The organism is Streptomyces sp. NPDC059828 (assembly GCF_042731955.1).
In the GTDB taxonomy this organism is placed as follows: domain Bacteria; phylum Actinomycetota; class Actinomycetes; order Streptomycetales; family Streptomycetaceae; genus Streptomyces.
On sequence record NZ_JBHWIW010000003.1, the window covers coordinates 37,693 to 81,520 of the forward strand.

The 43,828-nt window shown below is 70.2% G+C and carries 36 protein-coding genes; 23 read left to right on the forward strand and 13 right to left on the reverse strand.

What is annotated here, in order from left to right; all coding sequences use genetic code 11:
- Positions 1-119: 119 nt before the first annotated feature.
- Positions 120-965 carry a glutamate ABC transporter substrate-binding protein gene (locus tag ACFV6V_RS02515; RefSeq protein WP_385557949.1) on the reverse strand — a complete coding sequence of 282 codons (846 nt, stop codon included), beginning with the start codon at positions 963-965 and terminating at the stop codon, positions 120-122.
- A 101-nt stretch (positions 966-1,066) separates the two neighbouring features.
- On the reverse strand, positions 1,067-1,852 hold the full coding sequence (locus tag ACFV6V_RS02520) for an amino acid ABC transporter ATP-binding protein (protein ID WP_385557952.1): 786 nt from the start codon (positions 1,850-1,852) through the stop codon (positions 1,067-1,069).
- A gap of 303 nt (positions 1,853-2,155) precedes the next feature.
- Here ACFV6V_RS02520 and ACFV6V_RS02525 point away from each other — a divergent pair, with 303 nt between their 5' ends.
- From ACFV6V_RS02525 to ACFV6V_RS02535, 3 genes are all read left to right on the forward strand, one after another.
- Positions 2,156-2,854, forward strand: coding sequence for a response regulator transcription factor (locus tag ACFV6V_RS02525; protein ID WP_385557955.1), 699 nt, complete (start codon positions 2,156-2,158; stop codon positions 2,852-2,854).
- Positions 2,855-2,869: 15 nt separating this feature from the next.
- Positions 2,870-4,291, forward strand: a complete 1,422-nt coding sequence (locus ACFV6V_RS02530; RefSeq protein ID WP_385557958.1) for an ATP-binding protein — start codon at positions 2,870-2,872, stop codon at positions 4,289-4,291.
- A gap of 81 nt (positions 4,292-4,372) precedes the next feature.
- On the forward strand, positions 4,373-4,804 hold the full coding sequence (locus ACFV6V_RS02535; RefSeq protein ID WP_385557961.1) for a GNAT family N-acetyltransferase: 432 nt from the start codon (positions 4,373-4,375) through the stop codon (positions 4,802-4,804).
- 64 nt (positions 4,805-4,868) lie between these two features.
- On the opposite strand, the gene ACFV6V_RS02540 is transcribed toward ACFV6V_RS02535, so the two are convergent.
- From ACFV6V_RS02540 to ACFV6V_RS02555, 4 genes are all read right to left on the reverse strand, one after another.
- Positions 4,869-5,870 carry a TAXI family TRAP transporter solute-binding subunit gene (locus ACFV6V_RS02540; RefSeq protein ID WP_385557964.1) on the reverse strand — a complete coding sequence of 334 codons (1,002 nt, stop codon included), beginning with the start codon at positions 5,868-5,870 and terminating at the stop codon, positions 4,869-4,871.
- A 142-nt stretch (positions 5,871-6,012) separates the two neighbouring features.
- Complete coding sequence (locus tag ACFV6V_RS02545; protein ID WP_385557967.1) at positions 6,013-8,277, reverse strand: xanthine dehydrogenase family protein molybdopterin-binding subunit; 2,265 nt, start codon at positions 8,275-8,277, stop codon at positions 6,013-6,015.
- A complete protein-coding gene (locus tag ACFV6V_RS02550; RefSeq protein WP_385557969.1) occupies positions 8,274-9,278 on the reverse strand; it encodes an FAD binding domain-containing protein in 1,005 nt (334 codons plus the stop codon). The genes ACFV6V_RS02545 and ACFV6V_RS02550 overlap by 4 nt, the downstream gene beginning before the upstream one ends.
- 34 nt (positions 9,279-9,312) lie before the next feature.
- Positions 9,313-9,915 (reverse strand): (2Fe-2S)-binding protein, encoded by a 603-nt coding sequence (locus tag ACFV6V_RS02555; protein WP_385557972.1) that lies wholly within the window; start codon positions 9,913-9,915, stop codon positions 9,313-9,315.
- 146 nt (positions 9,916-10,061) lie between these two features.
- Here ACFV6V_RS02555 and miaB point away from each other — a divergent pair, with 146 nt between their 5' ends.
- Together miaB and ACFV6V_RS02565 are read left to right on the forward strand one after the other, a co-directional pair.
- Positions 10,062-11,579 carry a tRNA (N6-isopentenyl adenosine(37)-C2)-methylthiotransferase MiaB gene (gene miaB, locus ACFV6V_RS02560; RefSeq protein WP_385557975.1) on the forward strand — a complete coding sequence of 506 codons (1,518 nt, stop codon included), beginning with the start codon at positions 10,062-10,064 and terminating at the stop codon, positions 11,577-11,579.
- Between the two features lie 34 nt (positions 11,580-11,613).
- The gene (locus ACFV6V_RS02565) at positions 11,614-12,360 is read left to right on the forward strand and encodes a class III extradiol dioxygenase subunit B-like domain-containing protein (protein WP_385557978.1); all 747 of its coding nucleotides are present in this window, start codon (positions 11,614-11,616) and stop codon (positions 12,358-12,360) included.
- A 231-nt stretch (positions 12,361-12,591) separates the two neighbouring features.
- Here the strand turns inward: ACFV6V_RS02565 and ACFV6V_RS02570 are convergent, their stop codons facing one another.
- The 3 genes from ACFV6V_RS02570 to ACFV6V_RS02580 all read right to left on the reverse strand — a co-directional run bounded on the left by ACFV6V_RS02570 (position 12,592) and on the right by ACFV6V_RS02580 (position 13,374).
- Positions 12,592-12,858 (reverse strand): antitoxin, encoded by a 267-nt coding sequence (locus tag ACFV6V_RS02570; RefSeq protein ID WP_385557981.1) that lies wholly within the window; start codon positions 12,856-12,858, stop codon positions 12,592-12,594.
- 22 nt (positions 12,859-12,880) lie between these two features.
- Positions 12,881-13,024, reverse strand: a complete 144-nt coding sequence (locus ACFV6V_RS02575; RefSeq protein ID WP_385557984.1) for a gliding motility protein — start codon at positions 13,022-13,024, stop codon at positions 12,881-12,883.
- 269 nt (positions 13,025-13,293) lie between these two features.
- Positions 13,294-13,374 carry a hypothetical protein gene (locus ACFV6V_RS02580; RefSeq protein WP_361282149.1) on the reverse strand — a complete coding sequence of 27 codons (81 nt, stop codon included), beginning with the start codon at positions 13,372-13,374 and terminating at the stop codon, positions 13,294-13,296.
- Between ACFV6V_RS02580 and miaA the strand changes: the two genes are divergently transcribed.
- From miaA to hflX, 6 genes are all read left to right on the forward strand, one after another.
- The gene (miaA, locus tag ACFV6V_RS02585; protein WP_385557987.1) at positions 13,343-14,281 is read left to right on the forward strand and encodes a tRNA (adenosine(37)-N6)-dimethylallyltransferase MiaA; all 939 of its coding nucleotides are present in this window, start codon (positions 13,343-13,345) and stop codon (positions 14,279-14,281) included. The two genes, ACFV6V_RS02580 and miaA, sit on opposite strands and share 32 nt — an antisense overlap.
- 107 nt (positions 14,282-14,388) lie before the next feature.
- On the forward strand, positions 14,389-14,892 hold the full coding sequence (locus tag ACFV6V_RS02590; RefSeq protein WP_385558350.1) for a hypothetical protein: 504 nt from the start codon (positions 14,389-14,391) through the stop codon (positions 14,890-14,892).
- Between the two features lie 85 nt (positions 14,893-14,977).
- On the forward strand, positions 14,978-15,886 hold the full coding sequence (dapF, locus tag ACFV6V_RS02595) for a diaminopimelate epimerase (RefSeq protein ID WP_385557990.1): 909 nt from the start codon (positions 14,978-14,980) through the stop codon (positions 15,884-15,886).
- Positions 15,887-16,123: 237 nt separating this feature from the next.
- Positions 16,124-18,208 (forward strand): RelA/SpoT family protein, encoded by a 2,085-nt coding sequence (locus ACFV6V_RS02600; RefSeq protein WP_385557993.1) that lies wholly within the window; start codon positions 16,124-16,126, stop codon positions 18,206-18,208.
- A gap of 169 nt (positions 18,209-18,377) precedes the next feature.
- Positions 18,378-19,871: a M1 family metallopeptidase gene (locus tag ACFV6V_RS02605; RefSeq protein ID WP_385557996.1), complete on the forward strand. Its 1,494-nt coding sequence runs from the start codon at positions 18,378-18,380 to the stop codon at positions 19,869-19,871.
- 175 nt (positions 19,872-20,046) lie between these two features.
- On the forward strand, positions 20,047-21,540 hold the full coding sequence (hflX, locus tag ACFV6V_RS02610) for a GTPase HflX (RefSeq protein WP_385557999.1): 1,494 nt from the start codon (positions 20,047-20,049) through the stop codon (positions 21,538-21,540).
- Positions 21,541-21,643: 103 nt separating this feature from the next.
- Here hflX and ACFV6V_RS02615 read toward each other — a convergent pair whose 3' ends face one another.
- Positions 21,644-22,846, reverse strand: coding sequence for a trypsin-like serine peptidase (locus tag ACFV6V_RS02615; RefSeq protein WP_385558002.1), 1,203 nt, complete (start codon positions 22,844-22,846; stop codon positions 21,644-21,646).
- Between the two features lie 310 nt (positions 22,847-23,156).
- Between ACFV6V_RS02615 and ACFV6V_RS02620 the strand changes: the two genes are divergently transcribed.
- The 5 genes from ACFV6V_RS02620 (at position 23,157) to ACFV6V_RS02640 (ending at position 31,329) form a co-directional block, all read left to right on the forward strand.
- On the forward strand, positions 23,157-24,533 hold the full coding sequence (locus ACFV6V_RS02620) for a diaminobutyrate--2-oxoglutarate transaminase family protein (protein WP_385558005.1): 1,377 nt from the start codon (positions 23,157-23,159) through the stop codon (positions 24,531-24,533).
- Positions 24,534-24,643: 110 nt separating this feature from the next.
- Entirely contained in the window at positions 24,644-26,620 is a 1,977-nt protein-coding gene (locus ACFV6V_RS02625; protein WP_385558008.1) for an IucA/IucC family protein, read from the forward strand.
- A gap of 20 nt (positions 26,621-26,640) precedes the next feature.
- Positions 26,641-27,393, forward strand: a complete 753-nt coding sequence (locus ACFV6V_RS02630) for a GNAT family N-acetyltransferase (protein ID WP_385558011.1) — start codon at positions 26,641-26,643, stop codon at positions 27,391-27,393.
- Positions 27,394-27,452: 59 nt separating this feature from the next.
- A complete protein-coding gene (locus ACFV6V_RS02635; RefSeq protein WP_385558014.1) occupies positions 27,453-29,294 on the forward strand; it encodes an IucA/IucC family protein in 1,842 nt (613 codons plus the stop codon).
- A 61-nt stretch (positions 29,295-29,355) separates the two neighbouring features.
- Complete coding sequence (locus ACFV6V_RS02640) at positions 29,356-31,329, forward strand: ATP-dependent DNA helicase (RefSeq protein WP_385558016.1); 1,974 nt, start codon at positions 29,356-29,358, stop codon at positions 31,327-31,329.
- 99 nt (positions 31,330-31,428) lie between these two features.
- On the opposite strand, the gene lexA is transcribed toward ACFV6V_RS02640, so the two are convergent.
- Complete coding sequence (lexA, locus tag ACFV6V_RS02645) at positions 31,429-32,223, reverse strand: transcriptional repressor LexA (protein WP_385558019.1); 795 nt, start codon at positions 32,221-32,223, stop codon at positions 31,429-31,431.
- A gap of 452 nt (positions 32,224-32,675) precedes the next feature.
- Here lexA and nrdR point away from each other — a divergent pair, with 452 nt between their 5' ends.
- The 3 genes from nrdR (at position 32,676) to ACFV6V_RS02660 (ending at position 37,190) form a co-directional block, all read left to right on the forward strand.
- Positions 32,676-33,206 carry a transcriptional regulator NrdR gene (gene nrdR / locus ACFV6V_RS02650; protein WP_385558022.1) on the forward strand — a complete coding sequence of 177 codons (531 nt, stop codon included), beginning with the start codon at positions 32,676-32,678 and terminating at the stop codon, positions 33,204-33,206.
- A 158-nt stretch (positions 33,207-33,364) separates the two neighbouring features.
- Positions 33,365-36,259 carry a vitamin B12-dependent ribonucleotide reductase gene (locus ACFV6V_RS02655; protein WP_385558025.1) on the forward strand — a complete coding sequence of 965 codons (2,895 nt, stop codon included), beginning with the start codon at positions 33,365-33,367 and terminating at the stop codon, positions 36,257-36,259.
- 163 nt (positions 36,260-36,422) lie between these two features.
- On the forward strand, positions 36,423-37,190 hold the full coding sequence (locus ACFV6V_RS02660; protein WP_385558028.1) for a GNAT family N-acetyltransferase: 768 nt from the start codon (positions 36,423-36,425) through the stop codon (positions 37,188-37,190).
- Between the two features lie 49 nt (positions 37,191-37,239).
- Here the strand turns inward: ACFV6V_RS02660 and ACFV6V_RS02665 are convergent, their stop codons facing one another.
- Positions 37,240-38,403, reverse strand: coding sequence for a winged helix DNA-binding domain-containing protein (locus ACFV6V_RS02665; RefSeq protein ID WP_385558031.1), 1,164 nt, complete (start codon positions 38,401-38,403; stop codon positions 37,240-37,242).
- A gap of 39 nt (positions 38,404-38,442) precedes the next feature.
- Positions 38,443-38,973 (reverse strand): TerD family protein, encoded by a 531-nt coding sequence (locus ACFV6V_RS02670; protein WP_385558034.1) that lies wholly within the window; start codon positions 38,971-38,973, stop codon positions 38,443-38,445.
- A gap of 137 nt (positions 38,974-39,110) precedes the next feature.
- Between ACFV6V_RS02670 and ACFV6V_RS02675 the strand changes: the two genes are divergently transcribed.
- The 4 genes from ACFV6V_RS02675 (at position 39,111) to ACFV6V_RS02690 (ending at position 43,676) form a co-directional block, all read left to right on the forward strand.
- Positions 39,111-39,716, forward strand: coding sequence for a YdbC family protein (locus ACFV6V_RS02675; RefSeq protein WP_385558036.1), 606 nt, complete (start codon positions 39,111-39,113; stop codon positions 39,714-39,716).
- Positions 39,717-39,801: 85 nt separating this feature from the next.
- The gene (locus ACFV6V_RS02680) at positions 39,802-40,485 is read left to right on the forward strand and encodes a histidine phosphatase family protein (protein ID WP_385558038.1); all 684 of its coding nucleotides are present in this window, start codon (positions 39,802-39,804) and stop codon (positions 40,483-40,485) included.
- Positions 40,475-41,533, forward strand: a complete 1,059-nt coding sequence (locus ACFV6V_RS02685; protein WP_385558041.1) for an ADP-ribosylglycohydrolase family protein — start codon at positions 40,475-40,477, stop codon at positions 41,531-41,533. Before ACFV6V_RS02680 ends, ACFV6V_RS02685 begins: the two co-directional genes overlap by 11 nt.
- A 361-nt stretch (positions 41,534-41,894) precedes the next feature.
- On the forward strand, positions 41,895-43,676 hold the full coding sequence (locus tag ACFV6V_RS02690; protein WP_385558353.1) for a DUF4153 domain-containing protein: 1,782 nt from the start codon (positions 41,895-41,897) through the stop codon (positions 43,674-43,676).
- The last annotated feature ends 152 nt before the right edge of the window (positions 43,677-43,828 follow it).

A 43,828-nucleotide genomic window follows, 5' to 3' on the forward strand; every position in this document is an offset into this window, starting at 1 on the left:
CGCCGTCCTCCTCGGCCCCCCCCCCCTGGGGGTGCTCCCCCGCGGCCCCCCCCGGCGCCCCCCAGCCGGGCGGCGGCGCGCCGCCCCCCCCCCCCGCGCCGCGCCCGGTCAGCCAAGCGTCACTTGACGATGTTGCCGATCTTCGGGGCTTCCTCGTTCTTGTAGCCGGCCGGGCCGAAGTTCGCGTCCACGGCCTTCTTCCAGGAGCCGTCCGAGACCATCTTCTCGAGCGCCTTGTTGATCTTGTCCTTGAGCTCGGCGTCGCCCTTCTTCAGGCCGATGCCGTAGTTCTCGTTGCTCATCTTGAAACCGGCGAGCTTGAACTTGCCCTTGAAGGCGTCCTGTCCGGCGTAGCCGGCGAGGATCGAGTCATCGGTGGTGAGCGCGTCGATGACCTTGCTCTGCAGACCGGTCAGGCACTCGGAGTAGCCGCCGTACGTCTGGAGCTGAGCCTTCGGGGCCAGCTTGTCCTTGACGTTCTGTGCCGAGGTCGAGCCGGCCACCGAGCAGAGCTTCTTGTTGTTCAGGTCCTCGGGGGACTTGATCGAGTTGTCGTCGGCGCGGACCAGGATGTCCTGGTGGGCCAGCAGGTAGGGGCCCGCGAAGTCGACCTTCGCCAGACGCTTGTCGTTGATCGAGTAGGAGGCGGCGATGAACTTGACGTCGCCGCGCTGGATCGCGGTCTCGCGGTCGGCGCTCTTGGTCTCCTTGAAGACGATGTCGCCCTCTTCGTAGCCCAGCTCCTTGGCGACGTACTTGGCGACCTCCACGTCGAAGCCGGTGTACTTGCCGTCCGGGGTCTTCAGACCGATACCCGGCTGGTCGATCTTGATACCGATCGTGATCTTGCCGCCCTTGTCGCTGCCGCCGTCGGCGGAGTCCTTCTTGCCGCCGCCACAGGCGGTGGTCGCGAGGGCGAGCGAGAGGACGACGGCCGAGGCGGCGGTGACCTTGCGAAGGTTCATGGTGACTTCCCTTGACTTGAAGCGATCTTGAAGCGATGCGGTGACCGGTGATCGGCTGAATCGAGTGATCGAAAAGCTGATCACTGAGGCTGTGAAGCTGCTCAGTGGTGCAGGATCTTCGACAGGAAGTCCCTGGCGCGGTCGCTGCGGGGGTTGTTGAAGAACTCCTCGGGTGAGGCCTCTTCGACGATCTTGCCGTCTGCCATGAACACCACACGGTTCGCGGCCGACCGTGCGAAGCCCATCTCGTGCGTGACGACGACCATGGTCATTCCGTCCCGCGCCAGCTGCTGCATGACCTCGAGCACCTCGTTGATCATCTCGGGGTCGAGGGCGGAGGTGGGCTCGTCGAAGAGCATCACCTTCGGATCCATCGCCAACGCCCGGGCGATCGCGACGCGTTGCTGCTGACCGCCCGAGAGCTGTGCCGGGTACTTGTCGGCCTGGGTGCCCACACCCACCCGGTCGAGCAGGGAGCGTGCCTTCTGTTCGGCGACCTTCTTCACCGTCTTGCGGACCTTGATCTGGCCCATCATGACGTTCTCCAGCACGGTCTTGTGCGCGAAGAGGTTGAACGACTGGAAGACCATGCCCACGTCGGCGCGCAGCCGGGCGAGCTCCTTGCCCTCCTGGGGCAGCGGCCTCCCGTCGATCGCGATGGCGCCGGTATCGATCGTCTCCAGCCGGTTGATGGTGCGGCACAGTGTGGACTTGCCGGACCCGGAGGGCCCGATCACCACGACGACCTCGCCGCGCGCGATCGTCAGGTCGATGTCCTGGAGCACATGCAGCGCGCCGAAGTGCTTGTTGACGTTGCTCAGTACGACCAGGTCGGTCGCCGTGGGTGCGGCATCCTCCACGCCCTTGGTCACTGACACTCCGCTCATCGGCTTCTTGCTCCGTCCTCCTCGGTTGGAGAGGACCCTAAGCACGCGGTGCGACCAGCGTCAGTACATCTGAGCTGAAATTGAGCATAACGATACGGCATCGACTGGACACCGAGGGTGAACGGGATCATGGGTGGCGTACCGGGTCGATAACGGAAACCGCGGAACAAGGGGGCGCCCCTTGACTCACCGGGCGGTGATCAGCGTTCATGCGGTGTACACACGCCAGAGCTAGGACCTGATCCGGATGTCGCGGCTGTCGCGGGACCGGGGAGGCCCGGCCATCAATCCGGAGGGAGGCCAGTGAGACTTCTGCTGGTCGAGGACGACGACCACGTGGCCGCCGCTCTCTCCGCGGTACTGGCCAGACACGGCTTCTCCGTCACCCACGCCCGCAGCGGCGAGGAGGCGCTCCAGGCCGTGCTGCCCGTGACCGACGGTGACAGGCCGCCCTTCGGCGTGATCCTGCTGGATCTCGGGCTGCCCGACCAGGACGGATACCAGGTCTGCGGAAAGCTCAGGAAGCTCACGGCCACCCCGGTCATCATGGTCACCGCGCGCTCGGACGTCCGCTCGCGGATCCACGGGCTCAACCTCGGCGCCGACGACTACGTCGTCAAGCCGTACGACACGGGCGAGCTGCTCGCGCGCATCCATGCCGTCAGCCGGCGCAACGTGCCCGGTGACGACGCGGCTCCGTCCACCGGCGCTCTCATGCTCGGTGCCGTCACGGTCGAGCTCCCCACCCGCCGGGTCAGCGTCGACGGTGAGGTCGTCCAGCTCACCCGCAAGGAGTTCGACCTCCTCGCGTTGCTCGCCCAGCGCCCCGGTGTCGTCTTCCGGCGGGAGCAGATCATCAGCGAGGTGTGGCACACGAGTTGGGAGGGCACCGGCCGCACTCTCGAGGTGCATGTCGCCTCGCTGCGCTCCAAGCTCCGGATGCCCGCTCTGATCGAGACCGTGCGCGGCGTGGGGTACCGCCTGGTCGCGCCCGCCGCGTAGAGGCCACAGCTTCCCTTGCGTACTCGTCTCCTTCCCCTCCTCATCGTCCTCATGGCGGCGGTGCTGCTCGCCCTCGGCTTTCCGCTCGCCGTGAGCCTTGCCGCGGCCGAACAGCAGAACGTCGTCGTCGACCGCCTGGACGACACCGCACGCTTCGCCGCCCAGGCGCAGTTCGTCACCGACGGGGTGTCCCGGCAGGACGAGCGCAGGCAACGGCTCGTGGAGGAGCTCAACCGCTATCACGACGTGTACGGAATGCGGACCGGCGTCTTCTACCGCAGCGAGGCCGCGATGGCCCGCGCTCCCGAGTACTGGGAGATACCCGACGAGGGCGAAGGACGCCGGGCCTTCCGGGAGGCGCTGCTCGGGCGGCGCAGTCATGACCCGCCTCAGGTGTGGCCCTGGCAGGCAGGAGCCAGACTCGTCGTCGCCTCACCGGTGGTGAGGGAGGGCGATGTCGTGGCGGTCGTCGTCACCGACTCTCCCACCGGGCAGCTGCGTTCCCGGATCCTGGCCGGATGGCTGGTGATCGCGGCCGGGGAGTCCGCGGCGATGCTCGTCGCCGTCGGGGCGGCCGTGCGGCTGACCGGCTGGGTGCTGCGGCCGGTACGTGTGCTGGACGCCGCCACCCACGACATCGCCACCGGCAGGATGAACTCACGCGTCGCGGCTTCCGGGGGCCCCCCTGAACTGCGTCGGCTGGCACGCTCGTTCAACGAGATGGCGGACAACGTCGAAGAGGTACTGGAACAGCAGCGCGCCTTCGTCGCCGACGCCTCCCACCAACTGCGCAATCCGCTCGCGGCGCTGCTGTTGCGTATCGAGCTGCTCGCACTCGAACTGCCCGAGGGCAACCAGGAGATCGCCTCCGTACGCACCGAGGGCAAGCGGCTGGCCCAGGTACTCGACGATCTGCTCGACCTCGCGCTGGCCGAGCACGCGTCGGCGGATCTGCGGCTGACCGACATCGGTGAGCTCGCGGCCGAACGGGTCGCGGCCTGGCGCCCGCTCGCCGAGGGGAAGGGCGTACGGCTCGTCGGCCACGGCACCGCGGTGACGGCCTGGAGCGACCCCATCGCACTCTCCAGCGCCCTCGACGCCGTGATCGACAACGCGCTGAAGTTCACTCCCGAGGACGAGGAGGTCACCGTCGTGGTCTCAGCGGACGGGGATACCTCCACCATCGTGATCACCGATCGAGGGCCCGGACTGACCGACGAGGAGCTGGGACGGGTCGGCGACCGCTTCTGGCGCAGCAACCGCCACCAGAACGTGAAGGGCTCGGGCCTCGGCCTCTCCATCACCCGCGCGCTCCTCGCGGCCGCCGGCGGATCGATCGCGTATGCGCACAGCGAGCCGCACGGACTGCGGGTCACGCTCACGGTGCCGCGTACGCCGCCCGCAGGCCCGGAGTACGACGGGGCGCCCCGGTCGTAGCGGGGCGCGCCCAGCCCCCGGAGCGTCCGGCTCGCGGCTATTCGCTGGCCTCCGCGGGCTGCGCGCTGCTTGGATGCGGCCATGCACACCGCTCTTCCCGCCGGCTACGAGATATCCGCCGATCCTGCCCGACTCGATCCCGCGCTGATCCACCGATGGCTGTCACAGGACGCGTACTGGGCCCTCGGTCGAAGCCGGGAGAAGCAGGACACGGCCATCGCCGGTTCTCTCAACTTCGGCCTCTACGACAGTGCCTCCGGTGCACAGGTCGGCTATGCCCGCGTGGTCACCGACCGGGCCACATTCGCCTGGTTGTGCGATGTCTACATCGCACCCGATGCCCGCGGCAAGGGCCTGGGCACCGCCCTGGTCGCCGCCGTCCGCGAGCATCTCGCACCGTACGGGCTGCGGCGGGTCCTGCTGGCGACCGCCGACGCGCACGAGGTGTACGCCAGGATCGGCTTCGAGCCCCTGGCGAAGCCGGAGAAGTGGATGGCGCTGGGCGAGCAGTGAGCCGCGGCGGTTCCGTTGGTGCAGCGGCTCGGCCCACCGCCGCCGGTACCGCGGCTACGGCGGGCTACGGCTTGGTCGAGCTGTAGTACCGCCGGGCACCTTCGTGCAGCGGCAGTGGATCCGTGTAGATCGCCGTCCGGAAGTCGACCAGCTGCGCGGGGTGCACCTCGTGCCCGATGCGGTCCCGGCTGTTGATCACCGTGCGGGTGATGCGCTCGGTCAGCTCCGGGTCCGCGTCCGTGGTGGTGACCAGCAGATTCGTCACGGCGACGGTTTGCACCTGGACGGATCCGCCGAGCATGTGCGGATAGGCGTCGGCGGGAATCACGGCAGAGCGGTAGTAGCGCGTGACCGAGCTCGTCTCGAGGAGCTGGTCGACCAGCTTGTCGCCGAGGGGGACCAACCGGATCGGAAGGCGCTCGGACAGCGTCTGCACCGCGCTGGTGGGCAGCCCGCCCGACCAGAAGAAGGCGTCGAGCCGTCCCCCCTTCAGCAGGTCCGGCATGGTGTCGATGCCAGCCGACACAGGCTCGACGTCCTTCGCCGGGTCGAGCTTCGCCGCCCTCAGCACCCGCTCGGCGATCAGCCGTACGCCGGAGCCCGGCTGCCCGACGCCGACCTTCATGCCGTGCAGGTCGGCGGGGGTCTTGACGGGTGAGCCCTCGGGCACCACCAGCTGTACGTAGTCGTCGTACAGCCGCGCGCAGGCGCGCAGCCGGTCAGCGCCGGGCCTGGCGTCCCGCTGGTACGTGGCCACGGCGTCGGCGGTGGCGATGGTGTAGTCGGCCTCGCCCGCGGCCACCCGGGCGAGGTTCTGCTGGGAGCCCTCGCTGGTCCGCAGGTCTATGTCGACGCCGGGCAGATCGCGGGCCAGCGCGCCCTTGAGCAGCTCGCCGTATCGCTGGTACACACCGGTCTTCACACCTGTACTGAAGGTGAGCCGACCGCTCGGGGCGCTCTCACCGAACGGCAGGAGCCACCACAGCAGCAGCCCGCACACCACGGCGAGCACCGCGGAGCCCTGAAGGGCACGGCGTCGGGTGGGGCGGGGGAGAGCTCGGGGCATGGTCGCGATCCTGCCAGCTCACCGCCCATGATGGCCAGGCCGGCCGGCGCCGGGCAGGGACCCGGGGGCCCGATGCCGGGGCGGATGTCCGCTCCGGTGCCCCGCTGGGGCAGCAGCGGGTCAGCACTGGGTCAGCGCGCCGTCACAGCACGTCCTCGATGGTGATCGGCAGTTTGTGGATCCTCCGGCCCGTGGCGTTGTGGACGGCGTTGGCGATCGCGGCGGCCACGCCCACCTGACCGATCTCCCCGACCCCCTTGACCCCCAGCGGATTGACGACCGGGTCGTCCACCTCGATCAGCTCGACATCCACGTCAGGGGCGTCCGCGTTGACCGCGACGAGGTATTCGCCGAGGCTCGCGTTCGCCCAGCGGCCCGTGTCCGGGTCCATGTGGTTGGCTTCCAGAAGTGCCTGCCCCAGCCCCCACAGCATCCCGCCCATGAGCTGGCCCGTGGCGGTCTTCGGGTTGAGCACCCGCCCGGGAGCGAACGCCCCGGTCATCCGGCGCACACGGATCAGACCGAGCTCCGGATCGACGGCCACCTCGACGAACTGGGCGCCGAACGTGAGCATCGCGTACTCCGCGTCGGCCGCCCCGGGCGGGCTCCAGGATCCGGTGGCCTCCGCGTCCGGCAGGAAGTGGCGCTGGAGCAGCGAGACATAGGACTCCGCTGCTGTACCCGCGGTCATCACCCCGTCCCGGACGACGACATCGACCGGATTCGCGCCATGCAGGGGCGAGCCCTTGTCGCCGACGGCGCGGGCGACCATCTGGTTGCGCAGGGCGGTGGCCGCGCTGTGCACCGCGGCGCTGATCATCGCGGCGCCCGCAGAGCCGACAGCGGCGGCGATGCTCGGCAGATCGGTGTCACCGTGCTCGAAACGGCACCGCTCGAAGGGCATCCCGAGAGCATCGGCGGCCACCTGGGTCATGACCGTGGTCACACCCGTGCCGAACTCGGGCGTCGCCGCCTGCACGACGGCGGTGCCGTCGGCGTACAGCCGGGCGCGGGCACGCTGCGGGCTGCCCGGCGGGGCGACCGGGTACGCGGCACTGGCCATGCCGCTGCCGATCAGCCAGTGCCCCTCGCGCCGCGCCCCCGGGTCGGCGCCGCGCTCGCCCCAGCCGAAGCGGGCGGCGCCCCGTTCGTAGCACTCCCTGAGGCCGCAGCTGGACCAGGGCAGGCCTGTGTTGGGGTCGTGCTCGGTCCGATTGCGCAGGCGCAGCTCGACGGGGTCGAGGCCGAGTTCCCCGGCGAGCTCGTCCATCGCGCATTCGAGGGCGAACATCCCCGACGCCTCACCCGGAGCGCGCATGAAGGTGGGTGTCATCGTGTTGCCGCGGATCAGACGGTAGATCCCCTGGTAGTGGGGGCAGGCGTAGAGCTGGGACGAGACACCGAGCGAGGGTTCGGCCCAGTGGTCGAAGTGCGAGGTCACCGAGATCTTGTGGTGGCGTATCGCGGTCAGCCGGCCGTCCCGGGTGGCGCCGACGGTGAGCTGCTGCTCCTGTTCCTCGCGGTGGCCGACCGAGGTGAACATCTGCTCACGCGTGAGGACCAGCTTCACCGGCCGCCCCACCTCGCGTGCGGCCATCGCGGCCAGCGCGCAGTGGTTGTGCACCATGGCCTTGGAACCGAAGCTGCCGCCCACGTACTGGCCGATGACACGGATCCGGGACAGCGGGATACCGAGCAGCCGGGCCACGGTGATCTGGGTGGCGTTGACCCCCTGGGTCGCGTCATGGAGCACCAGCTCGTCGCCCTGCCACTGCGCGGTCGTGGCAGAGGGCTCGATCGGGTTGTGGTTGTTCGCGGCGAAGGTGTAGGTGGCCTCCACCCGGACGTCGGCGTGGTCGAGCCCCGCCTGGATGTTCCCGCGCTCGATCCGCCCGGGCATGAACCCGCCGAAGATGGACTCAGGCTCGTAGGCGGAATCCCGGCCCTGGCCGATCGTGGTGACCGAGGGCGTTTCGGCATAGCTGATCCGGACCAGGCTCGCCGCGTGCTGGGCCCGCTCATAGGTGTCGGCGACGACGAGTGCGACCTGCTGGCCCGCGTAGTGGACGATGTCGTCCTGCATCGGGAAGAAGGTCTGTCCCGGTGCGGCCGTCCCGGCCAGTGACGGGATGAGCGGGGGCTGGGTCGCGACCCTCGGCAGGTTCTGGTGGGTCAGGACGGCGAGTACACCGTCCTCGGACAGAGCGGCGCTCGTGTCGATGGCCGTGATGCGCCCGCAGGCGATACGCGCGCCGACGACGTAGGCGTACGTCAGACCCGGGATCGGGATCTCGGCGGAATAGCGTGCCGCTCCCGTGACCTTGGCGCGGCCGTCCACGCGGGCGAAGGGCTGCCCGACCGCCGCCCCCGAACGGCCTGCCGTGGGTGCCATGGGTGCCGCGGTCATGCTGGGCTCCCGCCTGCTGAGAGGGTTTCCAGCGCGCGGACGATCGCGCGCTGGGCGAGTGTGACCTTGAAGGCGTTCATCGCGGTGGGTGTGGCGTCGGCCAGCTCCACCCGTGCCGCCTGGACGAAGTTCGCCCGCTCGGCGACGGCCCCGATGAGGAAGTCCTCGGCGCGTCGTGCTCGCCAGGGTTTGGTGGCCACTCCGCCGAGGGCGATCCTTACGTCCGCCACGGTGTGGTCCACGAGCGAGAGCGCCACCGCGACCGACGCCAGGGCGAACTCGTAGGACTCACGGTCGCGCACCTTCAGGTAGAGGGAGTTCCGGGCGACCGGTGCGGCCGGGACCTCGATCGCGGTGATCAGCTCGCCATGTGCCATCGGGTGCTCGCGATGCGGGGTGTGGCCGGGCAGCAGGTAGAAGCCGTCGATCGCGTACACGTGCTCTTCCTGGACGCTTTCGGGGCCCTGTGTCCGTACCCGGGCGTCGAGGGCCATGAGGGCCACCGCCACATCGGACGGGTGCGTGGCGATGCAGTGGTCGCTGGTGCCGAGCACGGCATGGCCGCGGCTGAATCCATCGATCGCGGAACAACCCGTGCCCGGCTCCCGCTTGTTGCAGGGCGACTCGGCGTCCCTGAAGTACGAACACCGCACGCGCTGCATCAGATTGCCGCCCATGGACGCCATGTGACGCAGCTGCGCCGAGGCGCCCAGTTCCAGCGCCTGCGCGATCACCGGGTAGCGCTCGCGTACGACCGGAGCCGCGGCGACCTCGCTCATCCTGGCGAGGGCACCGATGCGCAGACCGCCGTCGGGGGTGCTTTCGACGCCGGTGAGCGGGAGGGCGTTGATGTCGACGAGACGTCTGGGGGAGAGGACGTTCTGCCGGAGCAGATCGACCTCGGTGGTGCCTCCCGCGAGGAAGTCGCTGGTGGGGTCGGAACTCACGGCGGCGACCGCACTGGCCGTGTCGGGGGCGCGGGAGTAGGAGATGGACCGCACGGCGGGGCTCCCTGGGTCGGCTGCTTGATCGTTGTCAGGGTGCGGACTCCTGGTCCGGGCGCTCCTGGTCCGGATGCGCGGTCTGGCGCGCTTGATCCGCTTGCTGAGCCTGATCGGTGCCGTCGCGCACGGCGCGGATCGCGGCCCGGATTCGGGGGTACGCCGCGCAGCGGCAGATGTTGCCGCTCATCCACTCGCCGATCTCGGCGTCGTCATGGGCGTGGCCCTCATCGAGCAGGGCCACGGCCGACATGATCTGGCCCGGAGTGCAGTAGCCGCACTGGAACGCGTCCTCCGCGATGAACGCCTGCTGCATCGCGTGCAGTTCGTCCTTGTCCGCGAGGCCCTCGACGGTCGTGATCTCATGACCCTCGCAGGTCACCGCCAGCGTCAGGCAGGCGAGCACGCGCCGTCCGTCCACCCATACCGTGCAGGCACCGCAGGTGCCCTGATCGCAGCCCTTCTTGGCGCCGGTCAGTTGCAGATGCTCGCGAAGGGCGTCGAGCAGGCTCACGCGCGGCTCGATCTCCAGCGTGCGCTCGGTGCCGTTGACGCCGAGGACGACCTCGCACGGCCCGGGGCCGCGCTCGTCCAGAGCTCGGCCACGTTGGGTGGTGGGGCTGCCACGTACAGGCATGTCATCCCTCCCGTGCTCCCCTTGGAGGCTTCCTCTCCATGCTTATACCGGTGCAAAGTGGCTGCAACCGGGGCCTTTTGTCGCGGAGGTGGGCGAGGGGTGGGCGCAGGGCCGAGGGTGCCCGCGGCACCGCCTACTCTTGATGCATGACCAGCAGTGACCGGAGCCAGGCAGTGGACGTCAAGCGCAGCTACGAGATCCGCACCTACGGGTGTCAGATGAACGTCCATGATTCCGAGCGACTGTCCGGTTTGCTGGAGGAAGCGGGATACGTCCGGGCGCCCGAGGGTGCCGGCGACGGCGAGGCCGACGTCATCGTGTTCAACACCTGCGCGGTCCGGGAGAACGCCGACAACAGGCTGTACGGCAATCTCGGGCGGCTCGCCCCGATGAAGACGTCCCGCCCCGGGATGCAGATCGCCGTCGGCGGTTGCCTGGCCCAGAAGGACCGCGACACCATCGTCAAGAAGGCGCCGTGGGTCGACGTCGTCTTCGGCACGCACAACATCGGCAAGCTGCCGGTGCTGCTGGAGCGCGCCAGGGTCATGGACGAGGCGCAGGTCGAGATCGCCGAATCGCTCGAGGCGTTCCCCTCCACGCTGCCCACGCGCCGGGAGAGCGCCTACGCCGCATGGGTCTCCATTTCCGTCGGGTGCAACAACACGTGCACGTTCTGCATCGTCCCCGCGTTGCGCGGCAAGGAGAAGGACCGGCGTCCCGGCGACATCCTTGCCGAGGTGGAGGCACTGGTCGCCGAAGGCGTCTCGGAGATCACCCTGCTCGGGCAGAACGTCAACGCGTACGGCTCCGACATCGGCGACCCTGAGGCGTTCTCCAAGCTGCTGCGAGCCTGCGGCGCCATCGAGGGTCTTGAGCGGGTCCGCTTCACCTCGCCGCACCCCCGCGACTTCACGGACGACGTGATCGCGGCCATGGCGGAGACCCCGAATGCGATGCCGCAGCTCCACATGCCGCTCCAGTCGGGCTCCGACGCGGTGCTCAAGGCGATGCGCCGCTCGTACCGGCAGGAGCGGTTCCTCGGGATCATCGAGAAGGTCCGGGCCGCGATTCCGCACGCCGCGATCTCGACCGACATCATCGTGGGCTTCCCCGGCGAGACCGAGGAGGACTTCGAGCAGACCCTGCACGTCGTGCGTGAGGCACGCTTCGCGCAGGCGTTCACCTTCCAGTACTCCAAGCGGCCCGGGACTCCTGCCGCCGAGATGGAGGGCCAGATCCCGAAGCAGGTCGTCCAGGCCCGCTACGAACGGCTGGTCGCGCTCCAGGAGGAGATCTCCTGGGAGGAGAACAAGAAGCAGGTCGGCCGGACGCTCGAGGTCATGGTCGCGGAGGGCGAGGGTCGCAAGGACGGCGCCACCCACCGGCTCTCCGGGCGGGCGGCGGACAACCGTCTCGTCCACTTCACCAAGCCCGGGACCGAGGTACGGCCCGGTGACGTGGTCACCGTCGAGATCACCTACGCGGCCCCCCACCACCTGCTCGCCGAGGGTCCGACGACTGCGGTGCGCCGCACCCGGGCGGGCGACGCCTGGGAGAAGCGCAACGCCGCCCCGGCCCAGCCCGCGGGTGTGCTCCTGGGCATCCCGACGATCGGCGTCCCGGCGCCGCTTCCTGCCGCGACGGGCGGCTGCTCGGTCGGCTGACGCGGGTGCCGGGGCAGGTACTAGGCTGCGGATCATGCTCGTCGCCGCTGCCGTCTGCCCCTGCCCCCCGCTCCTGGTGCCCGAGGTGGCCGCTGGCGCCGCACCCGAGCTGGACGCGGCGCGGGCCGCATGCGCGCAGGCGCTCGACGGTCTCGCGGCTGCCCGCCCGGACCGGCTGGTGGTGATCGGCCCGGCCGGTCCCGGTGAGGCCGGGGTGTACCCGCAGGGCGCTTCGGGATCCTTCAGTGGCTACGGCGTCGATGGGGATCTGCGGCTCGGCGAACCCGGCGAAACCACAGCCGTCCCCGAGGCGCGCGCTCGGCGGCTTCCCGCGTCGCTGACCGTCGCCGCGTGGCTGCTCGACCGGGCAGGGTGGGACGCGGCCCCGGTGGAGGGGCTCGCGATCGATCCGCTGCTGCCCCCGGAGCGGTGCGGCGGGACCGGCCGTGAGCTGGCTGCCGGGCCGTCGCGCACCGCTTTGCTGATCATGGGTGACGGAAGTGCCTGCCGGACCCTGAAGGCTCCCGGCTATCTGGACGAACGGGCCGCCGCGTTCGACGCCGCTGCCGCCCGGGCCCTGGGTGCGGCGGACTCGGCGGCACTGATGGCGATCGACGCCTCCCTGGCGGGCGAGCTCAAGGCCGCCGGCCGTGCTCCCTGGCAGGTGCTCGCGGGTGCGGCCGAAGGCACACGGACTGCAGGGCGGCTGCTGTACGAGGGCGCTCCCTATGGCGTCGGCTACTTCGTGGCCGCGTGGTCGTCCGCGTCGGAGGCGTTGTAACGCACGGGCCACCCCGCCTGGTCCTTCACTCCCCGCTGTCCCTCACTGCCGTGCCCGGCCGTGCCCCGCCTGGTCCGGCCCGCACGGTTCGCCACAGCGGACGGCCGCGGAGCAGGTCTCGCTCCGCAGCCGTCCACGTCGCTCTGCTGCGCACTGCTGAGCTCTTTCGGGCCTTCCCCGTCCGCCCCGCCTGTCGGATGCCCGCAGGAGAGCCCGCGTGCTGCCGCGTCTTCAGGGGGAGGGCGGCATGGTGCCCGGGTCCTTGGGGCCCGCGACGCCTTCCTTGTGGGCTAGGCGGTCCAGTGCCTCCTTGGCCTTGCCTGTGCCCGACTCGATCTTGTCGTGGTACTTGCCCTTGGTCCGGTGGTCGACCTTCGCCGCGGCCTTCTCCAGGCCGTGCTCAAGCTTGTCGATCTTGTCCTCGTGCTGGTGCGCGAAGTCGGAGACCTTGTCCTTGGCCGGGGCGAGCTTGGCCTTCAGCGTGTCCAGGATGCCCATGGGTCACCTTCGCTCGTGGGGTCTACTTCCGGGCGCTCTCACCGGCCTCGTTGTCGGCGGCCTCGTCGGCTGACTGCTGCTTGGGGATCTCCACGCTCTCCCCGGTGGCGGGCGTCTGGGCCTGTCCTGGAGCGTCTTCCGGAGCCGCTGTGGCCTCGGGCGACACCTCCGTCGACTCCGACGGGCTCTCGGGCCCGGTAGCGGATGCGGATTCGGCTACCGGAGTGCCGGCCGTACCCTCCTTGGTTGACGCCTCGGCAGTCCCCTTACCCGTCCGGCGAAACCTTGCAAAAACGCCCATATCTACTCCCTAGGATACTCGTGTGGGCGAAATCCCGCGCTGCCCGGGGCGTCCCATCGCGCCCCTCGGGAGCGCCGGTTCGTAAAACCGGCGTGCGAGACCTCGCAACGGAAACGACCAGGCCGAAGGTGCCGTCACGTAACTCGTTCGGGGACGTGCGGCGAGGTTTGCGAGACTGGGCCGGTGAGAAGTGCAGCTCCCGCACCGCGGGTCATCGCCGTCGTCGGTCCCACCGCGGCCGGAAAGTCCGATCTGGGCGTCCATCTGGCTCAGCAGCTCGACGGCGAGGTCATCAACGCCGACTCGATGCAGCTCTACCGGGGAATGGACATCGGCACCGCCAAGCTGGACCTCCGGGAGCGGGAAGGCGTCCCGCATCACCTTCTTGACATCTGGGACGTGACCGAGACGGCCAGCGTCGCCGAGTACCAGAAGCTGGCCCGTGCGGAGATCGACCGGCTGCTCGCGGACGGCCGTACGCCCGTGCTCGTCGGAGGCTCCGGGCTGTACGTCCGGGGCGCCGTCGACGCCCTCGACTTCCCCGGCACTGATTCCGTCGTACGGGCCCGGCTCGAAGCCGAGCTGGAAGAGCGCGGCCCGGGCGTACTGCACGCGCGGCTGGCCATCGCCGACCCGGACGCCGCACGAGCGATCCTGCCAGGCAACGGGCGCCGGATCGTCCGCGCGCTCGAGGTCATCGAGATCACCGGCAAACCTTTCACCGCCAACCTTCCCGGGCACGAGTCGGTGTACGACACCGTCCAGATCGGGGTGGACGTCGGACGCCCGGAACTCGATGAGCGCATCACCACGCGAGTGGACCGTATGTGGGACGCCGGGCTCGTCGATGAGGTGCGCGCCCTGGAGGCGCAGGGGCTGCGCGAGGGGCGCACGGCGTCCCGGGCACTCGGCTACCAGCAGGTGCTCGCCGCACTGGCCGGAGACTGCACCGACGACGAGGCGCGCGCCGAGACCGTGCGTGCCACCAAGCGCTTCGCGCGCCGTCAGGACTCGTGGTTCCGCCGCGACCCGCGTGTCCACTGGCTGAGCGGCGCCGTCGCGGACCGCGGGGAACTCGTGGACCGTGCCCTCGCGTTGGTCGAACGAGCGGTCACAGCCTGATCACGTGATGGCATCGGGACGCGCTGCCCGGCATTCCGATGCCCGGGCTCGTGCCATCATCAAGCATCGATCCACCAGTGGAGTCCGAGTTGGGAGGGCGCGTGGCGATGGAGGCCGGCCCTCGCGAAAGTGATCAGGGAATCCGGGAAACCCAGGAAGGCGCGGCGCGCCTGAGTCCGGACGGTCCTGATGACGCTCTGGACCTGAACCCCGTCCTTGAGCCCGGCCCTGACCCGTCCATCGACGACTCGTCGGTCGGGCTCGTGGTGGGCGCCGAGGTCGAGGTCGAGCTTCGTCCGCAGCGCAGACTGCGGATCTGGCAGCTCGCGCCCATCGTGGGGCTCGCCGCGGTCGGTTCCCTCATGTTCGCGTTCCCGCTCGCCTTCGGTTCGGGTGACGGCGGCGCGGTCGTGGCCATGCTCGGCCTGCTGATCAGCGGCTGCGCAGCGGGCTGGGGGCTGACGGCGGCCCGCCGGGTCGGCCACACCTGGCCGGGGCTGCCGGTGCGCGGCTCCGGTGAGCGCCCCGACTGGCGGGTGATCGCGCTGTACACCGCCGCCACGGCCGCCTTGGTGGTGCTCGCGGTGTGGCGGGTGGCCAGACTCCGCTGACCGGCCGGGTCCGGTCACGGGGGCCGGGCCGCCGTGAGGCCGGCCGCCCTACGCCGTGTCGTACCCGGACCGTACGATTGACCTCGTGACCTCAGCTCAGACCACTCCGAGCACGGCGTCGCCCGCCTTCCTCAAGGGCCACGGCGCAGAGAACGACTTCGTGATCGTCCCCGATCCCGACGGCGTCATCGACCTGTCCCCGGCCGCCGTCGCCCGGCTGTGCGACCGCCGGGCCGGGATCGGCGCGGACGGCGTGCTGCGGGTCGTGCGGTGCGCCAAGCATCCCGAGGCACTGCCGATGGCCGACCGGGCCGAGTGGTTCATGGACTACCGCAACGGCGACGGATCGGTCGCCGAGATGTGCGGCAACGGCGTGCGGGTCTTCGCCCGCTATCTGGAGCACGCCGGTCTGGTCAGCGCGGGAGACGTCCCGATCGCCACCCGCTCCGGCATCAAGCAGGTCCATATCGCCAAGGCGGCGCCCGGCAGCAGCGCCCCGGGTGACATCACGGTCGCGATGGGCCGGGCCCGCTTCCCGGAGGACGAGGCCACGGTCACCGTGGACGGCCGCAGCTGGCCCGCGCGCAATGTGAACATGGGCAATCCGCACGCGGTGGTGTTCGTCGAGGACCTCGGTCACGCGGGCGAGCTGCGCTCCGCGCCGGCGTACGCGCCCTCGTCCGTCTATCCGGACGGGGTGAACGTCGAGTTCGTCGAGGACCGCGGCCCCCGTCATGTGGCGATGCGGGTCCATGAGCGCGGTGCGGGTGAGACCCGCGCCTGCGGTACCGGGGCCTGCGCGGTCGCCGTGGCCGCGGCACGGCGCGACGGCGACGACCCGGCCGCGACCGGTGCGCCCGTCACGTACACCGTCGACCTGCTCGGCGGCACCCTGACCATCACGGAGCGCCCGGACGGCGAGATCGAGATGACCGGCCCCGCGGTGATCGTCGCCGAGGGCCGGATCGCCCCGGCCCTGCTGACCGGCGGCTGACCGGCCCTGGCTCACCGCATCGCCCGAACCGTGCCGTTTGCGTCACCGCGGACCGCTCCATGTGCGAGGCGGGCAGCACAAACGGCCGTCGCACCAAGCTTCGCTCGAATGGGTGATCCGTTTCACGCTGAGCGAGAGCGGGACTCCGCCACGTGGTGGGCTCGGTAGCATCAAGCACCGGCCCGGCGGGCAAGCCTGCCCGTCCCACCGCCGGTCGACGCCGCCGGAGGTGCCCCCATGAGCGCAGAGGCCCCCAAATCCGATGCACCCAGTCGCCGGCGCGGGCGACCCAGACTCGACCTCCGTCGGCTGGGCCGCGCCGCGCTGCTCGGGCCGACCGCGCGGGACCGGCTGTCCGACGCGATCAGCCATGTCGCCGAGGCACATCGCGCCCATCACCCCGACGCCGACCTCGCCGTCCTGCACAAGGCGTACGTACTCGCCGAATCGTCGCACCGCGGCCAGTTCCGGAAGAGCGGCGAGCCGTACATCACCCATCCCCTGGCCGTGACCCTGATCCTCGCCGAACTGGGCGCGGAGACCACGACCTTGACGGCGTCCCTGCTCCACGACACGGTCGAGGACACCGATGTGACACTCGAGCAGGTGCGCGCCGAGTTCGGCGAGGAGGTCTGCTATCTCGTCGACGGGGTCACCAAACTGGAGAAGGTCGACTACGGTGCCGCGGCCGAACCCGAGACCTTCCGCAAGATGCTCGTCGCCACCGGCAGCGATGTGCGCGTCATGTCGATCAAACTGGCCGACCGGCTGCACAACATGCGGACCCTCGGCGTCATGCGCCCCGAAAAGCAGGCCCGTATCGCACGGGTGACGAGGGACGTGCTGATCCCGCTCGCCGAGCGCCTCGGCGTACAGGCCCTCAAGACCGAGCTGGAGGACCTGGTCTTCGCCATCCTCCACCCCGACGAGTACGAACGCACCCGTGCGCTCATCGCGGACAACCCCGACGCCTGCGATGCCCTGGACGCCATCGCCGAACGCGTACGCGCCGTACTGCGCGAAGCCGGAATCCCCTCCGAAGTCCTCATCCGCCCACGGCACTTCGTCTCCGTGCACCGCATCCGGCTCAAGCGCGGCGAACTGCGCGGCACGGACTTCGGACGGCTCCTCGTCCTCGTCGCGGAGGACGCCGACTGCTACGCCGTGCTCGGCGAGCTGCACACCTGCTTCACTCCGCTGATCTCGGAGTTCAAGGACTTCATCGCCGCCCCCAAGTTCAACCTCTACCAGTCGCTGCACACCGCGGTCGCCGGCCCCGAGGGCGCCGTCGCCGAAGTGCTCATCCGCACCCACCAGATGCACAAGGTCGCTGAAGCCGGTGTCATCGCGCTCGGCAACCCCTACGCGGCGGCGACCGAAGGAACGGAGGCCTCCGGCGCTGCCGACACCCAGCAGGCGGACGGAGAGCGCGCCGACCCGACCCGCCCCGGCTGGCTGTCCCGGCTGCTCGCCTGGCAGGAGTCCGCCCCCGATCCCGACACCTTCTGGACCTCCCTCCAGGCCGACCTGGCCGAGGACCGGGAGATCACCGTCTTCCGCACCGACGGCGGCGCCCTGGGTCTGCCCGAGGCCGCGAGCTGCGTCGACGCCGCGTACGCGCAGTACGGCGAGTCGGCGCACGCCTGCATCGGGGCCCGGGTCAACGGCCGCCTCGTGACGCTCAGCACCCAGCTCGGCGACGGCGACACGGTGCAGCTGCTGCTCGCCCAGGACGCCGCGTCCGGGCCCTCGTCCGACTGGCTGGACCACGCCCGCACCCCCGCGGCACGGATCGCGATCACCAAATGGCTGGCCGAACACCCCGAGGGTGCCAAGCCCCCGGCTTCCGCCCCCCGCGCCCCCGCGGCCGTCTTCGCCGGTCGCCGCACCGCGGCGAATGCCGTGACCGACCTGCCCCACGCGCCGGTACGCCTCGCGGGCTGCTGCACACCCGTGCCACCCGACGCGGTCACCGGTTTCCCTGTACGCGGCGGCACGGTGACCGTCCATCGCGCCGAGTGTCCCGCCGTGGCCCGGATGCGGGCGCTGGGGCGGGAACCGGTCGGAGTGCGCTGGGGCGATGCTTCGGAGTGCAGGGTCACCCTTGTCGTCGAATCGTTCGGCCGGACGCGACTGCTGGCGGACCTGACCGAGGTCATCGCGATGGCCGACGCCGCGATCGTCTCCGCGGTCGTCGAACCGCCGAGCGAGCAGCGCGTACGGCACACCTACACGCTCCAGCTCCCCGACGCCGCCGGACTTTCCGTGCTGATGCGGGCCATGCGCGATGTGGCAGGGGTCTACGACGTGAGCCGCGCCTAGGGCCGTGTTTTCGAACTGGCGTCGTCCGCCCGAAGGGCGGGGCGCCGTGACCGGGCAGGACCAAAGCGGACCCGGCGGCGCGGTGTGCGGCACCCGCGTCAAAGTCCGTTCGAGTGGGCACGGCGCGCGCCGTCGCCGTACACGAACACCGCCCTGGTAGCCGTGGTGCATGCTGCTGACCTCACGACGCCTGCGGGCCGCCATGCTCGCCACCGCCGCGGCCACACTGCTGGCCTCCGCTCCGCCCCGGCCCGAACCGCTCGGCATCGGTGACCCGCTCTTCCCGCATCTGGGCAACCCCGGGTACGACGTCCTCTCCTACGACATCGCGTTCGTCTACGGCGGCTCGAACACCAAGCCCCTGCAGGCGATCACGAAGATCGCCGCCCGGACGACCTCGCGTCTGGAACGGATCAACCTCGACTTCACCCACGGGAGCGTCAAGGACGTCGAAGTGAACGGGGCCGAGGCCGCGTTCACCACCGTGGGCGAGGACCTCGTGCTCAGCCCGGCCAGGCCGGTCGACGCGGGCCGCCGTCTGAGCATCACCGTCACCCACACCAGCGATCCCAATGGCCCCAAGGGAGCCGGCGGCTGGGTCCGCACCACGGACGGGCTGGCGATGGCGAACCAGGCCGACGCGGGGCACCGCGTCTTCCCCTGCAACGACCACCCGGCAGACAAGGCCCTTTTCACCTTCCGTGTCACCGCGCCGTCCAACCTGACGGCGGTGGCCAACGGGCTCCTGAAGGGCAGGACCGCCACCGGTGCGAACACCACCTGGCTCTACCGCACCAGCCACCCCATGGCGACCGAACTCGCACAGGTCAGCATCGGTCCGTCGACCGTCATCGATCGCGCGGGACCACACGGGCTGCCCCTCAGGGACGTCGTCCCGACGGCCGACCGCACGCTCCTCGAACCCTGGCTGAAGCGCACCCCGGGCCATATCGAATGGATGGAGAGCAAGGTCGGACGCTATCCCTTCGAGACCTACGGAGTGCTGGTCGCCGGGGCCGACACCGGATTCGAGCTGGAGACGCAGACGCTCTCGCTCTTCGAACGCTCGCTGTTCACGTCGCGTGACCGGGAGAAGTGGTACGTCGACTCGATCATGGTCCATGAGCTGGCACACCAGTGGTTCGGGGACAGTGTCACCCCGCGGGCCTGGGCCGACCTCTGGCTCAACGAGGGACACGCCACCTGGTACGAGGCCGTGTACGCGGAAGAGCACGACAAGAAGTCCCTGGAGCAGCGGATGCGTCTCGCGTACACCCGCTCGGACGGCTGGCGGGAGTCGGGCGGTCCGCCCGCCGCGCCGAAGCCCGCGGCCGCAGGCAAGCAATTGGGACTGTTCCGGCCGATCGTCTACAACGGCAGCGCACTGGTGCTGTACGCCCTGCGCCAGGAGATCGGCACCAGCGCCTTCGACCTGCTGGAGCGCACCTGGGTGAGCCGTCACCGGGACGCCAACGCCAGCACGGCGGACTTCATCCGGCTCGCCTCGCAGGTCTCGGGCCGTGATCTCTCCACCTTCCTCAAGGCATGGCTGTACGGGGCGAAGACCCCGAGCATGCCCGGCCACCCGGATTGGCGCAGCGACGCGCCGAAGGCGGAGAGGGCCGGGAAGAAAGCGGAGCAGAAGGCGGAGAAGCGGGTATAGAGGGGGCAGGAGCCACGTGAAACCGGGATGACGGCCGCCGGAGCACCATGCGACCATCGACGTACCGATCGCCCCGGGAATTTCTCCCGGCGGTCACGCGTTGTGACAGGCGTTACGCCCGTTCCGTACCGGTACTTCTGTACCACTCTTCGTGTCCCATCGACGTAAGGATCCAATGACCTCCTCTTCATCCCCTTCCCAGGACGCACAGAGCTTCGCGGACAGCAGCCGCGCCGAGAGCCTTCGGGCCGATGCCCTGATGGAAGAGGACGTCGCCTGGAGCCACGAGGTCGACGCGGACCGGGACGGCGAGCAGTTCGACCGCTCCGACCGTGCCGCGCTACGACGCGTGGCAGGGCTCTCCACCGAACTCGAGGACGTCACCGAGGTCGAGTACCGCCAGCTCAGGCTGGAGCGTGTGGTGCTGGTCGGTGTGTGGACCTCAGGGACCGTGCAGGACGCGGAGAACTCGCTGGCGGAGCTCGCAGCGCTGGCCGAGACGGCGGGTGCCGTCGTGCTCGACGGCGTCATCCAGCGCCGCGACAAGCCCGACCCCGCCACCTACATCGGCTCCGGCAAGGCGAACGAGCTGCGGGACATCGTGGCCGACAGCGGCGCCGACACCGTCGTCTGCGACGGTGAGCTCAGCCCCGGACAGCTGATCCACCTCGAGGACGTGGTCAAGGTCAAGGTGGTCGACCGCACCGCCCTGATCCTCGACATCTTCGCCCAGCACGCCAAGTCCCGCGAGGGCAAGGCGCAGGTGGCGCTGGCCCAGATGCAGTACATGCTGCCCCGGCTCCGAGGCTGGGGTCAGTCGCTGTCCCGGCAGATGGGTGGCGGCAGCGGCGGCGGTATGGCCACCCGAGGCCCCGGCGAGACCAAGATCGAGACGGACCGGCGACGGATTCGCGAGAAGATGGCGAAGATGCGCCGGGAGATCGCGGAGATGAAGACGGGCCGCGAGATCAAGCGGCAGGAGCGCCGACGGAACAAGATCCCCTCGGTCGCGATCGCCGGATACACCAACGCCGGCAAGTCCTCGCTGCTCAACCGGCTCACCGGTGCAGGAGTCCTCGTGGAGAACGCACTGTTCGCCACCCTGGACCCGACCGTGCGCCGGGCCGAGACCCCGAGCGGCCGGCTGTACACGCTGGCGGACACCGTCGGCTTCGTACGGCATCTTCCGCACCACCTCGTCGAGGCGTTCCGTTCCACCATGGAGGAGGTCGGCGAGTCCGATCTCATCCTCCATGTGGTCGACGGCTCGCATCCCGCTCCCGAGGAGCAGCTCGCCGCGGTGCGTGAGGTGATCCGCGATGTCGGCGCGGTGGACGTGCCCGAGATCGTCGTGATCAACAAGGCGGACGCAGCCGATCCGCTGGTGTTGCAGCGGCTGCTGCGCATCGAGCGGCACGCGATCGCCGTGTCCGCCCGTACGGGTATCGGCATCGGTGAGCTGCTGGCGCTCATTGACGCCGAACTGCCCAGGCCCCAGGTCGAGATCGAGGCCCTGGTGCCCTACACGCAGGGCGGTCTGGTCTCGCGGGTGCACGCGGACGGTGAGGTCTTGTCCGAGGAGCACACCCCCGAAGGCACGCTGATCAAGGCACGCGTCCACGAGGAGCTGGCCGCGGCCCTGGGTCCGTACGTCCCGGCGGCGCACTGACGCTGTGCCGTGCTGACGCACGACGCGGCACGGCAGCACAAAGGCCCGGTTCTCTCGGGGAGTCACCTCCCGGGAGAACCGGGCCTTCGCGTTCACCTACGGCTCAACGGCCCGCGAACTTCTTGCTGACCGACTCGTAGACGCCCTTCGCCTCGGGGCCGAGCCGCGGCCCCGCCAGCCAGCCCGCCGTCACCGGGCCTATGGAGGTGTTCGACACCAGGGCCGGCTTGCCGTCCCGGCCCTTCGCGACCCAGCCGCCACCGGACGAGCCACCGGTCATCGTGCAGCCGATGCGGTACATCGTCGGCTGGTCCGTCTCGACGGACAGCCGACCCGGCTTGTCCTCGCACTGGAACATCCGCTCACCGTCGAACGGCGGGGCCGCCGGGTAGCCGGTCGCCGTCATGCTGCCGATCTTCGACACGGCCGGTGCGTCGAACGCCACCGGAAGCGCCGAACCGACCGTCTCCTCCAGCGACTTGCCGTTCCCGCCCTTCTCCGGCGTCACATGGATCACCGCGAAGTCGTACGGCGCGCCCTTGCCGCCGGTCGTGGCGCCCTGGGAGATCCACTGGTCGCTGGTCTGGGCCCAGTCGCCCCACCACACACCGTAGGGAGCGATCTCCTCCCGTGTGGCCTTGCCCGACTTGGCGCTGTCGTTGTACGACGGGACGAAGACGATGTTGCGGTACCAGCCGCCCTCCTTGCCCGCGTGCACACAGTGGCCCGCGGTCCACACCATGTTGGACTTGCCGGGGTTGGCCGGGTCCTTCACCACGGTCGCCGAGCAGACCATCGTGCCCTTGGGGCCGTCGAAGAGCACCTTGCCCGCCTCGGGGACGTTCCCGTGGTACGGGGTGCTCACCTCCTGTGCGCGCACCGGCTCCGGAGTCGGGTCGGTGACCCCGTCGTCACCGGATATGTCCTCGTCCTCGACCGGACGGTCGGGCTGATCGGCGTCCCGCATCCGGTCCGGGTCCCAGAGGTCCTCGATGATGGGGTTGACGAAGTCCTGGGCCTCCCGCAGCCAGGTCTCCCTGTCCCAGTTCTTCCACTCGCCGTTCTTCCACTTGTCCAGATCAATGCCGTGCTGCTTGAGCCGGTCCTTGACATCGTCCGGGATCGTGATCTTGCCGTCGGCAGAGGCCGTGGCACTGGGGCTGCCGTTCGCGTTGTCCTCGCCCGGGCCACAGGCCGTGGCCGTGAGCGCGATCGCCGCCGCGAGAGCCGCCGCCGCGAGCGCCGGACTTCTGCGACCGGCGCTCCTCCCGCGGCGTGCTGCGAAGGTCGGGCGATTGAGTCGCATGTCGTGATCCCCCTGGGACTTCATGAGTTGCGTGTTTGCTGGGACGAACTCTGGTCGCACGTCCTGGCGACGGCCATGCGTGCGGGAGCGCGGCCCCCACTATGCCGGTGCCCATGGGGACGGCCGGGAGCCGGGGCCTGGTTCCCGGCCGTAACGATCTTCCAAATGCCCGTGATCCATTGGTTTCGGCGTCGTTGGTACGTACGGGGGACACGCGGTCCGGGTTCAGCGCTGCGCCGCGGCGCGGGAGTTCCGTACCGATGTGGGACGCGCACGTGTCAATCAGGAAGGACCAGGAGGACCGTTGGACGTGGCCGTGACCGAATCAGCCCTGCCGGCGCAGCCCGCCGCGCAGGAGGGGATCCTTCGCCGCCAGTCGCTCCGGGAGTCGGCGGCGCGTACGTATGCGCGTGCGCTCCCGATCGTCCCCGTACGGGCGAGGGGACTGACGATCGAGGGCGCCGACGGCCGCCGCTACCTGGACTGCCTTTCGGGCGCCGGCACCCTGGCACTCGGCCACAACCACCCCGTCGTCCTCGAAGCGATCCGCAAGGTGCTCGACTCGGGTGCGCCGCTCCACGTGCTCGACCTCGCCACACCGGTCAAGGACGCCTTCACGACCGAACTGTTCGCCACCCTGCCGCCCCGGCTCGCGGACAACGCCCGTATCCAGTTCTGCGGACCGGCCGGTACCGATGCGGTCGAGGCGGCCATCAAGCTGGTGCGCACGGCGACCGGCCACTCGGGACTGCTCGCTTTCACCGGCGCGTACCACGGCATGACCGCGGGAGCGCTGGCGGTATCGGGAGGCGCCACGGAGGCGCGGGCGACCCGGCTCCCGTACCCGCAGAACTACCGTTGCCCGTTCGGGATCGGCGGTGAGCGGGGCGCGGAGCTGGCCGCCCGCTGGACGGAGAGCCTTCTCGACGACCCCAAGGGCGGCGTGCCCGCCCCCGCTGGTCTGATCCTCGAACCCGTCCAGGGGGAGGGCGGCGTGATCCCGGCCCCCGACGCCTGGATGCGCCGGATGCGTGAGATCACGGCCGCGCGCTCGATCCCGCTGATCGCGGACGAGGTGCAGACCGGTGTCGGTCGCACGGGTGCCTTCTGGGCCGTCGAACACAGCGGGATCGTGCCCGATGTGATGGTCATGTCCAAGGCCATCGGCGGCTCGCTCCCGCTCGCCGTCATCGTCTACCACTCCGACCTCGACACCTGGCAACCAGGAGCACACGCCGGTACGTTCCGCGGCAACCAGCTCGCCATGGCGGCCGGTGCCGCCACGCTCGCCTACGTACGCGAACACCGCCTCGCCGAGCGGGCCGCCACGCTCGGAGCCCGTATGATCGGCCGGCTCCAGGGGCTGGCGGCGACACACCCCTGCATCGGCGATGTACGCGGCCGGGGCCTCATGATCGGCGTCGAGCTGGTGGACCCGGACACCGACGACCCGGGCGCCGCCGCCCCACCGCCCGCGCCCGCCCTGGCCGCCGCGGTCCAGCAGGAGTGCCTGCGCCGCGGGCTCATCGTCGAACTCGGCGGGCGGCACGCGGGCGTGGTACGGCTCCTTCCCCCGCTCACCCTCACCGACGAACAGGCCGCCGCGGTTCTCGACCGCTTCGCCGACGCCCTGGCCGCGGCCGAGGGCTCCCCCCACCATCGGCACGCCACCGGGCCGTCGTACTGATCCCGCGGAAGGCGCGGATGCCGTGGTCGTCGCGGATCCCGCGGTGGTCACGGATGCCGCAGGTGCCGCGGATTCCGCTGATCCCGGATGACAGCACAAGGAAGTCCACTGTGAACCCCACTCCCGTCGCACCCGATGCTTCCGGCGCCTCTGGCGCTTCCGAGCCCGACGGCTCCGCCTCCGCGGGCCCCGGCGCACAGCACGGGTCGCGCGCCCCCCTCGCCGTCGAGCCCCCGACACTGCCGACGTTGCCGCGGCAGTTCACGGGGTCCCCGGCCGGGCAGCCCTCCGTCACGCAGCAGACATACGCCACGGATCCGCTGAGGGACCCGGATCCCGTGGACGAGGACGACACGGACCCGCTGGACCAGCATGATCCGCTCCTCGCCGCGGACGCCGCCGCCGTCGAGAACCTGCTGCGCTGCTGGACCAGGGAGAACGACCTGCCCCGCCCGGACGGAGACCTGCTCCGTATCCCGCTTCCCGCCAGCGGCACCGCCCTGCACGTCCCCGTCCGCTACTGGTCGGCCACCGGCTGGCACCGCTTCGGGGTGCCGGCCATGGAAGGCGCGCCCCCCGACGCCCCGCCGGCGGACGCCGTCACCGTCGCCGCGCTGCTCACCCGCGAGCAGGGCGGCCGCGGCGGACCGGCCTCCGGCGGAGCCGAGCTCGTCGGCAGGGTCGCCGACTCACTGCGCCGCACGGCCGAGTTCCTCACCGACCGAAGGCTGAGCCCCGGACCACGGCCCGACGCCGACCTGTTCCTCACCGCGGAGCAGTCGCTGATCACCGGACACCCGCTGCACCCCACGCCCAAGAGCCGGGAAGGGCTCTCCGAGACCGAGGTTCGCCGCTACTCACCCGAGTTGCACGGTTCCTTCCCCCTCCATTGGATGGCCGTCGACCGGAGCGTCCTCGCCGCCGACTCCGCCTGGACGGAGCACGGGCGTGTCGTACCCGCCGAGCAGCTCACGGCACGGCTCGCCGGTGACCTCCGGCTGCCGCCCGGCACCGCCGCACTGCCACTCCACCCCTGGCAGGCACGCGAGGTGATCCGGCGCCCTGCCCTCGCCGCGCTCCTCGACGCCGGTCTGCTCCATGACCTCGGCCCCGGGGGCGAGGCCTGGCACCCCACCTCGTCGGTACGCACCGTCCACCGGCCCGGCGTCAACATGATGCTCAAGCTCTCCCTGGGCCTGCGCATCACCAACTCCCGGCGGGAGAACCTCCGCAAGGAACTCCACCGAGGAGCGGAGGTCCACCGGCTGCTCCGCAGCGGACTGGCCGAGCAGTGGCGCAGCGTCCATCCCGGCTTCGACATCGTCCGCGACCCGGCCTGGCTCGCCGTCGACGACCAGGACGGCGCACCCGTGACGGGACTCGACGTGGTGCTGCGCCACAACCCCTTCGGCCCGGGCGACGACGCCGTGTGCGTCGCCGGGCTCACGGCACCCCGGCCCTGGCCCGGCCGATCCGGGACGTACTCCCGTCTCGCCGACATCGTGCACCGGCTGGCCGGCTGCCTGCGCCGGCCCGTCAGCGCGGTCTCGGCCGAGTGGTTCCTGCGCTACCTCCGGTACGTCGTCCGTCCTGTGCTCTGGCTGGACGGCACCGCGGGAATCGCCCTGGAAGCCCACCAGCAGAACACCGTCGTGATCCTCGACCCCGAAGGCTGGCCCGTCGGCGGGCGCTACCGGGACAACCAGGGCTACTACTTCCGTGAGTCCCACCGCGCGGCCCTGCGGAGCAGACTCCCCGGCATCGGGGACACCAGCGACACCTTCGTCAGCGACGCCGTCACCGATGAGCGCTTCGCCTACTACCTCGGCGTCAACAACGTGCTCGGGCTCATCGGTGCCTTCGGAGCGCAGCGCCTCGCCGAGGAGCACGTCCTCATCGCGGCCTTCCGCCGGTTCCTCGGGTCAGCCGCAGACCTCGGCTCGCCCCTTCCGGCCCTGCTCCTGGAATCGGACACCCTGCGCTGCAAGGCGAACCTCCTCACCCGGCTCCAGGGGCTCGACGAACTCGTCGGCCCGGTGGACACCCAGTCCGTCTACGTGACGATCAGCAACCCCCTCCACTCCTGAGGCTCTGAGGACACCGCCCCATGCCTCCCACCGAATCCAGCACGAGCGCTGGCACCGGACCCGGCCCCGTCGGTGGTCACGTGCAGCCCGCCCCCGAATCCGGGGCGGGCTGTGAGGACACCCTGGATCTGCGGCTGCCCGGTGAACTCCTCTCCCTGCTGAGCCCCGACGACACGGAGGACGGTGGGGCGCATCCGCGTGAGGACCTGCTCGACGAGCCGGCCCACTGGCGCGCAGCCGCCACACCGCTCGGCTCGTTCCGGCTGATCCCGGTCAGCGTCGAGCGGGATCTGAGTCTGATCAGCGGCTGGATGAACGACCCCGCCGTGGCGGCCTTCTGGGAGCTGTCCGGACCCGAGCCGGTCACGGGCACCCATCTGCGTGCGCAGCTCGACGGCGACGGCCGCAGCATCCCCTGCCTCGGTGTTCTCGACGGCGTACCCATGAGCTACTTCGAGATCTACCGGGCCGATCTCGACCCCCTCGCCCGCCACTACCCTGCCCGGCCCCATGACACCGGCATCCATCTGCTCATCGGAGGAGTCGCCGACCGGGGCCGCGGAGTCGGCACCGCGCTGCTGCGGGCCGCCGCGGGACTCATCCTCGACCACCGGCCCCGCTGCGCACGCGTCGTGGCCGAACCGGATCTGCGTAACACCCCGTCCGTCTCCGCCTTCCTGAGCGCCGGCTTCCGTTTCTCCGCGGAGGTGGACCTCCCGGGTAAACGAGCCGCGCTCATGCTCCGCGAACGCACACTGGCCAGGCTGCTGTGAACCACCCGCCGCACTCCATATTCCGCTCTTCACCCATCGGTTCCACCCGAGGAGTCACCGTGCCGCAGTCTTCCGTCACCCCAGACTCCGACGGGTCGCCGGTCCTGCTCCGGCCGGCCGAGCTCGACCAGGCGGCCTGGCGGCGCGCGGCCCGCCGCCTGCTGGCCAAGATGATCGGCGAGTTCGCGTACGAGGAGCTCGTCGAGCCGCTCCCAGCCGGCTGCCCAGCCCCGCGCGACGCCGGCTCCGACCGCGAGGGAGAGGGCGTCCAGTACAGCCTGCGGCTCGACGACGGCGGGTGGCTCACTTTCCGCTCGCGGCGCGGGGCGTACGGGAGTTGGCGGGTGGCACCCGACTCGATCCAGATCGACGGGGCGCCGTTCGGCGATCCGCTGCGGTTCCTCGTCGGCGCGCGCGAGCTCCTCGATCTCGACGGCCCCACTCTCGGCCATCTGATCCGTGAGCTCAGCACCACCCTCGCCGCCGACTGCCGGCTCGCACACGAGGCCCTCTCCGCCGCCCGGCTCGCCGAGCTCGACTACGCGGCGCTCGAAGGTCACCAGACCGGCCATCCATGGCTCGTCCTCAACAAGGGCCGCATCGGCTTCTCCGCCCGTGACACCGCCCACTGGGCCCCGGAATCCCGCAGGCCGAGCCGGCTGCCCTGGATCGCCGTCAGCACCGCCCTCGCCACCTACCGCGGGGTGACAGGGCTGGCGAGCCCCGACGCGCTCTACGCGAAGGAGCTGGACGACGGCGTACGCGCGGCCTTCGCCGACGAGCTGCGCGCACGCGACCTGGACCCCGAGCGCTATCTCCTGCTCCCCGTCCACCCCTGGCAGTGGGAGCACGTGGTGCTCCCGCTCTACGCCGGCTCCCTCGCGAACGGTGACATCGTCCCGCTCACCGCGGACCCCGACCTGCGGCTGCCCCAGCAGTCCATCCGCACCTTCCTCAACACCAGCCGTCCCGACCGGCACACGGTCAAACTGCCGCTGTCCGTCCTCAACACCCTCGTCTGGCGCGGGCTGCCCACCGAACGCACCCTTGCCGCCCCGGCCGTCACCGCATGGGTGCAGTCCATCCGGGACGGTGACTCCTTCCTGCGGGACGAGTGCGGGGTGGTTCTGCTCGGCGAGGTCGCATCGGTCACGGTCGAGCACCCGCTGTACGACCGGCTGCCGGATGTGCCGTACCAGTACCGGGAGCTGCTCGGCGCCATCTGGCGGGAACCACTGCGCCTACCGCCCGGGGAACGCGCCCGCACCCTGGCGTCCCTGCTCCACACGGATCCGCTCGGGCGTGCCTTCACCGCCGAACTGGTCGAGCGCTCGGGGCTCGCGCCCGCCGCGTGGCTGCGCCAGCTGTTCGCCGCGCTGCTGCCGCCCCTGCTGCACTACCTGTACCGCTACGGCACCGTGTTCTCGCCGCACGGGGAGAACGCCATCGTGGTCTTCGACGAGCGTGACGTGCCCGTACGCCTGGCGATCAAGGACTTCGTCGACGACGTCAACATCAGCGCCGAGCCGCTGCCCGAGCACCGGTCGATGCCCGACGAGGTGCGGGCGGTCCTGCTGACGGAGAGACCGGACTTCCTCACCCAGTTCATCCACTCGGGTCTCTTCGTCGGCGTGTTCCGCTTCCTCGCCCCCTTGTGTGAGGAGCAACTGGGTGTGCCGGAGGGCGAGTTCTGGTCGCTGGTCCGGGCGGAGATCCTGCGCCACCAGACACGGTTCCCGGAGCTCAAGGACCGTTACGAGCTGTTCGACCTGCTCACTCCGCGTATCGCCCGCCTTTGCCTGAATCGCAACCGGCTGCACCTCGACGGCTACCGGGACCGCTCGGAACGCCCGCATGCAGCCATGCACGGCCTGGTCCCCAACCCGCTCGCCTCCGGATGAGGTCGCGGCGGTGCCGGTGCGTGCCCGCGCTGTCAGTGGCGCACCGTAGGGTGGACGGTCTATGACGAAGCCCTCCCTCTCCGAGCTCCTCCATGCCGCAGTCACCGCCGTCGGCGGAGTGGAGCGGCCTGGCCAGGTCACCATGGCCGAGTCCGTGGCCGCGGCTGTGGACGACGGGTCCCATCTGCTCGTCCAGGCCGGCACGGGCACCGGAAAGTCCCTCGGCTATCTGGTGCCTGCGCTGGCACAGGGGGAGCGCGTGGTGGTGGCCACGGCGACACTGGCGCTCCAGCGCCAGCTCGTGGAGCGTGATCTGCCGAGGACGGTCGACGCGCTGCATCCGCTGCTGCGCCGCCGCCCGGAGTTCGCCATGCTCAAGGGCCGGTCGAACTATCTATGCCTCCACCGGCTGCACGAGGGCGTGCCGCAGGAAGAGGAGGAAGGCCTCTTCGACCCGTTCGAGGCCGCGACGCCCACCAGCAAGTTGGGCCAGGACCTGCTGCGCCTGCGCGACTGGTCGGACGAGACGGAGACGGGTGACCGGGACGCCCTCACTCCGGGTGTCTCCGACCGTGCGTGGTCCCAGGTGTCCGTGTCGTCCCGGGAGTGCCTCGGCGCTTCCAAGTGCGCGTACGGGGCCGAGTGCTTCGCCGAGATGGCCAGGGAGCGGGCGAAGCTCGCCGATGTCGTGGTGACGAATCACGCGCTGCTGGCCATCGACGCGATCGAGGGCGCGCCCGTGCTCCCCTCCCACGAGGTGCTGATCGTCGACGAGGCCCATGAGCTGGTGTCCCGGGTGACCGGCGTGGCCACGGGTGAGCTCACCCCCGGGCAGGTGAACCGGGCGGTGCGCAGGGCCGCCAAGCTGGTCAACGAGAAGGCGGCCGACCAGTTGCAGACCGCCGCCGAGGGTTTCGAGCGCCTGATGGAGCTGGCCCTGCCCGGCCGGCTCGAAGAGATCCCGGAAGACCTCGGTTATGCGCTGATGGCGTTGCGTGACGCCGCTCGCACGGTGATCTCCGCCATCGGGGCCACCCGGGACAAGGCGGTCCAGGACGAGGACGCCGTGCGCAAGCAGGCCCTCGCCTCGGTCGAGAGCGTCCATGACGTGGCCGAGCGCATCACCAACGGCTCCGAGTACGACGTGGTCTGGTACGAGCGGCACGACCGCTTCGGTGCCTCCCTGCGCGTGGCACCGCTCACGGTGTCCGGGCTGCTCCGCGAGAAGCTCTTCGCCGACCGCTCCGTGGTCCTCACCTCCGCGACGCTCAAGCTCGGCGGGGACTTCAACGGCGTCGGTGCTTCCCTGGGGCTCTCCCCCGAGGGCGTCGAGGGCGACGACCTGCCCGTCTGGAAGGGCCTCGATGTGGGGTCGCCGTTCGACTATCCGAAGCAGGGGATCCTCTATGTCGCCAAGCATCTGTCCCGCCCCGTGCGGGACGGCGGCCGAGAGGACATGCTCGATGAACTCACCGAGCTGATCCAGGCGGCCGGTGGCCGCACGCTCGGCCTGTTCTCCTCGATGCGGGCCGCCCAGCTCGCGGCCGAGGAGCTGCGTTCCCGTATCCCCGAATTCCCGATTCTGCTCCAGGGCGAGGAGACGCTCGGCGAGCTGATCAAGAACTTCGCGGCGGACCCCGAGACCTGTCTGTTCGGCACGCTGTCCCTCTGGCAGGGAGTCGATGTCCCCGGTTCGAGCTGCCAGTTGGTGGTGATGGACAAGATCCCGTTCCCGCGCCCGGACGACCCGCTGATGAGCGCACGCCAGAAGGCTGTGGAGGACGCGGGAGGAAACGGGTTCATGGCCGTCGCGGCGACCCATGCGGCGCTGCTGATGGCGCAGGGCGCCGGCCGTCTCGTACGGGCCACGGGGGACCGGGGTGTGGTCGCCGTGCTCGATCAGCGGCTCGCCACGGCGCGGTACGGGAGCTATCTCAAGGCGTCACTGCCCGACTTCTGGTTCACCACGGACCGTAACCAGGTGCGTCGTTCGCTCGCCGCCATCGACACGGTGGCGAAGTCCGAGGGGCGCTGAGCCCGGGCGAGGTCGGCCCCTGTCGGGGGCGGGTGCACACAGTTGGGCCCCGGGACCGGCGCAGTGGGTCCCGGGGCCGGTCAGAGCCGACGAGTGGGGTCACACCCGCCGAAGCACCGCCACCACCTTGCCGAGGATCGTGGCCTCGTCACCAGGGATCGGCTGGTACGCCGCATTGTGCGGCAGCAGCCAGACATGGCCGTCCTCGCGCTTGAAGCGCTTGACCGTGGCCTCGCCGTCGAGCATGGCGGCGACGATGTCACCGTTCTCCGCGACCGGCTGACGGCGCACCGTCACCCAGTCACCGTCACAGATGGCTGCCTCGATCATCGAGTCTCCGACGACCTTCAGCACGAACAGCTCGCCGTCGCCCACGAGCTGTCGGGGCAGAGGGAACACATCCTCGACGGACTCCTCGGCGAGGATCGGGCCACCGGCCGCGATCCGGCCGACGAGCGGCACGTAGGAGGCGGCGGGCTTGCCGGTGGTGTCCGTCGGCTGCGTGGCCTGCTGGTCGGACCCGCGTACCTCGTAGGCCCGGGGGCGGTGCGGATCGCGGCGCAGGAAGCCCTTGCGCTCCAGGGCCATCAGCTGGTGGGCGACGGACGAGGTGCTGGACAGCCCGACCGCCTGGCCGATCTCCCGCATCGACGGTGGGTATCCGCGACGCTGCACCGAGTCACGGATGACCTCGATGACCCGCCGCTGCCGGTCCGTGAGTCCGGAGCTGTCCGCGCGGATCCCTGGGGGTCGACCGGGCAGCGAGCGCGTAGGTCGCGAGGGCTCGTCGCCCTCTGGGGGCGTGGCTGCGTCGTTCATGGCATGCACCGGCTCGAATCGGTTCTGGGAGCGGTCCTGGGCGGTGATGGTGGCACTGTCTGCGGTGGTGGTCACGTCGGCCCCTCTCGAAATGGTCTCCCTAGCTGGACAACGGTAGTTGCTTTCGAAAGGTTGCGCCAAACACACGTTCGAGTGAAAAAAGGCAATTGGCCGGACGTGTGCGCATGGCCGGGTGTATGGCGCCAGTCCCTGCGATCCGGCGCGGAGTCGCCCGGTGGACCCGCAGGTGCTTCCAGTGTGTCACCCGTGACCCCGGAAGCCGGGGAGCCGCGCGTCTCCCGTAGGCTCGACGCCGGCCTGCGACCCCCTCCGTCGCGCGACACGCGATGCGAAGGGAAAGGCGGTCAAACCCCAGATCTAGTGGTTGGATTGGTGCCGCCACCCACAAGTTGTGGTCCCCCGTGCTTCAGTGGCTGGGAGATCGCCTATGCTTGTGGCTGCTTCGAGGGGGGCGAACGCCTTCTGCCGGGGCTATTCAGTCGTGCCGTGAAGGAGTGTTGGGAGCCATGCACTGCCCCTTCTGTAGGCACCCGGACAGCCGCGTCGTCGACAGTCGCACCACCGATGACGGTACGTCGATCCGGCGTCGCCGCCAGTGCCCCGACTGCTCCCGTCGGTTCACGACGGTGGAGACCGCGTCGCTGATGGTGATCAAGCGCAGCGGGGTCACCGAACCCTTCAGCCGTACCAAGGTCATCTCCGGTGTGCGCAAAGCGTGCCAGGGGCGACCGGTCACCGAGGACGCCCTCGCTCAGCTCGGCCAGCGGGTCGAGGAAGCGGTGCGCGCCACCGGCAGCGCCGAGCTGACCACCCACGACGTGGGTCTGGCCATACTCGGCCCGTTGCAGGAGCTCGACCTCGTCGCGTACCTGCGCTTCGCGTCCGTTTACCGAGCGTTCGACTCGCTCGAAGACTTCGAGGCCGCCATCGCGGAACTCCGCGGCCAGCGGCCGTCCGCGCGGGAGCGCGGGTCCACGGCATCCGGTGTGCCCGCACCCGATGCGGTGGTCCCTGTTCCCGCCACCGCCGCTGACTGATCGCGGGGGCCCGGGGAGGGCCGGCGATCGGCCGCGGAAGCGGCAAAGACCTGCCATGGACGCTGTGCGCGGTGCGGTGTCCGAGGCATCAGACAGAATCTGTGCCACGGGAAGATCTGGGCACTTCAGGGCGTTTTCGCCCGTATATGGGAGGCGGCATGACAGAGACGACGAGCGGCCCGGCACGGGGTTCCCGAGCCAAGGGCGGCAAGGCCGCAGCGGCCCGGCAGGGTCTGCGTATCGAGCGTGTCCACACCACGCCCGGCGTACATCCGTACGACGAGGTCGTGTGGGAGCGCCGTGACGTCGTCATGACGAACTGGCGCGACGGCTCGGTCAACTTCGAGCAGCGCGGCGTCGAGTTCCCCGACTTCTGGTCGGTGAACGCGGTCAACATCGTCACCAGCAAGTACTTCCGCGGCGCGGTGGGCACCCCGCAGCGCGAGGTCAGCCTCAAGCAGCTCATCGACCGGATCGTGAAGACCTACCGCAAGGCCGGCGAGGACCACAGCTACTTCACCTCGCCCGCCGACGCGGAGATCTTCGAGCACGAGCTCGCCTACGCCCTCCTGCATCAGATCTTCAGCTTCAACTCGCCGGTGTGGTTCAACGTCGGCACGCCCCAGCCCCAGCAGGTCTCCGCCTGCTTCATCCTTTCCGTCGACGACTCCATGGAGTCGATCCTCGACTGGTACAAGGAGGAGGGCATGATCTTCAAGGGCGGTTCGGGCGCCGGTCTGAACCTCTCCCGTATCCGTTCCTCCAAGGAACTGCTGTCCTCCGGCGGCAACGCCTCCGGGCCGGTCTCCTTCATGCGCGGCGCCGACGCCTCCGCGGGCACGATCAAGTCGGGCGGCGCCACCCGCCGTGCCGCCAAGATGGTCATCCTGGACGTCGACCACCCCGACATCGAGGACTTCATCGAGACCAAGGTGAAGGAAGAGGAGAAGATCCGCGCACTGCGCGACGCGGGCTTCGACATGGACCTCGGCGGTGATGACATCACCTCGGTCCAGTACCAGAACGCCAACAACTCGGTCCGAGTGAACGACGAGTTCATGAAGGCCGTCGAGTCCGGCGGGAAGTTCGGTCTGCGCGCCCGTATGACCGGCGAGGTCATCGAGGAGGTCGACGCCAAGGACCTCTTCCGCAAGATGGCCGAGGCCGCCTGGGCCTGCGCCGACCCGGGCATCCAGTACGACGACACCATCAACCACTGGCACACCTGCCCCGAGTCCGGCCGGATCAACGGCTCGAACCCGTGCAGCGAGTACATGCACCTGGACAACACGTCCTGCAACCTGGCCTCGCTGAACCTGATGAAGTTCCTCAAGGACGACGGCAAGGGCAACCAGTCCTTCGACGTCGAGCGCTTCACCAAGATCGTCGAGCTCGTCATCACCGCGATGGACATCTCCATCTGCTTCGCCGACTTCCCCACCCAGAAGATCGGTGAGAACACCCGGGCCTTCCGCCAGCTCGGCATCGGCTACGCCAACCTCGGCGCGCTGCTGATGGCCACCGGCCACGCCTACGACTCCGACGGCGGCCGCGCCCTGGCCGGTGCGATCACCTCGCTGATGACCGGCGCCTCCTACCGCCGCTCCGCCGAGCTCGCCGCGGTCGTCGGCGCGTACGACGGCTACGCCCGCAATGCCGAGCCGCACCAGCGGGTCATGAAGCAGCACGCCGACGCCAACACCGTCGCCGTCCGCATGGACGACCTGGACACCCCGATCTGGGCGGCGGCCACCGAGGCCTGGCAGGACGTGATCCGCCTGGGCGCGAAGAACGGCTTCCGCAACTCCCAGGCCTCCGTGATCGCCCCGACCGGCACCATCGGCCTGGCGATGTCCTGCGACACCACCGGTCTCGAGCCGGACCTGGCGCTGGTCAAGTTCAAGAAGCTGGTCGGCGGCGGCTCCATGCAGATCGTCAACGGCACCGTGCCGCAGGCGCTGCACCGCCTCGGCTACCAGCCGGAGCAGATCGAGGCGATCGTCGCCCATATCGCCGAGCACGGAAACGTGATCGACGCCCCCGGTCTGAAGACCGAGCACTACGAGGTCTTCGACTGCGCCATGGGTGAGCGCTCCATCTCCGCGATGGGCCACGTCCGCATGATGGCCGCGATCCAGCCGTGGATCTCCGGCGCGCTCTCCAAGACGGTCAACATGCCGGAGTCGGCGACCGTCGAGGAGGTCGAGGAGATCTACTTCGAGGCGTGGAAGCTGGGCGTCAAGGCGCTCGCCATCTACCGCGACAACTGCAAGGTCGGTCAGCCTCTCTCCGCGAAGAAGAAGGAGGTGGAGAAGAAGGAGATCACCGAGAAGGCCGAGGAGACCATCCGCACGGCGGTCGAGAAGGTCGTCGAGTACCGCCCGGTCCGCAAGCGCCTTCCCAAGGGCCGTCCCGGCATCACCACCTCCTTCACCGTGGGTGGCGCCGAGGGCTACATGACCGCCAACTCCTACCCGGACGACGGTCTCGGCGAGGTCTTCCTGAAGATGTCGAAGCAGGGCTCGACTCTCGCCGGCATGATGGACGCCTTCTCGATCGCCGTCTCGGTCGGCCTCCAGTACGGCGTGCCGCTGGAGACGTACGTCTCGAAGTTCACCAACATGCGCTTCGAGCCGGCCGGTATGACGGACGACCCGGACGTGCGGATGGCGCAGTCGATCGTCGACTACATCTTCCGCCGCCTGGCGCTGGACTTCCTGCCGTTCGAGACCCGCTCGGCCCTCGGCATCCACTCCGCCGAGGAGCGTCAGCGTCACCTGGAGACCGGTTCGTACGAGCCCGCCGACGACGAGGTCGACGTCGAGGGCCTGGCTCAGTCGGCCCCGCGTCAGCAGGAGCCCCTGAAGGCCGTGGCCACCCCGAAGGCCGAGGTCCCGGCTCCCAAGCAGGCGCACACCTCGGCGGAGCTCGTCGAGATGCAGCTCGGCATCAGCGCGGACGCACCCCTGTGCTTCTCCTGCGGTACCAAGATGCAGCGGGCCGGTTCCTGCTACATCTGCGAGGGATGCGGCTCGACCAGCGGATGCAGCTGAGCTCGAGCGCGTCTGACGCCGCAGTGAACATCCGCCGCTGACGACGCTGAATCGCACCTGGGAGGGTGCCGGCCGATGGCCGGCACCCTCCCAGGTGCGGCGGATGGGGTTCCGCGCGAACAATTCGAAGGCGGCCAGGTCCACGGCTGCCTAGTCTCGTCCCGTGCCAAGCCCAGAACTTCAGCGGATCAACGCGTTCCTCTCCGCATTCGCCCGCCGCCGGGCCGCGCAAGTCGTTGAACTGCCCGGTGGATTCGCCGTGTCCGACGACGCCTTCGCCCATTCCCATGCCGACAACCAGGTCGTCATCGACGCGACCGTGGATCCCGAGGCTCTGCCCACGATCGCGGAGGAAGCGCTGGGGCACCTGCCGTACCAGGTGATCTCCGTTCTCGACGACGAAACCGGGGCTGCGTGCGCGGAGCCCCTGATCCGGGCCGGATACACCTGGTCCACCTGTCTGGTCATGCTTCACACAGGACCGGTACCGACCGGCATACGGACCGCGGAGCGGGTGGACCTCGACGCGATACGTACCCCACTCACCCAGCGCTGGCGCGGCTTCCTTCCCGATGCCGACGACGAGGTCATCCGCCAGCTCGTCGAGCGGCGCGAGGCCCGGCGGCGCGGAGCGGACGCCGTCCACTTCATCGGTGCCCGTACGGAACAGGGCGAGGTCGCCTCCTGGGCTGACCTCTACATGGACCGGTCAACCGGCACGGCCCAGATCGAGGACCTGATCACCTCGGAAGCCCACCTCGGACGCGGTCACGCCGACGCAGTGCTCTCCACCGCCCTGCGGTTGGCCGCCGAAGAGGACTGCGGTACACGGTTCCTGATCGCCGACGCGGCGGACTGGCCGCAGCACTGGTACGAGCGCCGCGGCTTCTCCGCCATCGGCCGCACGCACTTCTTCGAACGCGTGCCATGAGCACGGGACGACCTGGCCGAGCGGGGACAACCCGGCTCCACGGGCCGGATCACAGCAGTCGTGTCTCCGCCTCGGGCAGCTTGGCCCACCAGTGGTTGTAGCGCCCGTAGACCGCCGGATCGCGGCCTGCGAGGAGTGAGGTCAGGGACCGGGCCTCCGCGGCGAGTTGGTCCCAGGTGGCGGCCGGAAGGGGGTGGAAGGCCGTGGCCTCGATGCCGTCGTCCACCTGACGCCACACACCGGCGACGTATCCGTCCACCAGCAGCGTGGGCAGTACGTCGCCATTGCGCCGGATCACCAGGGGGCGGTAGGCCGGGGGAATCACCCGGCTGCGGTCGGCGTACGCCAGCAGCACGCTGTCCCACATCGCCATGAGCCGGGCCGGGGCGGGGGTCTCGGCGGGCGGCCGGGGGGCTCCGGGCAGGTCGAACAGGACGGTGTCGTCCGGTCCCCGGAGCTGCTCCACGGCACCGTCCAGGGTGCGCAGTGCCTCCCGGGCGGCCGTCCGTTTCACCAGGGCGAACTGCGCGATGTCGGCCACCGACGCGGGGCCGAACCCCGACAGGTACCGCACGATCAAGGTCGACAGGGCCTGCCGTGCCGCCTCCGGATCCGTGCGGAGAAGCTCGCCCGGTTCGGTCCCGGGAGCGATGAAGGACGGCCGCGGGCCGAATGACCACGGTCCACCCGTGGGAGCGTGGTGCAGCGGCGCGTACCCCTTCAGCCCCCACCACGTGCTGTCAGCGGCCTGCCCGGCGTCCGAGACCCTGTCGGCGCCGGACCGCTCCCCGAGCCATGCCCTCAGCTCAACCGTGGTGCGCGCCTGGCGTGCGAAGGCCAGCAGCTCCGGCATCAGTTCGTCGGCATCCCCGGGTGTCAGGCCCCCGGCCGTGAAACGAGAGCCGAGCCGGGACGCGAACAGCGTCGGCCGCATCGCCGCGCGGAAGGCCGGGTAGTCGTCGGCGTGCACCGCGTGCAGGGTGATCCGCATCAGGGTGGACTTGACCACTGAGCGCGTGGTGAGGACGGCATCCATGGCGGCCGGGTCGAACGCGCTGAGCCGGTTCCACAGCGCCAGGTACGGCGAAGCCGGGTGCTGCGCCTGGAGCGCGACCACTCGCCGTACCCCGTCGGGGACGGTCAGCGGCGCACGCTCCAACAGCAGTTGACGGCTCAGGGTGGACCGGTTGAGTGCTCGCGCGCTGATCATCACATTGCGGGATTCTGCCCCACGACGGACGACGCCGGGCGCTCACGCGTGCGCGGCACCCATCAGTTCCGAGAACTCGGCCGGGTCGGCGACATAGCCCCGGACCTCGGTACGCAGCTGCCACGAGCCGCTGCCATCACGGGTGAACTCCGCGATCGCCGCCGCTGTGGCGTCGGGGATACCGGACAGGTCGTCGGCGGCGAGTTCGGCATGGCCGTCGAGGATCCGGATTCCGGTGTTCGGGATGTCACCGAACACCTTCTCGCCGCCGTGCTGCTGGATGACGACACCGACCACGACCCGGGTGTACTCGTCGGAGAGGCGATCGAGCTCCAGGGTCATGACCTCGTCCGGACCGAAGCCCTGCCCCGTCTTGCTGTCCCGGTTGAGGGTGATCGTGCCGTCGGGGGACCGGCTGCCGAAGTGCACCAGATACGCGGGAGCGCCGTGCGGGGCGTCCGCCCGGTAGGTCGCCGCGACGATGTCCAGATCGGTCGCCTGAGCGCCGAGGGGACTGGGATCCCACTTGAGCGTCACCTGAACCTTGCCGAGGCCTTTGCTGAGGCTGCTCATTCCGCTTCCCTTCCACTTCCCGGATTCGTCGCCGCACGCGTCAACGCCCGTTGCACGAACCCATGTTGTCACGCTCGCTGGAAGGAGGTCTCGCCGTAGAGCGACCAGCGCCACGCCGCGCGCCGTACGATGGCGCGGTGCTGGTCAAGTGGACTCGCTGCACCGTGGTGGACCGTCGGGGGTTCGAGCGGGGGCAGCGAAAGTGGGCGGGGCTGCTGGGTGAGCCGGGATTCCGGGGGCAGGGCGGAGGGTGGAGCCGTAGGCGGCCGGATGTCGCCCATGTCTTCGCGTTCTGGGAGACGCGAGCGTTCTACGACTCGTTCATGGCGCGCTCGCACGACCGGCTGGCGGCGGCACAGTCCGGGACGTTCAAGGACAGCCAGGTCAAGATCTTCGACTACCGCTTCGATGTGAAGACAGGCTTCGAGCCGCGCTTCACGGACGCCGATGTGGTGCGCGTCGCCCACTGCCGGGTGCACGAGCACCGGGTCGAGCACTTCTCGCTGATGCAGGAGAAGGTGTGGAACCCGGCGATGGCCGGGTCGCCGGGGATGGTGCGCGGCCTGTTCGGCGAGGCGCCGGGGAACGAGTTCCTGGTGCTGTCCATGTGGCAGTCGGCGGCCGAGCATGGCAAGTACCGGGTGGAGCGGGTGGAGCGGCTCTCCCTGCGCGCGCAGACGGAGGCGGACATCGCGGCGCTCGCGGGCGATGTCGTGGAGCTCGAGGCGCCCTGGACGGTCTGAGCGGCGAGGCCGCCCGGCATGACGGACACGGCGGTGAAGGCGGGTACGGCGGCAGCGCGGTACCCGTCGATCTAGTGTTTGTCGTATGGCACGACCGCGGCGCATCGTTCTGGTCCGGCACGGAGAGTCGGTGGGGAACGCCGACGACTCGGTGTACGAGCGCGAGCCCGACCACGCCCTGCGGCTCACTGAGCGTGGATGGCGCCAGGCTGAGGCCACGGGGGCGCAGCTGCGCGAGCTCTTCGGCCATGAACGCCTCAGTGTCTATGTCTCGCCGTACCGCAGGACGCATCAGACCTACAAGGCGTTCCACCTCGATCCGAGGCTCGTACGGGTCCGGGAAGAGCCCAGACTGCGCGAGCAGGACTGGGGAAACTGGCAGGACCGCAACGATGTGCGGCTGCAGAAAGCCCATCGTGACGCTTATGGGCACTTCTTCTACCGTCTGCCGCAGGGGGAGTCGGGTGCGGATGTGTACGACCGGGTCGGGGCGTTCCTGGAGAGTCTTTACCGGAGCTTCGAGGCCCCGGATCATCCGCCGAACGTGCTGATCATCACCCATGGGCTCACCATGCGGTTGTTCTGCATGCGGTGGTTCCACTGGACGGTCGCCGAATTCGAGTCGCTGTCGAACCCGGACAACGGCGAGACGCGGATGCTGATGCTCGGTGACGACGGGCGGTACACGCTGGACAGGCCGTTTGAACGCTGGTGTATTCCCGAGTCGTATGGGGACCACCCGATAGAGTGGCCATGCGATGACCGCTGACTTTCCCTCGGACCATTCCCTCGATTCCGTTGAGTCCCCCGACTCCGGTGCTGCCCAGACCGGCGCGGCCGCCGTTACTGCTGGTAGCGCCGATATCACCCGTGACATCACATCCGGAGATTCCGGAGCCCCCGGCTCCAGCCCCGTATCCGACGCCGGCGACCCACGCTTCTCCCGCGCCCTGGCCAGTCTCCGCGGGCTGGCCGTGGGAGACGCACTGGGCTCCCAGTTCTTCGTTCCCGCGAACTATCCGCTGCTGAAGCGGCGCGAGCTGCCGGACGGTCAGTGGCAGTGGACCGATGACACCGAGATGGCCTGCTCCGTGCTAGCGGTGCTGGTCTCGCACCAGCGGATCGACCAGGACGCGCTGGCGCGGTCATTCGCCGAACGCCATGACTTCGACCGCGGGTACGGACCCGCGGTCAACCGGATGCTCCGGCTGATCCGGGAGGGCGGTGACTGGCGTGAACTCGCCTCGGCCCTGTTCAACGGCCAGGGATCCTGGGGCAATGGCGCGGCGATGCGGATCGCACCGCTCGGTGCGTGGTACGCCGACGATCCGGAGCAGGCCACGCACCAGGCGGAGATCTCGTCGTACACGACGCACCAGCACCGTGAAGCCGTCGTGGGCAGCATGGCCGTCGCGGCGGCTGCCGCGCTGGTCGCCTCCCCCTCCGGCCCGCCCACGCCCGAAGAACTGCTCGACGGCGTGGTGGCGCTCGTGCCGCGCAGCGCGGTCGGAGCCGGCCTGCGCCGTGCGCGCGACATGCTCGACTACGGCGACGCGGCGACGGTCGCCGCCGTGCTCGGCAGCGGACGACGTACCAGCGCGCATGACACGGTGCCGTTCGCACTGTGGTCGGCGGCCCGTGCGCTCGGGGACTTCGAGCAGGCCTTCTGGACCACCGCCCAGGTGGGCGGGGATGTGGACACGACCTGCGCGATCGCCGGAGGTGTCGTCGCCTCGGCCATGACCGGAGCTCCGCCCGCGCACTGGCTGGACCGCACCGAGACCCTGCCGCCCTGGGTGCCGACGGGTACCGGCTGACGGCTCCCGGGAGATCGGCGGGCGCGGGTACGTGTCACGGTCTTGCCACAGCGTGACCGTGACTGACGCCATGGCTTCGCGGAGGGCTACCCTTTCGCCACGCCACGGTTGATCATGACGGCCGGGTGTCGAAACAGTGCCGGGACCGTCGCACCGCCAGGCAAGGCACGAGGGCCTCGGTCGGGAGAGGGGTCCCGTGTCCGACATACCGGCCAAGCCATCTGGCGCCGAGCAGCCACCCGATGGCCACGACGACGACGCGACTCCGCGCCGGGACGGTACGGCCGCCGAGCCGGGTGCCGCGGACAGCTCACCGCAGCCGTCGGCCGCCGAGCCGCGAGGCCCTGAAATCCCGCCGCAGTTGTCGGCGGATCCGGCGCGTACGTCGTCATCGACCGGGCGCGCCCCGGATCCGTCCACCATGACTGGAGGATCGGCGAGCCCATCGGGCCAGGCAGGTCCAGCCCATCCGGCAGGTCAGGCGCACACCGGCGGGAGGGCGGTGGGTCCGGCGAGCCCGTACGGCCCTCGGGCCCGGGCGGCCGGTCCATGGCATGCCCCGGTGGCCGCCTGGCGGCCTCCCGCTGGGCAGCCCTGGCCGCCTCCTGTGCGGCGCCCCGAGCCACTGCTCGCCCGTATGCGTCCCGACTCGCCCGCTCCCATACGTGTGGCCACCCTGTGGGGCGTACTCGCCACCGCAGTGCTGAGCGCACTGCTGCTGGGGGACGGCCTGGGGGTGAATCTGCTGATCGTGGCCGTGCCGGCCGCGCTCGCCGCGTACTTCGCCGCACACGCCGCCGGCCGTCGGCTGCGCCCCTGGACCGCGATGTGGGCCCTCGGAGCCCTGGGCCTGGTGGGCATTCCCGCCCTGTCGGACGCAGGGTGGCCGTCCTTCCTCGCGGTCGCATCGGCCATCGTGGCCGGTGCCCTCGCCCTGCACGGTGGCCGGAGCTGGCCGGGTGTGCTCCTCGCCCCGGTCGGTCTGCTCGACTCCCTGGCCACCGGTGTGTCCTGGGGTTGGCGGGGAGTGCGCGAACGTGCGGACGGGTCGCGTGGCCGTCTCGGACCTGTGGTCCGCACCATCGCTGTGGCGTTGGTGCTTCTCGTCGTGTTCGGTGCGCTGTTCGCCGGTGCGGACGCGGCCTTCGCGGACCTGCTCGGAAAGCTGATCCCCGATGTCTCACTCGTCGACGGCCCCTGGCGGTTCTTCCTCTTCCTCGTGGGGCTTCTCACCGCGCTTGCGATGGCGCGTACGGCGGCCGCACCGCTCCGCTGGGACCGGACCACCGTGCGGGCCGGTAAGCCCCGGGGCAGATTCGAGTGGGTGCTGCCGCTCGCGGTGCTCAACCTGCTCTTCGCGGCCTTCATCGCGGTCCAGCTCGCCGTCCTCTTCGGTGGCTACGACAAGGTGCTGCGGGAGACGGGACTCACCTACGCCGAGTACGCGCGCCAGGGTTTCTGGCAACTGCTCTGGGCCACCCTGCTCACCCTCCTCGTCATCGGTCTCGCCCTGCGCTGGGCACCGAAGGGCGGGCCGCGCGACCCCGCCCTGGTCCGCGGGGTGCTGGGCACGCTGTGTCTGCTGACCCTGATCGTGGTGGCGTCCGCGCTGCGCAGGATGGATCTCTACGTCGACGCCTACGGGCTGACCCGGCTGAGGGTCTCCGTGGCCGCGATGGAGCTGTGGCTCGGCCTGGTGATCGTTCTGATCATCGGCGCGGGGCTCCTCGGCGGCCGCTGGCTGCCGAGGGCGGTGGTGGGCAGCGCCATGGCCGCGGTCCTCGCGTTCGGGCTCGCGTCACCGGACGCCCTGATCGCCGAGCGGAGTGTGCAGCGTCACGAGGAGACCGGCAAGATCGACGTCGACTATCTCACGGGTCTGTCCGCGGACGCCGTGCCGGCCCTCGACCGGCTGCCCGAGCCCGTCCGCTCCTGTGCGCTCGCCGAGATCGCCCGCGACCTCGAGCACGGGGACGAACCCTGGTATGCGACGAGCTGGAGCCAGGCCCGGGCCAGGTCGATCCTCAGGGAACGGCCTGTCGAGGCCAGGACCTCCAGCTGTCCCGGCGACGGCCGCTGGTCCTCCGAGGACGAGCGCGACTTGTACGGCGACGAGTACGACCCCGGCACCGGTACGGACTGATTCCGCGGCCCTGGGCAGCACCAGGGTGTGGGGGGCGCCCCCCCACCGCGGGCCCCCCCCCCCCCCGGGTGCCGGGCCCCGAGGCGCCGGGGCCCCCCCCCCCCCCGGCGCCCCCGAGGGCCCCCCGGGGGCGCGTTGGGTGGCCGAACCCC

Bases quoted from the DNA above. Each gene is read 5' to 3' on its own strand.
- ACFV6V_RS02515 (WP_385557949.1), bottom strand. From the start codon at position 965: ATGAACCTTCGCAAGGTCACCGCCGCCTCGGCCGTCGTCCTCTCGCTC.
- ACFV6V_RS02520 (WP_385557952.1), bottom strand. From the start codon at position 1,852: ATGAGCGGAGTGTCAGTGACCAAGGGCGTGGAGGATGCCGCACCCACG.
- ACFV6V_RS02535 (WP_385557961.1), top strand. From the start codon at position 4,373: ATGCACACCGCTCTTCCCGCCGGCTACGAGATATCCGCCGATCCTGCC.
- ACFV6V_RS02540 (WP_385557964.1), bottom strand. From the start codon at position 5,870: ATGCCCCGAGCTCTCCCCCGCCCCACCCGACGCCGTGCCCTTCAGGGC.
- ACFV6V_RS02545 (WP_385557967.1), bottom strand. From the start codon at position 8,277: ATGACCGCGGCACCCATGGCACCCACGGCAGGCCGTTCGGGGGCGGCG.
- ACFV6V_RS02555 (WP_385557972.1), bottom strand. From the start codon at position 9,915: ATGCCTGTACGTGGCAGCCCCACCACCCAACGTGGCCGAGCTCTGGAC.
- miaB (WP_385557975.1), top strand. From the start codon at position 10,062: ATGACCAGCAGTGACCGGAGCCAGGCAGTGGACGTCAAGCGCAGCTAC.
- ACFV6V_RS02565 (WP_385557978.1), top strand. From the start codon at position 11,614: ATGCTCGTCGCCGCTGCCGTCTGCCCCTGCCCCCCGCTCCTGGTGCCC.
- ACFV6V_RS02570 (WP_385557981.1), bottom strand. From the start codon at position 12,858: ATGGGCATCCTGGACACGCTGAAGGCCAAGCTCGCCCCGGCCAAGGAC.
- ACFV6V_RS02580 (WP_361282149.1), bottom strand. From the start codon at position 13,374: ATGACCCGCGGTGCGGGAGCTGCACTTCTCACCGGCCCAGTCTCGCAA.
- ACFV6V_RS02590 (WP_385558350.1), top strand. From the start codon at position 14,389: ATGGAGGCCGGCCCTCGCGAAAGTGATCAGGGAATCCGGGAAACCCAG.
- ACFV6V_RS02600 (WP_385557993.1), top strand. From the start codon at position 16,124: ATGAGCGCAGAGGCCCCCAAATCCGATGCACCCAGTCGCCGGCGCGGG.
- ACFV6V_RS02605 (WP_385557996.1), top strand. From the start codon at position 18,378: ATGCTGCTGACCTCACGACGCCTGCGGGCCGCCATGCTCGCCACCGCC.
- hflX (WP_385557999.1), top strand. From the start codon at position 20,047: ATGACCTCCTCTTCATCCCCTTCCCAGGACGCACAGAGCTTCGCGGAC.
- ACFV6V_RS02615 (WP_385558002.1), bottom strand. From the start codon at position 22,846: ATGCGACTCAATCGCCCGACCTTCGCAGCACGCCGCGGGAGGAGCGCC.
- ACFV6V_RS02630 (WP_385558011.1), top strand. From the start codon at position 26,641: ATGCCTCCCACCGAATCCAGCACGAGCGCTGGCACCGGACCCGGCCCC.
- ACFV6V_RS02640 (WP_385558016.1), top strand. From the start codon at position 29,356: ATGACGAAGCCCTCCCTCTCCGAGCTCCTCCATGCCGCAGTCACCGCC.
- nrdR (WP_385558022.1), top strand. From the start codon at position 32,676: ATGCACTGCCCCTTCTGTAGGCACCCGGACAGCCGCGTCGTCGACAGT.
- ACFV6V_RS02655 (WP_385558025.1), top strand. From the start codon at position 33,365: ATGACAGAGACGACGAGCGGCCCGGCACGGGGTTCCCGAGCCAAGGGC.
- ACFV6V_RS02670 (WP_385558034.1), bottom strand. From the start codon at position 38,973: ATGAGCAGCCTCAGCAAAGGCCTCGGCAAGGTTCAGGTGACGCTCAAG.
- ACFV6V_RS02680 (WP_385558038.1), top strand. From the start codon at position 39,802: ATGGCACGACCGCGGCGCATCGTTCTGGTCCGGCACGGAGAGTCGGTG.
- ACFV6V_RS02685 (WP_385558041.1), top strand. From the start codon at position 40,475: ATGACCGCTGACTTTCCCTCGGACCATTCCCTCGATTCCGTTGAGTCC.